General features: G+C 53.9%; 42 protein-coding genes, 1 tRNA gene and 1 pseudogene (1 of these 44 running past the window's edge). 12 read left to right on the top strand and 32 right to left on the bottom strand.

The window, feature by feature from the left end; all coding sequences use genetic code 11:
- The 6 genes from QZ725_RS11850 to QZ725_RS11825 form a co-directional block, all read left to right on the top strand.
- Window positions 1-416, top strand: partial view of a site-specific integrase gene (locus QZ725_RS11850; protein ID WP_293779761.1) — the 3' end only. It extends 589 nt beyond the left edge of the window; 416 of the gene's 1,005 nt are visible here — the last part of the coding sequence; the start codon falls outside the window, past its left edge; it ends in the stop codon at window positions 414-416.
- A 423-nt stretch (window positions 417-839) separates the two neighbouring features.
- Window positions 840-1,835: a hypothetical protein gene (locus QZ725_RS11845; RefSeq protein WP_293779759.1), complete on the top strand. Its 996-nt coding sequence runs from the start codon at window positions 840-842 to the stop codon at window positions 1,833-1,835.
- A complete protein-coding gene (locus QZ725_RS11840) occupies window positions 1,832-2,947 on the top strand; it encodes a hypothetical protein (RefSeq protein WP_293779757.1) in 1,116 nt (371 codons plus the stop codon). The genes QZ725_RS11845 and QZ725_RS11840 overlap by 4 nt, the downstream gene beginning before the upstream one ends.
- 1 nt (window position 2,948) lies before the next feature.
- Entirely contained in the window at window positions 2,949-3,635 is a 687-nt protein-coding gene (locus QZ725_RS11835; protein WP_293779755.1) for a hypothetical protein, read from the top strand.
- A 272-nt stretch (window positions 3,636-3,907) separates the two neighbouring features.
- Complete coding sequence (locus tag QZ725_RS11830; RefSeq protein ID WP_293779753.1) at window positions 3,908-6,055, top strand: P-loop NTPase fold protein; 2,148 nt, start codon at window positions 3,908-3,910, stop codon at window positions 6,053-6,055.
- A 724-nt stretch (window positions 6,056-6,779) separates the two neighbouring features.
- Window positions 6,780-7,580, top strand: coding sequence for a hypothetical protein (locus tag QZ725_RS11825; RefSeq protein WP_293779751.1), 801 nt, complete (start codon window positions 6,780-6,782; stop codon window positions 7,578-7,580).
- Here QZ725_RS11825 and QZ725_RS11820 read toward each other — a convergent pair.
- The 3 genes from QZ725_RS11820 to QZ725_RS11810 all read right to left on the bottom strand — a co-directional run bounded on the left by QZ725_RS11820 (window position 7,577) and on the right by QZ725_RS11810 (window position 10,259).
- A complete protein-coding gene (locus QZ725_RS11820; protein WP_293779918.1) occupies window positions 7,577-8,161 on the bottom strand; it encodes an SOS response-associated peptidase family protein in 585 nt (194 codons plus the stop codon). The two genes, QZ725_RS11825 and QZ725_RS11820, sit on opposite strands and share 4 nt — an antisense overlap.
- A gap of 205 nt (window positions 8,162-8,366) precedes the next feature.
- The gene (locus tag QZ725_RS11815; protein WP_293779749.1) at window positions 8,367-9,290 is read right to left on the bottom strand and encodes an HNH endonuclease; all 924 of its coding nucleotides are present in this window, start codon (window positions 9,288-9,290) and stop codon (window positions 8,367-8,369) included.
- Between the two features lie 6 nt (window positions 9,291-9,296).
- On the bottom strand, window positions 9,297-10,259 hold the full coding sequence (locus QZ725_RS11810; protein WP_293779747.1) for a hypothetical protein: 963 nt from the start codon (window positions 10,257-10,259) through the stop codon (window positions 9,297-9,299).
- A 263-nt stretch (window positions 10,260-10,522) separates the two neighbouring features.
- Between QZ725_RS11810 and QZ725_RS11805 the strand changes: the two genes are divergently transcribed.
- The 3 genes from QZ725_RS11805 to mauJ all read left to right on the top strand — a co-directional run bounded on the left by QZ725_RS11805 (window position 10,523) and on the right by mauJ (window position 13,341).
- Window positions 10,523-11,389 (top strand): serine hydrolase domain-containing protein, encoded by an 867-nt coding sequence (locus QZ725_RS11805; protein ID WP_293779745.1) that lies wholly within the window; start codon window positions 10,523-10,525, stop codon window positions 11,387-11,389.
- A 67-nt stretch (window positions 11,390-11,456) separates the two neighbouring features.
- Complete coding sequence (locus tag QZ725_RS11800; protein ID WP_293779743.1) at window positions 11,457-11,789, top strand: hypothetical protein; 333 nt, start codon at window positions 11,457-11,459, stop codon at window positions 11,787-11,789.
- A gap of 151 nt (window positions 11,790-11,940) precedes the next feature.
- On the top strand, window positions 11,941-13,341 hold the full coding sequence (mauJ, locus tag QZ725_RS11795; protein ID WP_293779741.1) for a methylamine utilization protein MauJ: 1,401 nt from the start codon (window positions 11,941-11,943) through the stop codon (window positions 13,339-13,341).
- Window positions 13,342-13,557: 216 nt separating this feature from the next.
- On the opposite strand, the gene QZ725_RS11790 is transcribed toward mauJ, so the two are convergent.
- The 4 genes from QZ725_RS11790 to QZ725_RS11775 all read right to left on the bottom strand — a co-directional run bounded on the left by QZ725_RS11790 (window position 13,558) and on the right by QZ725_RS11775 (window position 16,204).
- Entirely contained in the window at window positions 13,558-13,758 is a 201-nt protein-coding gene (locus QZ725_RS11790; RefSeq protein ID WP_293779739.1) for a hypothetical protein, read from the bottom strand.
- A gap of 23 nt (window positions 13,759-13,781) precedes the next feature.
- Window positions 13,782-14,531, bottom strand: a complete 750-nt coding sequence (locus QZ725_RS11785) for a hypothetical protein (protein WP_293779737.1) — start codon at window positions 14,529-14,531, stop codon at window positions 13,782-13,784.
- A gap of 726 nt (window positions 14,532-15,257) precedes the next feature.
- Window positions 15,258-15,767 carry an HAD domain-containing protein gene (locus QZ725_RS11780; protein ID WP_293779735.1) on the bottom strand — a complete coding sequence of 170 codons (510 nt, stop codon included), beginning with the start codon at window positions 15,765-15,767 and terminating at the stop codon, window positions 15,258-15,260.
- Between the two features lie 77 nt (window positions 15,768-15,844).
- Window positions 15,845-16,204 carry a hypothetical protein gene (locus tag QZ725_RS11775; protein WP_293779733.1) on the bottom strand — a complete coding sequence of 120 codons (360 nt, stop codon included), beginning with the start codon at window positions 16,202-16,204 and terminating at the stop codon, window positions 15,845-15,847.
- Window positions 16,205-16,681: 477 nt separating this feature from the next.
- On the opposite strand from QZ725_RS11775, the gene QZ725_RS11770 reads away from it, so the two are divergent.
- Window positions 16,682-16,990 carry a helix-turn-helix transcriptional regulator gene (locus QZ725_RS11770; protein WP_293779731.1) on the top strand — a complete coding sequence of 103 codons (309 nt, stop codon included), beginning with the start codon at window positions 16,682-16,684 and terminating at the stop codon, window positions 16,988-16,990.
- Here QZ725_RS11770 and QZ725_RS11765 read toward each other — a convergent pair.
- The 3 genes from QZ725_RS11765 to QZ725_RS11755 form a co-directional block, all read right to left on the bottom strand.
- Window positions 16,983-17,954, bottom strand: a complete 972-nt coding sequence (locus QZ725_RS11765; RefSeq protein WP_293779729.1) for a replication initiation protein — start codon at window positions 17,952-17,954, stop codon at window positions 16,983-16,985. The two genes, QZ725_RS11770 and QZ725_RS11765, sit on opposite strands and share 8 nt — an antisense overlap.
- A gap of 85 nt (window positions 17,955-18,039) precedes the next feature.
- The gene (locus QZ725_RS11760) at window positions 18,040-18,243 is read right to left on the bottom strand and encodes an AlpA family transcriptional regulator (RefSeq protein ID WP_293779727.1); all 204 of its coding nucleotides are present in this window, start codon (window positions 18,241-18,243) and stop codon (window positions 18,040-18,042) included.
- Between the two features lie 441 nt (window positions 18,244-18,684).
- Window positions 18,685-18,948 carry a helix-turn-helix domain-containing protein gene (locus tag QZ725_RS11755; RefSeq protein WP_293779725.1) on the bottom strand — a complete coding sequence of 88 codons (264 nt, stop codon included), beginning with the start codon at window positions 18,946-18,948 and terminating at the stop codon, window positions 18,685-18,687.
- Between the two features lie 146 nt (window positions 18,949-19,094).
- On the opposite strand from QZ725_RS11755, the gene QZ725_RS11750 reads away from it, so the two are divergent.
- Window positions 19,095-19,189, top strand: a tRNA-Ile gene (locus QZ725_RS11750).
- 443 nt (window positions 19,190-19,632) lie between these two features.
- On the opposite strand, the gene QZ725_RS11745 is transcribed toward QZ725_RS11750, so the two are convergent.
- The 8 genes from QZ725_RS11745 to QZ725_RS11710 form a co-directional block, all read right to left on the bottom strand.
- On the bottom strand, window positions 19,633-20,346 hold the full coding sequence (locus QZ725_RS11745; RefSeq protein ID WP_293779723.1) for a phosphatase PAP2 family protein: 714 nt from the start codon (window positions 20,344-20,346) through the stop codon (window positions 19,633-19,635).
- A 256-nt stretch (window positions 20,347-20,602) separates the two neighbouring features.
- The gene (locus QZ725_RS11740; RefSeq protein WP_293779721.1) at window positions 20,603-21,415 is read right to left on the bottom strand and encodes an alpha/beta hydrolase; all 813 of its coding nucleotides are present in this window, start codon (window positions 21,413-21,415) and stop codon (window positions 20,603-20,605) included.
- A gap of 442 nt (window positions 21,416-21,857) precedes the next feature.
- A complete protein-coding gene (locus QZ725_RS11735) occupies window positions 21,858-21,983 on the bottom strand; it encodes a hypothetical protein (RefSeq protein ID WP_293779719.1) in 126 nt (41 codons plus the stop codon).
- 128 nt (window positions 21,984-22,111) lie between these two features.
- Complete coding sequence (gene oxlT, locus QZ725_RS11730; RefSeq protein ID WP_293779717.1) at window positions 22,112-23,440, bottom strand: oxalate/formate MFS antiporter; 1,329 nt, start codon at window positions 23,438-23,440, stop codon at window positions 22,112-22,114.
- A gap of 1,082 nt (window positions 23,441-24,522) precedes the next feature.
- Window positions 24,523-24,903 (bottom strand): hypothetical protein, encoded by a 381-nt coding sequence (locus QZ725_RS11725; RefSeq protein ID WP_293779715.1) that lies wholly within the window; start codon window positions 24,901-24,903, stop codon window positions 24,523-24,525.
- A 127-nt stretch (window positions 24,904-25,030) separates the two neighbouring features.
- Window positions 25,031-26,596, bottom strand: a complete 1,566-nt coding sequence (locus tag QZ725_RS11720) for a TerC family protein (RefSeq protein ID WP_293779714.1) — start codon at window positions 26,594-26,596, stop codon at window positions 25,031-25,033.
- Window positions 26,597-26,681: 85 nt separating this feature from the next.
- Window positions 26,682-27,059, bottom strand: coding sequence for a hypothetical protein (locus QZ725_RS11715; protein ID WP_293779713.1), 378 nt, complete (start codon window positions 27,057-27,059; stop codon window positions 26,682-26,684).
- 228 nt (window positions 27,060-27,287) lie between these two features.
- A complete protein-coding gene (locus tag QZ725_RS11710) occupies window positions 27,288-28,151 on the bottom strand; it encodes a mechanosensitive ion channel family protein (RefSeq protein WP_293779712.1) in 864 nt (287 codons plus the stop codon).
- Between the two features lie 248 nt (window positions 28,152-28,399).
- On the opposite strand from QZ725_RS11710, the gene QZ725_RS11705 reads away from it, so the two are divergent.
- The gene (locus QZ725_RS11705; RefSeq protein WP_293779711.1) at window positions 28,400-30,067 is read left to right on the top strand and encodes a PAS domain-containing methyl-accepting chemotaxis protein; all 1,668 of its coding nucleotides are present in this window, start codon (window positions 28,400-28,402) and stop codon (window positions 30,065-30,067) included.
- A gap of 59 nt (window positions 30,068-30,126) precedes the next feature.
- On the opposite strand, the gene QZ725_RS11700 is transcribed toward QZ725_RS11705, so the two are convergent.
- The 14 genes and pseudogenes from QZ725_RS11700 to QZ725_RS11635 form a co-directional block, all read right to left on the bottom strand.
- Entirely contained in the window at window positions 30,127-31,116 is a 990-nt protein-coding gene (locus QZ725_RS11700) for an ROK family protein (RefSeq protein WP_293779710.1), read from the bottom strand.
- A 143-nt stretch (window positions 31,117-31,259) separates the two neighbouring features.
- A complete protein-coding gene (locus QZ725_RS11695; protein WP_293779709.1) occupies window positions 31,260-31,916 on the bottom strand; it encodes a response regulator transcription factor in 657 nt (218 codons plus the stop codon).
- 766 nt (window positions 31,917-32,682) lie between these two features.
- Window positions 32,683-35,496: a malto-oligosyltrehalose synthase gene (gene treY, locus QZ725_RS11690; RefSeq protein WP_293779707.1), complete on the bottom strand. Its 2,814-nt coding sequence runs from the start codon at window positions 35,494-35,496 to the stop codon at window positions 32,683-32,685.
- The gene (gene malQ / locus QZ725_RS11685) at window positions 35,493-37,637 is read right to left on the bottom strand and encodes a 4-alpha-glucanotransferase (protein ID WP_293779705.1); all 2,145 of its coding nucleotides are present in this window, start codon (window positions 37,635-37,637) and stop codon (window positions 35,493-35,495) included. Before malQ ends, treY begins: the two co-directional genes overlap by 4 nt.
- Window positions 37,634-39,445, bottom strand: a complete 1,812-nt coding sequence (gene treZ, locus QZ725_RS11680) for a malto-oligosyltrehalose trehalohydrolase (protein ID WP_293779703.1) — start codon at window positions 39,443-39,445, stop codon at window positions 37,634-37,636. Before treZ ends, malQ begins: the two co-directional genes overlap by 4 nt.
- The gene (gene glgX, locus QZ725_RS11675; protein WP_293779701.1) at window positions 39,432-41,558 is read right to left on the bottom strand and encodes a glycogen debranching protein GlgX; all 2,127 of its coding nucleotides are present in this window, start codon (window positions 41,556-41,558) and stop codon (window positions 39,432-39,434) included. The genes treZ and glgX overlap by 14 nt, the downstream gene beginning before the upstream one ends.
- A gap of 1 nt (window position 41,559) precedes the next feature.
- Window positions 41,560-43,818, bottom strand: a complete 2,259-nt coding sequence (gene glgB / locus QZ725_RS11670) for a 1,4-alpha-glucan branching protein GlgB (RefSeq protein WP_293779699.1) — start codon at window positions 43,816-43,818, stop codon at window positions 41,560-41,562.
- A 22-nt stretch (window positions 43,819-43,840) separates the two neighbouring features.
- Complete coding sequence (gene treS / locus QZ725_RS11665) at window positions 43,841-47,188, bottom strand: maltose alpha-D-glucosyltransferase (RefSeq protein WP_293779697.1); 3,348 nt, start codon at window positions 47,186-47,188, stop codon at window positions 43,841-43,843.
- Window positions 47,189-47,307: 119 nt separating this feature from the next.
- Entirely contained in the window at window positions 47,308-50,577 is a 3,270-nt protein-coding gene (locus tag QZ725_RS11660; RefSeq protein WP_293779695.1) for a maltotransferase domain-containing protein, read from the bottom strand.
- A gap of 139 nt (window positions 50,578-50,716) precedes the next feature.
- Window positions 50,717-52,270, bottom strand: a complete 1,554-nt coding sequence (gene glgA, locus QZ725_RS11655; protein WP_293779693.1) for a glycogen synthase GlgA — start codon at window positions 52,268-52,270, stop codon at window positions 50,717-50,719.
- 365 nt (window positions 52,271-52,635) lie between these two features.
- Window positions 52,636-53,298, bottom strand: a complete 663-nt coding sequence (gene pdeM, locus QZ725_RS11650; RefSeq protein ID WP_293779916.1) for a ligase-associated DNA damage response endonuclease PdeM — start codon at window positions 53,296-53,298, stop codon at window positions 52,636-52,638.
- Window positions 53,286-55,817, bottom strand: coding sequence for a ligase-associated DNA damage response DEXH box helicase (locus QZ725_RS11645; RefSeq protein ID WP_293779691.1), 2,532 nt, complete (start codon window positions 55,815-55,817; stop codon window positions 53,286-53,288). The genes pdeM and QZ725_RS11645 overlap by 13 nt, the downstream gene beginning before the upstream one ends.
- Entirely contained in the window at window positions 55,814-57,433 is a 1,620-nt protein-coding gene (locus tag QZ725_RS11640; protein WP_293779689.1) for an ATP-dependent DNA ligase, read from the bottom strand. The genes QZ725_RS11645 and QZ725_RS11640 overlap by 4 nt, the downstream gene beginning before the upstream one ends.
- A pseudogene (locus tag QZ725_RS11635) lies at window positions 57,426-57,671 on the bottom strand (DNA ligase-associated DEXH box helicase); the annotation flags it as partial. The pseudogene QZ725_RS11635 and the gene QZ725_RS11640, both read right to left, overlap by 8 nt.

Here is a 57,671-nt window from a genome sequence, read left to right as displayed (position 1 = left end):
TGAGGGCCGGAGAAATAGTCGGATTGCAGTGGAGCATGATTAATCGTGACCACCAATCAATATTGCTCAAAGAAACAAAGAATAATACTAGCCGAGTAGTGCCACTCACAGTGTTGGCAGAGGAGTTGTTGAAACACCATCCTCGCAAATTAACTTCGGATGTTGTTATGGATTACTCAGACTCTAGTACTCTTAGTAATGCTTTTCATAAGCTTTGTGCTAAATGCGGCATTGAGGATTTACGATTTCACGACTTGCGGCATGAGGCCGCCTCGCGTCTAGCACCTCGAATGAAGGTTAGCACCTTAGCGAAAGTCATGGGATGGAAGACTATACAAATGGCAATGCGCTACTACAACCCAACCGAACCTGAGTTAGTTGCAGCAGTTAGAAAGGAAGTATGGTTAAACGCCTAAGGTTTATGGCTGAAGGCAAAGGTCCTCTGACAGTAACTATCAAGGCGCGGTGCCGAAGCTCGATGTTGCACAGGGCCACCAAAGTATTGGCTTTGGATATTAGGAAACAACAATAAAGCCCTAAATCTCAATGATTTAGGGCTTTATTGTTGTCTAGCTACGTCCAGTAACTTTTACTGGAACTCAAGTACCTGCAATGTGCACCCTAAAAGTTACTGCATATTTATACCTCTATAACCGCCTAAAAATCCTGGTATGTAGTGGCTCCAATGGCGATGAAATACTGCCCTGAAGTAGTCCTGCATCACCGCAAATACTGAATTCTCAAGCAAATGAGGTAGGGGGTCGTATGAATATGGGACTCGATTAAAGTCACTTATCCAGAGTATGCTTCTTGGCAACAAATTAAAGGAGTCAGGGAGAATGGCCGAAACCGCGAATATTGCTGAGATAGCACCACTGATAGCAAAGGATATCTTCAAGCATTTCTTATGGCAAAAGCATAAGAAACATGATGAGAATTTCGAATGTTCCAATCCTGAGCATGTGAGTGAGGGGAAGAAAATCCCCAAAAAAACTCATCCCGGTGACGTCGTCTTTCATTACGAGGACCCGTACTTAGGTAAAACTATTTATCTGCACACGGACCTGAAAAGTTATGCGGCCGATACTCTTACACACACCAAAATCAGGTCAGCTTTCAAATCACTTGTAATGACAATTGAATGCGCAAGGCAGTCCGAATCCTGGAGAGAAACCTATTCAGTCTTGGATTCTGAACCGCATGAGGTTCGAGGGCTCTTGTTTATGCTGAATCACGATAACGCCTATGCAAAAGACTTCTATGAAGAGATTCAAAAAACGAATCTCACTACTATTAACATTCCTCCAGGCATACTCATTCACTACCTCGGACCTTATGACATCCAACGTCTTTACAGCATTGGAAACGACATAATGAGGCTGAAAGGGGAATCCGAATTACCAGCGGATTACACTTTTTATTATCCAGACCTTGTGATGGTAAGGCGACATGGTGATGGTGCCGGCCAAGCAGCGACAATCGAGTCAATAACTGGTCCGTTTCTAATCTTAAAGCACGCAGCGGCTGAGAACTGCAAGCAAGGCTTTGTAATTTACTACAACCGAAACGGCGATTCTGTCGAAGAATTCGAGTACTTTCTCGATTGCCTTTCAAGATTCCAAATGCTAGAACCAGACCAAAAAATCAGGATTAGACTAACCAATGGAGATGCGGCCGGCAATCTGAAGTCCGTCTTCGAAAAAGCCAAAAAGAAATATGTAAAAGCTTGGGGATTTGACCCTGGTCGTGAACAGCTTCTCAATAATATTGATATCGACCGAATTACAAGCGTCACTAATACCTATAACCCTGGCGATATGGGGTGGAGAGAATGAAAAGTAAAAAGCCACTCCACGGCGCGTCACTTTATTACGCTTCCGACAAAAACATATTCGACGCACTAACACAGCATAAAGTAGATAACTCTACGATTATGGAGCTTCTTCTTCGAAGAAATACACTAGTAAGCAAACGGACGCCTAGAGACGATTTGGCAACCTATTTTGCGAGACAAATCCATGATTATCAGGACCACAAATCGATTGCTAACCGGTTGGGAGTCACCACACGTCGCGAGCGAATCACGTCAATGGATTTAAACGGCAAAGTGGAAAAAGACGTCGTAACAAACGCAATCTTGGGCATAAAAAAAGAGCTAGAGGAATCTGGTGATGTCGTTCATTTATCCACTGATGGCGAAAAAACCACCATCTCGATTCAATTTACTGATTTCAACTATAAGGTCAGTGAGTTTGCTCAGAGACAGGTAAAGGATGGGACCATTGAGCTCATTAGACATGAGGACGGGTACATTATCAGGAACACTCATAACGAATTCATCAATGACGTGCGCAACACTCTAATTGGAAGCGTTATTAAGGAATGCGAAGAACCTTTGGAACAGGTTTCCGTATCTCTATTTGATGTCCCATCACCTCATTTACGGTCAAAGTTTTTTCACGAGTTAGCCGTAAGCCTGCCAGGTTTCCAGCAAAGTGATGTGACAGCTATTTATGTTTACAAAGCGAAGCCTGATAGCGAGGCAAGCGATTCAGATGATGATGAAGACGAAGAATTGCCCCCGGATGACGACACACATATCGAAAGAGTTTCGTTACGTGGCAAAGGCGTTACTCGTTCAGAGATTTTCAACGAACTTTTGACTGAAGAGAATTACTACATTACCAAGATATCGTGGGGTGCCCGTGAGAAGCTGGGCGATGGAAACGACTATGATATTGAGGCGACATTCACTGACCCTAAGGATTGCACCGGATTCTCTTTTATTTTGACGGGCGTTTATCCTTGTGTAGATGGTCGAATTCTAAGCAAGCGCCGCCCTCCGGAGAAGTATGAGATAGAAAAAATCTCCAAGGTTATTGAAGCAAAGTCACGTGAACTTGTAACTCAATTACGTGTGGAGCATTTAAAGGCTGCGGAGGGCTGAAATGTTCAAAAGATACCGGTGGTATCGTGTCCAGCTACCTAAGAACTCGGCTGCATTCAATGAAGCTGTCGCACAGAATACGTTCACACCTGACACGGATTTCGGATTCTCCAGACTAGAGGACGAGTCAGGAAGTGGGAGCTCCACCTTCCGTTTTTTATGGCGTTCCAAAATAACTGTAGCTAAGTACAACCAAGAAGGCCTTCTCGATTTTGAGAATGTGACGACTGTTCACTTTACGGACTTCACGATATTCGGAATTGATGAAAATATCTTCCTTCGTATCGAAAATCCTACTAGAAGTCTTTCGGATTTTTTTAATACTCTTGAGCGGATATATGGTTTGGGGTTCACCAACAAAAGAATCACCTTTGAAAAATCGAAACCCCATACCGTATTTTCAGCGGTTGATTTAGCCATGCTCACGAAACTGAAAGTCGTTGGTGTCACTTTCGATAACGGTTTGGTAGGCAAAATGGAATTTGAGTCCAAAACTGGAATTGAAGAATCTCAACTCCAGCTCCTTCATGGTATTCCTTACAAAATTGAATCAGCGAGTTATGAATTGTTGATTTCAGGAGTGCGGGGTCACCTGACCTTTTCAGCCAACGGTTCAGTCAAGGTGGGAGGTAATCTTGCCCCTCGAATTTTGCACCTGATTGAGAAAGATATGCTCACTTACATTTGATTGCAGTGTTTGCTTTTTCCGCTTTTCAATCGGCAATCCATCCATAAGCGCTGAATGGTCTGAGTACCTGAAGGATGCTTAGGGCTCTCGCCTGGAGCAGCAGCGGTCCACGCTGGATGTGTCTATGGGGGAGCCGGTAAGGTATGAGGCCCTCGGCCGAAAGCGCCACAAACCATTCCTCCATCTTCATCTTGCACCAACCTACTACCACCGAATCCGAATACAACTAAATACAGATTTCTAATAATATTTACTCGCCTCTAATTACCCGCATGGATACTTTAATACTCAAAGATGACAAACCTCTTCAATGCGGTTCATCTATCGAGCAAGATAAACTTTCAAGAAATTTTTATGCAAGGTCGGTTGTAGCAGCACTGTTGCAAAATGAGTCACCAACTGGACTCGTTGTTTCAATTGAAGGTTCATGGGGGAGCGGAAAGACGTCAACACTCGCCATGGTCGAAGACCTCTTAAATGCGTCAGCTATGAAGCCTGTGATTGTCCACTTCAATCCATGGTTAATTGGAGAAAGAGATGCTCTTTTAAAACAGTTCTTTACTCAGATAGCAGCTGAATTGGAATTACCTGATACTCCCGCAAAAGCTGAAAAAGCAGCGGACGCGCTAATTGAGTACGCAAAAGCGTTTGAATTGTTGAAATATGTCCCCGATGCAGAACCCTACGCTTCGGCAGTAGGTAGCGCTTTTACAGCAGCGGGCAATTTCTTACTAGGATGGGCCCGGCATAAAAAGAAGAGTCTTGAATTACTCAAATCTGAAGTTGAGGTCGCATTAAAAAATCTTGCAAAGCCAATCATCATAATTATTGATGACATCGACAGGCTGTACCCGACAGAAGTTTTCGAGATGATTAGGATTGTCAAATCAGTGGGGGATTTACCCTTTTTAAGTTATGTGCTTGCTGTTGATTCGAATTACGTCGCAAAGGCATTGGGCGTGGCGAACATACCCAATCCAAATACATACCTAGATAAAATTATTCAAGTTAGACTGCCTCTTCCCCGCCTATCCGTCATCGCTAAGGAAAGACTGATTGATGACGCTTTAAATTCACTACAGGCGGCAGCACTGGAAGAACATTTCAAAGACCAAAAAAATCGTCTGGGTTATTTACTAAGTGAAGGGCTTTCACCTTTACTAGAACAACCTAGAGACATTGTTAGGATTTTTAACACAGTGGCTATGATTGAGCCGGGATTACGAGGCGAAGTTGTTTTAGCCGACATCATTGGATTAGCTGCTCTGATGATTAAATGCCAGCCGGTTTTTGAACATATTCAGCGCTCTCCCCATCATTACGTAGGGAATATCGCATTCGAGCGGCGCGTCCTCACGTCAGAAGAGGAGGTGATTAAAGATAGTGCTAGAGAACGCAAGGAAGCGGTAAATTTATGCTCAAATCCCAATGCTACGTGGTCATTAATTCATTCTCTCTTCCCATTAGTGGCTCAGGAAGATAAAAAATTTTCCTACGGCTCTAAAGTCGAAAATGCTGGTCGCATATCGAGCCCAGCTCGTTTATCAGTCGCATTGCAGCTTTGCTTGAATCCACAAGATGTAAGCATGGCAATGGCTAAAAGATACATTGATGATTCTGAATCGAGAGCATCAATCGAAGACAGCCTTATGCTAGATAACTGCACTGAATTCATGGAAGCATTAGGCGAATTAATCTCAACTTATCCCAAGAGCTATGAACCCAAATTGCAAGATTTTTGTTTGTCAGTCGCATCATTAGTTGATAGTGAGGTTATAGTTGCACGAAGCAAAATGGCTCATGCTCCATTAAATCCAGAATCAACGGCCATAATCGCAATCAAATTGGCGGTGCAAGCAATAGCGAATGAGCGAGCAGGCGCCCAGATTGCCCGCCATATCGTGAAATCAGGTAAAGCATTTACCGTAGCAACAGACTTGCTATCTGCGTCGTTCCATCGTTCTAGCACTAATCCTCATTACCCATTACAGGCGTTTACTAACCCGAATGTAATGAAGGAATTACTAGACTCGCATTTCCAAAATTTAATTGATGCCATCGGTAATCGGGCTTTCTTTTCAACTAGAAATCCTGGCATGGTTCTTATGATTTTTGCTCAATTGGACCGCCCTAGGTGTGCCGACCTTTTCAAAGCTATGCTCGTTGTCGACCCCTCATTAGACGACTTTGTGAGTCATTTCCTAGCACTCGGATGGGATAGTACAAACGGGGACTATTTTTCAATCCCTAGCGACATTGCAGTTTTAGAGGCTTATTGCCCACTAACAGAATTAACATCAAGGGCACTATTACGGCTACAGACTGACAACGAATTGAAGTTGCCTCTCAAAGCAGCTTGGCGGTGCATGGCTTATGGCAAGCCTCTCTACGCTAAAGATGGCACCGTAGTGTCTCGATAGCAGTCAATATCATTTCAGTCCTTTGACCGAACCTCGATATGTAGTTTTATAGAAGTAAAGGCAAAAAACGCAAAAAAATATCACATAGCAAAGAAGAAATCACCCGAAGGGATGCGTAGGGCTCTCGCCCGGAGCAGCATCCAGCGGCCCACCGCTGGATGTGTTCTATGGGGGAGCCGACAAGGTATGAGGCCAACGGCCGAAAGCGCCCCCAAGGCGCGGTACCGATGCTCGGGGGTGCTAGCACCCCGGCCCCGACAGCGGTCGGGCAAACACGTTCGGAAAGTTCGGAGCTCACGTGGCTACGTGGCGATGGACGGTGCGCTGCAAGCGCATGGAGAAGGTGTTTGCCCGAGCGCAGCGCGGGGCCGCAGGACAGTCCGACCCTAGTCGGACAGTGGGGGCAGGCCGTCCAGGCCGAACAGCCCTCACGATGTCCGTAAGCAGGGATTTACCCTGCGCGCAGCGTGTTTTTCAAAACACGCGTAGTTCTCTACACCGACCACCGTTCCTAGATGTGAGCCGCAATTTCACAGGTCAGAACAGATAGGGTAGCCGAGCGTTCCGACGTTAGAGTAAGGCCTAGGCTCCCCTAGCTGTCCGACTATAGCGACAAAAAAATATTTCCTAGAAGACCATACAGATTTCGCACGTGTCGTCATTCTCATAATTGGCATGCTCCTCCGGTGGAGCTATACGGAGAAACATATCCACGGGAGCGGCAATGAACAAAAAACATCAAGGGGAGTTGTATCGCAAGGAAGTTTTGAAACTCCTCGCACGAGTAGGTTATGCATCCACGAGACAGATTGCTAAAGGTGTCTGGAAGCGATGCGATGTTAGTACTCGCAAGATGGCTGGCCGGACTCTTCGCTGGCTACTCGACGAGCGTCTGATTGTCTCTAGGCGAGAGTCCAAAGGAGTGATTAATGTGAATAGTGAATTGCTGTACGCACTGACCTCTAAAGGAACTATGGAAGCTCGTCGTGTTGGTTCTCCGCTTGTCGCTGAAAAACTCCATGCACGAGACTATTTGAAGAACTCACATAGCCATCGAACTGCGTGTAACAGTGTGTTCGTCGCGCTACCAAACCAAGTAGTCTGGTCTGAGCTTGAAGTACGCGCAAAAATCCCGCGATTGCATACCTTCAATTACACCTTTGAAGATAACGTTATCAGCAAAATCCCAGACCTCATTGCGGTAACTCCCGAGAATCGGTGGGAGTGGCTTGAGGTGGAGAATTCTTGGCGTAGCGAGAAGGACCTATTGAAGGTTCGGGATTGTATTCGTGCGATGTTCCGTAGAGAGAACCATATAGGATGCATGCATTTTGTCGTAACTGTGCCTGGAGCTCGGACAATTGGAACGCGCCTTGCCAAGTTGATGACAAGCGAGAATTTTGATAACTATTTAAATACTGGAGAGCTTGATACTCAAATCTTAGAGAATCATTTAAAAATATCTGTGTTAAATCATGAAACGATGACGCTGACGGAATTAGATTGGAAGAAACAAAAAGGTTAGAAGAGCTCACCATCGGGCTCAGATTCTTTCTCAATCTTCGACATGCGCGCTGCTTTTGGAGCTGGCTCTGCCAAGAGCTTTTCTGCGTAAGGTCTGAGATATGTTGGAGCTGCTTCAAGCGGCGCTTGAAGCCACTCGTCTATCTGCTCTGGCTCCAATAAGACAATCATCCTTTTCTCGTCTTCTGGCTTATGAAATCGCTTCATCAAGGGATGCTCATCTGCATTGATGGTCAGCATCGTGAAGCTAACTAATGGATGGTCGTCAGGACCGCCGTTTGGTCTCCATTCCCACAAGCCTGCGACAGCTAGTGGGATTCCATCCGCATGCTGGATTTGCCAACGGACCGCCTTACCGCTTTCATAGGTTGGCTCAAAGAAATTTTCAACGGGTATGACACAGAACTGTCGACGCCTCCATGCAGTCCTAAATGAGGGCTTAATCGCGATAGTTTCGGTACGTGCGTTGTATGTGGACCTCGCCAATTTGAGGTCTGCCCAGGAAGGCACTAGTCCAAACATCCCGAAGTCTACTTGGCGTTCGAAAGACTCCTCTGGCCCGAGCCCTTCGGCGGTTCTTATTACGGGGGCGAGATAGCCCGGATAGGTCTCAGACTTGAAATCGTATGGTCCTGCCTAACCCCTGCTTGCGCAGCTAATCGTTCTGCTCTGGTAGGGGTGTAGTTGGCGCACATGGTCAGTATCGGTAGTATTGCAACACTCTGTATTGTCATGTCGGGCAATGGACCGCTATCACCCTTAATAAGCACGCAGCAAGAATGTGCTTTTAACTATCAGTTTTATTATCCTCAAGCATTCTTACACTTGATGAGTTACGCGTTATCTCATGGGACTTTTCATCCAGAAGTTCCATGAAAATCGTCTCATTAGGGTAATGAACATGCAGAATATCCCAAATCATTCTGTCACGAAGTTCGTGCCTGTCTTCTCCAAAATGGGCTCTTCTATGGTCGTCGGCACATATCGCCACTACATTACGAATATCATCCAAGCCACCACAGTTTAACGGAATGACATGATGTCCTTCCAGATAAAAGTCCCCATTACTTGTCCGAAATCCTTCTTTCCCGCATATCTCGCAGCGACCTTCAATGGCTCTGCGCTTTACTGCTTTTATTACCTCTGAGTCTCTTGGAAATGTTGCGACACCATTACGCTCTAATTTTGCCGGGGGTTGGGGTATTGGGCGGGTCTCTACAGATTGGTCTGGGAACAAATCTGTAGTGGGTTCAAAATCATCGGGTTGAGGTTTTCCACGTATAACGCGGATACGACCGTCATTCCCTTTGTGATGCGGGTACCAAAGTGCATCATCCAATTCTCTTTGATGCGCTTCACTTGTTTCGCGTCGGCTTCCCATTTTTCGTACACCATCCAGTATGGCGATGTGCACTGGTTGCTTTTTGTAATAGGCCGTTTGAATTGTAGAAGTAACAGCGTTGGCACGATTTATCTGAACGGTGACTGCTGTTTTGCGATTTTGGTCTGCCCATTCCGCTGAATTATCAATGAAGTAGATTTCTCCATTTTCTTCAATCATGTGGTCATACCAGATGTTCAGAAGATGGGGCCCATCATTTGAGTCGCTAAAACACCAGTCATATTGAGAGGACATTGAAATGCCAAGCCGCTCCGTGATTTCTTTGACTGTTTGTTTACGTGTAGGTTTTAGACTTTCTAGTGTTGTCATAAACATTCAGTTCGAGATGTAGGGCTGATGATGGGTTAGCGCGGCAAGATGGCTAAGTAGTGAGAAAGCTTTGAGACTATTCTCCTTCGTCGCATATTCTTCATTAGATATCCCATGCATGATTGTGTGGCGATTCAATCCAAGATAGTTATTAGATTTACGCTCCTTCTCTCCATAGGCCAAGGGAAGCTTTTCGGACTGCGACGCCCACATTGCTTTCCACAATGCGTTGTAGAACTCAAAGATGACATTGCCAGCGTCCTGGCTCCCAGTCGCTTCTAATTGACTACAAGCTAAAACGCTAAGTTTTTCTTCGTCCTTTCTTGCTTGGAATACGTACCTTTGCACTGTTTCAAAGCAAACACCGTCGCTAAGAATAAAAAAAAGTGGAATAGATACGGCGAATTCTCCTCGTTGATGTGCGGCTATGGCAGGTTGAATTAAGAATGCCTTACTTGGCACACTATGTACTAACACTTCTCCCAGCCACTCAATATTTTCATCATAGAGAGCGAATATTTTATTCTCAACTTGCTCGATAGATGATTCCCGAGCACTCATCGCTAACTCATCAATTTGACTAAGTGCAAAGCTCCCGCTAACAAACCACCCTCGCTGGGCAAGCAAGGGAATTAACGTAAGAAATTGGGGGTATTGTTCTATGCGGGCAGCGTACGACTCATGCACCTTCACAAGCATTTGACCGATTGAAGCGGAAGCTTCTAAAGCAACACCGACGACTGCTACTGCAACTGTGCAAATTTTTTGAGCGAATTCTCCGACGACTTTTATTGCGTTTCCAATTTGCTCAACTGCGGCTGGATTATTTTTAAGCCACTCTACAATTGCCGTCCCAAGCTGGGCATTTATTTGATTGCTACTGGTGCTTGTATGTTCAACGGGCGCTTGGTTATCGGGCACCGAAGGGAGGTAATTCTCCGTATGAGCAGCATCATTTTTTTCTGACATAGCCTTGAGCCTATGAAGTTATTTTCTCTCTTTAATCGAAGCCTACAACTAAAACCCTTACCTGATAATAGAAGTTATCAGGTAAGGATACGTACGAACAATGGACGGTAGAACTAAAAATGCTCCTGTTTGGGACGCTTTTTAAATAAGCATGACCGAAAATGTATTGTCGTTGACGCTACTTATGGTTTTGAATTACTCAATGTCTCCTATCGGCCAGAAGCGGACGTTTGGTTAGCTTGCGTAGCACTTATACTTCGCACATGAGCTATGCACTAATTCAAAACGACGGACTCATTTCAGATGAAATAACTCCTGCCATTGTCCCTTGGTGGAGTTTTACAAAAACCATCATTGCCGCAGCAGTGCTTGTTTTAGTCAGGGACAAAATTTTGTCTCTGGATGAAACATGTCCGGGGAAACCGTACACGCTTCGGCAACTGTTACAGCATGAGGCAGGTTTATCTGATTACGGCAATCTCAAGGATTATCACGTCTCGGTAGAGGCTGGCATGTCCCCATGGTCAGTTGAGGAAATGCAGTCGCGTGTAAATGCATCTAATTCTGCCGCTGCCCCTAGACGTAACTGGGCTTACTCAAACATTGGCTATCTTCATGTGCGCCAGCTTATTGAGCATGGCTTAGACGAAAGCCTCGATTCGGCTCTGAACCGTTTGGTTTTCCGTCCACTAGGTCTGCACCGAACTCGGGTTGCAAACCTTCCCAGCGATTTGTCAGATGTTGTCATGGGGAATATACGTAACTACCACCCAGGTTGGGTGTATCACGGCTTAGTAGTAGGGCCACTGACAGAAGCGGTAGTGGCATTGAGAGAACTAATGACCGGTTCGCTGTTGCCGGACCATTTACTAGCTGAGATGCTCAAAATACGAACATTAGGTGGGCCAATCGCTGGCCGCCCTTGGACATCTCCGGGATATGGCCTTGGAGTCATGGCTGGAGGAACTGATAACAAATTGTCTGTGGTTGGGCACACCGGTGGCGGCCCAGGAAGTGCAATTGCCGTTTATCACACGAAGGAACCAGTACCGACGACATGCGCTGCGTTCGCCACTTCTGACGAAGGGGTAGATGTGGAAAGAATAGTCGTTTCGAAATTAGCGTTGTGATGTCCACTTTGGGTCGATACTAGCCTTCCGATATCGACAAAAAAACTAGGCTATTTGGATTTTGCATATGTATATCGAAGACATATTTCTAGGCATTTTCTTAGTATGTATAGCCTTATCAGGGACTTCAATTATCGCGAGACAGCTAGTCAGAGAAAAGTTGTTTCGCCGTGTTTTGAAGAAAAGAAATTTCACTATAGATAAATCTTGGTACTCAATGACATCCCGTGGGATTGGAACGTCTTTACGGATGCAGTTTGTATGGGGAGAAATTTCTAAAGAAATGTTGAAAGACACGCAGCTAAGAAATTTAATTCTTATCGGTCGAGCTGCTTCTATTGGTCTTTATTTAGGCGCGACTGGAGCATTGCTTGCTTTAGCTTGTTTTTTATGGATTTAATCTACGCCAAGTGATGTCCGCTTTGGGTCGAAAGCGGACATTCATGAAAGTAAAGCGTGCCTTGTACGTTGAATTCAAATGGAGGCCGCGTTGGGATGCGATTAGGACAAAATTGCTCGCGAACTAATGGCAACCTTCATGCGCATGCTCGATGTTCCTTGTCGAATTAACGTATCTGGTGCAAAACTCTCAAAAAATCTATGGTTTCTTGCGACGTCAAATGAGAATTCCCTATATCCCACATATCTTCGGTAATGACGCCATTACGAAAGTTTCTAATCGAATTGGCTGGGTGACTGTTGGAGTTGCTACCTCAATACCGTGGCCACAGGAAGATTTATGGCTCGAATATGAAAATGTCGAATTCTTTTTGCATGGTGCAAAGCTAGAGGGCCGCTATCGAGTTGCCCCATGCATTAGTACTCCTTCTTCTAGGGAGGATTTTGATAATGCGTTAGCCAGTCTTTATCGCTTCACATCCGTATTGGGGTATTTCAAAGGAGGATACGTCGACATCACTGGCAGAAACTGGGGTAGTCACATGATTCGATACTCCACTCCATCAGACGATTCAGTTGCAATTGTTCTAGCCAGCAATGCAGGATTCAACTGCAATTACATGCCAATTATTGAAGATGAGAAAGTCCGCAAAGCGCTAGCATTTTTGCGCGAGGGACGTCGATTGGAGCGAGTACATGAACCATATTCTTTCTTATCTTTTTTCAAGGTTATCGAAAGTCAGTTTCAGAGCAAAGAACGTGTACAGTGGGTCGAGCGCACACTGGCTTTATTGACTGAGGAACGTGCAGTATCGAGAATCAAAGAATTAACCGCCCTCAAGATAGATGTGAACAAACACCTTTTTGAATCGGGCCGTTGCGCTGTTGCTCATGCGGGAATCGATGGAATTATTGTGGACCCTGACATCCCATCAGACAGAAGACGTATTTCTGAAGACTTAGACATCATCGCAGCGCTTGCGAACTACTTTGTTAAAGTAGATGCAAAAGTACCAGATGAGAGGGAAGTCTATAAATCTCGTGACCGCTTAACTCCATGGCATTCCCTTCTACCTTCAGAAAGCTTACAAACGCTAAAGGAAGGGGGCCAATTAGATGGCATTCATTCATGGGGCATGTTAAGCAATTCAAAAGTTACGCTTAGGTTATGGCCTGATGCCCCTATATCTCAGTTTCAAAATATGACATTGATTCCTCATGCCGATGGTCCAGGTTGGCTCGGGTTCCATTTAATGTCTGCAAAGGGGTCATTTGCGTTAGCTTTTGTCATGGATGTACGAAATGGTCACATGCACACTCAACTTGAGGACGGTGGACTACTCAGCGGGGTAGAATTGGATGAAGAAGATGTCGCGGATTACACAAGATACTTTCACAGTGTAGTAGGCAACCGTAAGGTTGAGCTTTCTATCGATGGTACTGACCCTGTGGAATGCGACATTGTGATTCCAGTTAATATCATTGGAAGACTTCCGGAAGAAGCGGTAGCAGAGGCGCTTCAGAAATTTAGAGCAGGTAGGTTTACTGCTTGAAGTTAATCTTCTTGATATCGGTCGGAGTTCTCCACTCACGCTGCAATCATTGTATTTCCCTATACTAGGCAATCCACCGTTGTGGAAATAGCCCTCTGCGTTACTTGGCTTTCTTATTAGGTCATTAATTCCACAACATAGGCCGAAAATCTGCTTTGGGTCGATACCGGCCGTCGGCTATCGGCCAGTAGCGGACACACGTTTTCGCCAATTGTCTTAGAGAAAGCTGCCAAGTTCATTGGGTTTTTGTAGCGAGAGAGTTGAATAGGCTTTATCCGCGTCATTCAGAAGGTACGCCTGGTTTGATGCGACCAGCTCCTCTTCAGACTGAAGATTTGCATCCGGATTTAGCGTGGAGAGCATTTTTTTTATTTCTGCTTCGAGAGCTTCAATTTCGCTTTGATTCTCCGCTGACACCTCCTTTTAGTTCTAACTTGGAGCTAACCTGCCTGCGCGGCTTTTTGCGCGTGTCCCGTTGAGCGTAGTGTTATGTCTCCGGTAAGTCCTCGCTTCTTTCTGAGCAACTGTAGCTTTTGAGTAAGCGTAAATTGCGAAGCTGTGGCCAGTTGCTCCCTGACTTGGCACAGGAGTGACCAGTAGTCGCGATGAAATGCTTTTTCAGGAGATTCGACCAATGCTTCGACGATTTGGCAAAGACCTTCACATCCCTTCTTTAGATGGTCGAGTTTTACCAAATCAAGATTTGCAAGCGAAGCGGTTAAGTCCGGATTCTGTGCCGTGTTCTTACTGTTCAGCGCAACTTGCCACTGACCGTGCGCCACTTTGTTACGAAGTTGGCTCGGCGTTTCAATGTAAGTTTTGATAAGCCGGTTCAGTTCTTGTTTTACGTTCGGAACGTAGTTGCCGTTTTTCGACTGTATCTTTCGTAGTGCAAGCGCCACACACTTTTCCCAAGCGGTAACAATGCTACCCCGTTCCCCCGCAGCCTTGATTTGACGAATTTCGTCTAGTTCAAAGCAATGCGGTGTGTGGATTAGCTTGGAGAATGCCGCTTCGGACCAAGCACAATAAGTCAGAGCCAAGACCTTTGTCTGGAGCTCAACCGATGCCTTATTGTTCGCTAGGAGGTCGCGGTGAATTCCTCGCTTTATGTGCTTCCAGCCCTGCTCGAGAACTCGCAGGTTCTCAGTCTGACCCTGGAATACTTCGAGTTGCCGCTTTCTGTCCATGTCGTTCCGTGCAGGTAAAGAACACTATCGTTTCAAATGCCCTTTACCTGCCCGGAATCGAACCGGGAACCTGCAGATTGCTCCACAGTGCCATACCATATTCGGCCACAAGTCCAAGAACATTGTAATTGCCATCTATGCGCGCAGCAAGTGATGAGACATAACTTTATTTAGATTGCGCATCGCATCATATTTACTTGATATTGCCTAAGTCAATAACAAAAATCACTGTGTAATTGATATATATAGAAACTTACCGTAAATATAGTATTTTGCACGCTCGCTACTGCCACTGGCCGGCTGGGCTTCCCCAAAAATGAGGTCAGCGACTCTTTGAACTTCGGAAGCAATTTCCCCTTACTGTCAGCTGCACTTAGCGAAGGGCTGCTTTGGGTCGAAAGCGGACATTTAGATACTCAGCGATTTAATGCTGCAATTATCAAGACCGCTGACACAATAAACCCACCTACAACGGTATATAGGCAGATGATGCGCATCAGCTGAGCGCGTCCAGCCGGTGTGAATACTAGTCGACCAATGTTAGTCACAATCCCATCTATTCTCATCTGCTCCAAGGTCTAAGTCAGAGGTGTGAAATAAAAATGGTCGCAACCAGGGCAGCGGTCGCTCCTAAAGCGCTAACAATCAGTCCAATGATTGTCAATAAATCATGGCACCGTTTCGGGTCTGTCAAGACTTCAAAAAACACCATGTAACACCGCCGCATCATGATTTCCCCCACTTTGCAAGCCAGGTCTTAATCTCTTCTTGTACCGCGGGGTCACTGATTCCCGTTGCTCCGTTAGTGCGAATCAGATTGCGCGAATACATGAACGGCCATCCCTCCGCATCGTCATCGATGGCTATCCAGTCATCTTCCTTAATACCGCGACGCGATATGTCTGAAAAAATTTGGCTTGCTCGGCTGATTTGAGCAAAGTGCTCTTTGTCGGTATGTCGATTATGAAAAGTCGCACCTATTATTCGTTTCTGAAGTTCAGGGCTAAGCTGACTCTTGGCATAGCTATAACTCTTTCTACTTACCCATGATGTTGATAAAACAATTCCAACGTTTGGATGGTCGCAAAGCAATTCCACCAGAATCGGCTCCCATTCAAAAAGGTGGTGACCTGGCTCACGCAGATAGATGCCCTTCTTGGGATGCATGTAGACTGAATCAGGATGCAAGCATCCATCGAAGTCGAGAAAAATCAATCTACCAAAATAAGCCTCCATCATCTGCCGTCCTGTGGTTTGCGCAGCGCTCCCTGCTTTGGCCTAGTTACCTGATATGGCTTCATGCATACGCTAAGTCACTTTTTTGCTGAACGTATCGATGGCAGCGCTAATTTCAATTGTCGGCCTTCGGCCCTCTTTTCGTCGATAAGCGTGTCGAAGTCATAGGTGTAGAGGACCCACTCAGCAATGTTTTTTTCAACAGCTGTGCGGGGCTGTTTTCCGAATAGGCTTGCTGGCGGCCTAGGCGATTTGACCTTAAGGTCGTCTCCTCGCATCTCAGTATCGATGGTTATGTTTTCAAACTTCCACCGATAGTAAAAGAGGTCGTCACTGCTCAAGTGTTTGAGAGGGGCCATCAAATCCAATATGATTTGCTCACGTTCCTCGGGAGCCCTTTGAACACAGGCCCACTCGTCGTTTTTGCGGTTACCCATATTGCTCATCCAGCCACTTCATGGTTTGCCAGCCCTGACTAGTTTCGATTGGTCCTGGCAGAACCGATACACGTAATAGTCGTCGTTCCTCTAACAGTCCTTGGGTAGGCTGATTGCTCGACTTTCCATTGCGTTTGATAAGGTCCGAAAAACACGCACTTGTCCCTAGCTTCTAGAATAATTTTCCGCTCGAGAATTTTCTGCGAACAAGCGATTGACTCATAAGGCTTAGAGCTGCCGCACGTGCGAGAGAAATGGTCAGAAGGTTCCAGATTCACCTCGACTCTGTGTTGTTGCCCTTTTCGCTCGTCAGCCTTATCACGCATTTCCGGTGTAACTGGACTTGCACATCCCGTCAAAATTACCAACGCCGCAACCATCGTTTTTTTCATTTCTTACGCTCACATCGAACTATAGACAGCTCAATTCTACGTATTTCGTAGAGACGAGACAACCCTCATCTACGAATATCGAAGGATGAGCACTTCCTCTCCATCCTCCGTATTTGGCCGGCGCCTTAAGGCTGCAAGGCTAGAGGCTGGCATTCCTCAAGACCGGTTAGGCGTGATGGTTGGACTCGATGAAGGTACAGCGAGTGCCCGCATGAGCCGATATGAAACCGGTGTTCATGAGCCACCCTATAAGACCGTTGAAGATATTGCTTCCGTGCTGGGTCTACCAACGGCCTACTTCTATTGCGACGATGATGACTTGGCGGTTGTAATCAAGTATTGGGCGCGTCTGTCCAAAGCCGATAGAAGCGTCATCCTCGAACGCATCAAATAGAGCAACAATCCGCCTGCATTGCCAATTCGCTTGTCAGGGCTCCAAATGCAGGGCGCTTAGACATTCGGTAAACAGTTGATTTATTAACGCCGAGCTTGAAAGCAATCTCACTCAGCGTACGGCCTTCCTCTATCAACTCAAGCACTTCTAATTGCATTGCATCAGATTGAGAACGGCGAGCCTCAGCTGATGCGAGACCTCCAAGTCTTCCGCATGTTGTTTGATGCTTAATCCAGCCACTACGAGTTGTGTATCGCCAAGTGTATTTGGCGACACTACGTGCAATGCCTTTAAGTTCGCCATGGGCTAAAGGAATCGGAAAAGTGTTTAGGTCTTCAGCCTTGAGCAGTACTGCCTCCGCCCATATGTCAAAACTCTTATCCCAAAAATCTCTGATGGCTCGGTAAGACCATCTGGCTAAATCTGCGAAAAGGTCGCAGTTACGTCCAATGCCCGGCTCACGCCGTGGCAATATTTTAGGAAGCTCCACATATTCAGCAAGCAAATTTAGTTCGTATAGAGGACAGTTAGCAGGTTCCCATAAGTGCCAATCCGCACTTAGAGGATTTTTAGAAAGAGGGCCAACGAAATTGAAGTCCCCTCTAACTCTCTTAGTAAGTGCCCATTGAATTGCTCGCAGATAGTCTAGGGGCTTGCGACGAGCAAACTCGGTCTTGCAAACGGGGGCGGACAAGCCATATCCAATTTGAGAGTGCTGATTTGCAGGATTGACGATTACAAAAGTCGGAGGAGGCAAGTTATGGTCTTCCCATGAACAAGCTGAATGAGCGTAATCAAGGTCCAAAATAATCGTCGAAATTTTTGAATCTGAATTCAATTGCATGAACGGTTGAGACAAGGCCTCCTTTTTAAACATTGGTTTCGCATAGTTTTTTTGATTGGCGGCATAGATAAAATGCCCCGCGTTTTGTTCGATGTGTTTCTGAAGTGCGGCCGAAGCCATAGCACGCTCCTAAAAGGGCGTGCCGCATGCAGCTTTAATGTATTTCCTAGTTTCTGATTTTGACCTCGCGCTGCGGGCGGCAAGGTCAGTAAGAATTAGATGAGCTGGTTTCTAAGGAGTTGATATAAGCGTCAATGTCGCTAAGCCGCCATGCCACCGCTCTTGGGCCCAACTTCACAGGCGAGGGATATCGCCCATCTTTAATGCCAGCATAAAAAGTTGCGCGAGATACGGGCAGGATTTTCAAAACCTCGGGCAATTTCAAAAATCGTTCTGTATTGAAAGTCATACACACTCCACCCCCCATCGATATAACTGGCTTCTGTCGTAGTTGAAGTTTGTGGCAGTGAGGGGGAATCCAGCTGGCACATCCAGAGACGTCGAATGACGCCTAAGGATGTATAGGAAAAATAGATGCTCATGGATTCGAATAGCAAATTCTTGTAAGAACGAGGGTGCCAGGACTGCGCAGAGGAGGCATGTCGTTTAGTGAGGCTCGGGCCAAGTCGACTGTGAGCAAGAGCCGTAGCCCTTCCACTGAGTTAAATGAAGTGCCAAGATGCAAATGAATTTACTTCTCGACACAGCTATCTAAAAAGATAGCACTCTTAACCTTTGAAACAGCGGTTCGAGCGGAAAGAATACCAATCCATCACCACAATCGGTTTCGGGCGTGAATAATTATAAGGATGGAATTTACGTGCCAGAGCGACACCAACGGTCTCGACCACTAAGACCTAGCAGACCTACGAGCAATTTGTTCGGATTTGGTTGGTCTACCAGGGCGTGTTTTTTCTGATGAAACGGTAGGGCATGAGTGAATATGCTGATGCTGATTTAGCCAGTTTTCAACATCAACAGGTTTAAAGCGCAGACGTCGCCCCATTTTGATGGCCACGGGAAGGTCACCACCTGTGCTGTGTCGGTTATAAATAGTCTGGAGCGAGAGCCCAAGATATATCGCAAGGGTTTCAGGAGTGAAAAGCTGTTCCATATAACTGTGTAAAGTGCGCAGTCACATGACTGCAAACAGTATAAGGAAATCCAACTACCATGATTTACCCGGACGCAGCAATGCTGCAAAACCGCTGCAAATTGTTGAGTAATTCGAAGTAAAATGTAGTAACTAGGGTTAGCTAGATGCTTGATTTTATTGGTTTCTCCTTGATTGTCGCAGGCGAAAAATTGGACTCATAATCCGTTGGTGCCCAGTTCGACTCTGGGGAGGCCTACCAATATTGATGTTGGTGATGAAGGGCTGGATGATTTTTCATCCAGCCCTTTTGTTTTTCTAGGCGCGCTTGTTCTGGACGTATGTACGCATCCAGTTAGGCAAAGCGCTTCTCCATTTGGGTTTGGTATATGAATACCGAGTTTAGAAAGTACAAAAGTTTTGGCATGTAAAGAAAAAAGGTTACGCAAAAACGTAACCCTTTTTCTTTACCCATTCGCTTTGCTTACTTCTTGTCGTCATCCGAGCATTGCAGATAAACGAACAGGCACAGAAGCGACGCGAGGATTGCCATGATGATGGCAACGTCGAGAGTCAGGTGTTTCATCCAACTGATGTCTGAGAAGAGATCGGGAAGCAACATATTGCGCTCATTTCGTTTGATGTTGGTGCCATCTTAAAGGCAAACACGGTGTGAAGTGAATCCCCAGAATGCGTGCGTTGCGCTCAGGGTTGCTCGGTCGACGGTGAAAATGGAACGGCGGCTAGCTTGTCCTTGGTGGGGTGGCTGATCAAGCTGCCAAGTTTACGTATCGGGTAATACGCGATGAGGCCCAGCAGCATGCCGGCAAGTGCATCCAGAAAAACGTGTTGGCGTGTTGCGATGGTCGAATAGACGATCAATGCTGCCCACACGTAGTTGGCAATGCGAATGACGTGCGGTGCTTGGCAGTCGCGTAATTGCGGTGCGAGAAATGCAGCCGTGAAGACGGAAAAGGCAACGTGCAGCGACGGGAGTGCGTTCGCACCGCCATCCTGGGTTTTCAAGAAATGCAGGGCGGGATGTTGCTGCCAATCGATACCGAAGTCGGGCACGCTGGTCGGGAAGAGCCAGAAGATTGCGATGCCGCTCACGCAGAGGAAAGTTGCGGAAACTATATACTCGATCATTTCCCGTCGTTGATGAATTAGGGCAGATGCCAGGCACACGTATAGCCAGAGAGAGGCGTAAGGAATCAATGCCCATTCCTGTACGGGAATCCATTGGTCAATTGCTAATGCTGGGATGGTGCGGAGATTGGCGAATGGCGCAGGATGTTCCATGACCCAAAAGTAGGTCGGGAAAAAAATGCAGAACGCGATGGGGGTAGCGATCGCCTTGAAGGGCAGCCAAGTGACGAAGCGCTTGGCGATCAATTGCGTCCATAAGGGAAAATTCACTGGCCGTTACTCATCGTTCGTCGTTGTAAATGCCGACACTTCACGATTTTCGGTGGGGCGCGGGCTTGAGGATAAATTTGTTTTGCATGTTACAACGGTTCTCGTCAGTAAGTCGCGGGTGTGCCTTTTTTCTTGTATTGCACGTCTTGGCTTGCCAACCAAGTGAGAACCTGTTTGTAGAGCGTGAAGTCGGCGGAAAGTTCTTTCCGGAAAGCAGGTAGCGCAGGTGCGAGTAGCTGAAATGCGCACGCACGCCTTATGGTGCTATCCCTGTGAGCCCAAATTCGGTCTTGACGAGACGGGGCCAAATCTCTTCCCAACAACACGTGTGCGTAAAGCCAGGCAACACAGTGACGATCGGCGTCGGAGCCTTGAAACGAGCAGCATAGCCAAGCGCGATATCAGCGCTGATATTCGTATCGTTCTGTCCGACGTAATGGTGCTGGGGTATATGTTGTAGCCTGCTCGTTGCGTCGGCGGGATTGAGGGAGCCAGAGAGTGGCGAGATGTGATGCCCGCTTGTCCACGCAGTGTGGTCGAGATTGCCTGCGATGGTGACGAGGGCCGTGACATCATGCCGCTGTGCCGCGACGAGCGCCGCGACCGCGCCCCCACCGGAATAGCCGATCAGTATGAGATGCGAGGCGCCTGATTCTGTTTTTAGTACATCAATCGCAGTATTGCTGGCCGCAATGACTTCCGGTGCAAAGCGATGGCTAGTCCAGTAGCGCTGCTGGCAATTACGTCGTTGATCATCCTGCAAAAACTGGCAGGGGCGAGCCAGATACACGGCATTCCGTTCGGGGTCGCGTAGCGCCAGTTTCAGCGCGAGTGGCGTACGCGGCGTCGGATCGGCGGAGGGCGTGCTGCTGTCTAGCCATGCCAGGCCATCACCTTCGATGTAGATTTTCAAGGTAGTGGCATGCGGCAGATTCGTTGGCCTAAAAGCGGCGATGTTGAACGTCTCGGTTGCAATGATCGTACGTTGCCAGCCCGCGTCGCTTGCCATTCTTTCTGCCGTCATGCGTCTTGCTGTCGGATCTGCAGTCGTGCAGGCAGTAACAGCCATGAATCCTGCCATGCAAATCGCTAGGCGCAGAAGCGGGGAAAGGGGAAGAGGCATTGTGAATTTCGGACGAGGCAGCGATTGGCGGAGTCAGTGAGGTGCACTGTTCCCATCGCCATCCGGTGAGCGTTGTGGAGACAGAATTCCAGTAATGCAGCTATCGATGGCGCACAGGCGTTCGCCATTATGCGGTTTTCCGATGCTGGCGACTACTGCAGCTGAGCGTATCTCAACGAGATGAAACGGGCGAGCGCTTGCTTCAGGGCGATGTGCCGGTCGTGTGTCGCAAGGGGCAATCGGTAGTGATCCCTGAACGATGTATCGATGGCGTTGAGCCGCGACATGAGGTGAATCGCGATCTTGCTGCTATCAGATAGATGGCGTGTGATTGTTAAAGCGTGTTGCAGGCTTGCGGTGCAAAATTGCGATCCGCGCCCAGCGGACATCAGATGAAAATGAATCCGCCAATCAGGACAGCGACGCTGCTCAGTCCAAAGATGATGGCCAGATTCATGCACAGACGCGAGACGCGTTCCTGATCAGCAAAGAGTTCACGGAAAAACTTGATCATAAAAACCTTCCAGTATGTGTGAGGCACTACGTGCGCGCTCGCTATTTTAACAATTTCTTCACGCAATAAAAAAGCGGGCTTCCGAGGAAGCCCGCCGAATGCGACGAACAACTTACATCAAGTCATGCTTAGGCGTTGGCGCCAACAGCATTGCCAGCAGCGGCGCGTTCCTTGCGTTGCAGTTCTGCCGAGTAGGCGACGTGCTTGGCCAGCGTTGGACGCAGAGCGACAACTGCCAGAACGGCTGCGGTCAAGTCCATGCATGCAACGGTGTAGAGAACGGTCGACCAGGTGCCGGTTGCTTCCATCATCAGGTTACCAACTGGGACGAACAGGGCGCCAATACCTTTAGCGCAGTACAGCACGCCGTAGATCTTGCCGATGTGCTTGGTACCGAAGGCATCGCCTGCCAGTGCCGAGAACAGCGAGTAGACTTCACCCCAAGCCAGGAACACAACGCCCGACAGGATCAGGAATGCCCAAGGATTGTGACCCCAGTAGCCGAGAGCGATAATGCCGAAGCCTTCCAGCGTGAACGCGATGACCATGGTTTTTTCACGACCGATGTTGTCCGAGATCCAGCCGAACAGCGGACGGGAGATACCGTTCATGATACGGTCAAGCATCAGTGCCAGTGGCAGCGCAGCCATCGTGAAGAAGTACATATTGACTTCGAACTCTTTGACGCCCAAATCTTGTGCGATCACGCCGAGCTGAGCAACCGCCATCATGCCGCCGGTCACGACCATGATGAACATGGTGAACATGAGCCAGAACAGTTTGGTGTTCAGTGCTTCTTTCAGGGTGTAATCACGACGCGATTGCTCGAGCTTGGTCGATACCTTGACTTCGTCAGACTTTGGCGAACGCAGGAACCATGCAGCGATGAACGCCAGACCACCTTGCAACAAACCGAAGAAGAAGAAGGTTTCCTGGAAGCCTTGCGACTTGATCATCGAAGCGATTGGCAGAATCGTTGCAGCCGAACCCATACCGTAACCACCAGCAGTCAGACCAACAGCCAGACCACGACGATCAGGGAACCATTTCAACGCGTTGTTGATACACGTTGCGTAGATCGAGCCAACGCCAACGCCACCAACTGCTGCGCCAACATAGAAGCCCATCAGGGTCGTTGCTTTCGAGTTCAGAACCCATGCTGCAGCGATCATCAGTGCGCCGAAGGCGACCATCATACGGGGACCGAATTTATCGATGAAATAACCTTCAATCGGTGCCAGCCAGGTTTGAACCAGAACGAAGATCGTGAAAGCGATCTGAATTTCAGCACGTGCCCAACCGAACGTACCTTGAATTTCAGGAACGAACAGCGTCCATGCGTATTGAATATTGGCGGTCGCGACCATACAGACGATACCGACAATGATTTGCAGCCAACGTGTACCTTCCGATACGTTCAGGTCTGCTTTTACTGCTCCACCGAAATCACCAGCCATGGCGAACTCCTTTAAATTGTGTGTTTCTCATTTGTTTCCTCGGTTTTTATATCCGGTGCGTCGTGCAACCACACCAATAAATTGAGGTTCATCTGCAAGTAAGTGCGAAGACGTCCGCAAAATATTGAAAGGCGGCCAAAACTGCTGGACCGGTCGATTGCCGTTCCGCCCTCTGCCACTAATCCGGTCGGGATCATGGACAGATGTTTTCGGTTCCTGCGTTGCTTGGGTAAGCAGACTGCTGTCTGGACGGGTGATCCTGACATCGCCGTGACCTCATTGGTGCATATCACGGCTGCCGATGGAAGAAACCTGGTTGCCGGTAGAACCGGCAGCCCTTAACGAAGATTGAACAGTCGAAGATGGATTGAAAAACAAAAGCCACACTTCAACGCGTTACAGTCGGCGTTAAGATTGTGTGAGAGATTAGGTACTTCCCCGTATGCGAACAATGCGTACTATCACGTACACGTATAAGTGTTATTACTTATCTTGTTAATTGTTTTCCCGTAGATTTTCTGATTTTTCTTGCATTTTTCGATGGGTAAAAAATGGCAGTTTTCACTGTGAAAAAACACGCTTTAAAAAGTGAAAATGTAGTTAAAAAATCCCGCCCATTTCTTGGTTTTTTGCCAAATCACGTCTGAATTTAATTAGATTGTTTTGTAATGTTTCAGCGTCTTGGTAGATATGAAATGACAGAAAGAGCGTGTCAGATGTGGTTTGATTTTGACGCTTCATCTGCAACTTGCAAAAAAAAGCCTTCCGGAAAGGAAGGCTTGAGCTCAAACGAGTCTGAGAAAAGAAGCAAGCACAGTATGGACGCATGCAGATGGGTGCACCATCCCATAAAGATGGGGATTTGGGGTGACGCAGGAAATCTGGCGGTATTGTGCGCGGCTTCGTTATGAATTGGCATCAAAGACAATGCAACGCTGACTCCATCCTAGTTTGATTGATGTGCTTGTTCTTGGGCAGACAGCCCACCGGTTCTGTTGGCTATGCAGATATGCGGCAGGTTCTGCGCATAGTACGGAGACGCCGTTGTGTCATCGCCCCGAGATAACGCGATGTGACCGAGATCATTTATCTCCCTTGGCCTGTTCCCGACATTTTCCCTTGGCTTCGACATTGGCATTGACGTCCTGATAGACGTATTCATGCGTATCGCGGTCGTAATACTGGCTGATGTTGCCATCGTCGACAAAGACGATGCGCATGGCGTTGATGTCTACGGGAAAGCCTTCTTCCTTGCCACGGAAGCCCTTGCCGGTATCGACGGCCGAGCGGAAATAGCGTGGTTCGAAATCAATGTCGAAACGTCGTTTGAAGGCGTCTTGTTGCTTGCCATCGGCGGTTTGTTTGACGTCGCAAACAATGGACAGATCAGTCGCATGCGCCGATGGTGCGATGAAGAGTGATAGCGGAGAAAGAGCCAAAATGGCAGCGAGTTTCTTGAGCATAAGGTTCCTTTAAAGCAAAAAACATCGTTGCCGGGCAACGATGTCGTTATGCCAAGTAGGCAACACGCGCTGGAAAATGTTCCCCTCAAATGCATGTCGGCTGGAAGCTTTTGCCTCTTTTGTTACCTCATTCCTCCGTATCTTGCCTCTCTTCTGGCTTGACGCGATTGATCAACACGGTGGCGATACGGCGTCCGTCGATTGCCGCCACTTCATAGCGCCAACCGTCTAGTTCCAGGGCGGCGCCAACTTCAGGGAACGTGGCGAAGCGATCCAGCAGCAAGCCGGCGATCGACGTGTATTCGGCATCTTCGCTGACCAGTGCATGGGTTTCCAGCACTTGTTCCAGATAGTGAAGATCGGCTGCGCCATCGACACGCCAGCAGTCCTCGCCTTCCTGTTGCACCGTCAGTTGCTCGTCTTCATCGGGAAATTCGCCCGCGATGGCTTCGAGAATATCGATTGGCGTCAACAAGCCGTGGATGCTGCCGAATTCGTCCACTGCCAGCACCAGCTGACCTGGCGAGCGCTTGAGAATGTCCATCGCGATCAGCACGCCGGCGGAGTGCGGCAGGATGATCGGTTGGCGCAAGCTGGTTTCTTCATTGATGGTGCCGGTGGCGGCCAGATCACCGATCAGATCCTTGGTGCGCGCGAGGCCGATCACATTGTCGAGTTCGGTGCGGCAGACCGGCATCAGGCTGTGCGGGGTCTCGCGTAGTTGCAGGATGATCTTGTCGGGGTCGTCATCAAGGTTGACCCAGGAGATATCCGAACGCGTGGTCATGATCGAGCGAATCGTTCGCTCGCCCAGCGACAGCACACCGCTGACCATGTTGCGCTCCTCGACGCCAAAGCCATGCTGTTCGAGTGGCAGTTCCAGTTGCTCCTGTTCTTCCGCCTGGCCATGTCGCTGCTTGCCGCCCAGCAGGCGTAGAACAGCGTCCGCAGTACGGTCACGCAACGGGATCGCCGATTCGATCTTGAGCAGATTGCGACGTGCCAACTGATTAAAGAACTCGATCATGATCGAGAAGCCGATGGCGCCATACAGATAGCCTTTTGGAATCTCGAAGCCGAGACTTTCGGAAACCAGGCTCAAGCCAATCATCAGCAGGAAGCTCAGACACAACACCACCACGGTCGGGTGGGCATTGACGAAACGCGTTAGCGGTTTGGATGCCCACATCATGATCATGATGGAAACCACGACCGCAGCCATCATGACTTCCAGATGTTCCACCATGCCGACGGCCGTGATGACGGCGTCGAGCGAAAACACGGCATCGAGCACCACGATCTGCGCCACGACGACACCAAAGCTGGCATATGCCTTGTTTTGCGTGTGAGCGAGCGTCTTGCCTTCCAGGCGTTCATGCAACTCTGTGGTTGATTTGAACAGCAGGAAGATACCGCCGAGGAACAGGATGATGTCGCGTCCCGAAAACGGAAATGGTCCGATCGAAAACAGCGGCGTCGTCAGCGTTACCAGCCATGAAACGATCGTCAGCAGGCCGAGACGCATCAGCAGGGCGAGCGAAAGGCCGATGATGCGTGCGCGGTCGCGCTGCTCTGGGGGGAGTTTGTCGGCGAGGATGGCGATAAAAATCAGATTGTCGATGCCGAGAACGATTTCGAGCAGGACCAGTGTCAGAAAACCTAGCCATACCGCCGGGTCGGAGAGCAATTCCATGGTGTCAGTACCTTGTCATCAGAATGGGGACGCCGTCATCACGTGGTGCGACGGTGGGGTGCAATATGTATAACTGCAGGCTTGTTCATGCACGCATGGCGTGTGCCAGCCTGCTCGCGGTGCTGGTACGGGCGACGCCAAATGGTGGCGGCCGTGTGGGCGGAGCCGTGTTGCTATCGATGAAGGATGCGAAAAGACATGAGCGTGTGCGGTCATGATGGCGAGTCATCGCCAGTGCCGGGGCAGGAATCAGGATGTCGGCAAAATCAAGATGACCGGGCAGCATCTTGCCGCTATCTGCCTGGCATGACGAGAACGCGAGTGTTGAGGAAAACGGGCAGGAAATGTCGAGGCCCTGCGTTTCCGACGCCACGGCATAGGCGGGCGGATACTCTTCGGCAACGTCGGCAAATACCTGTAAAGGGAGCAGCAGGATCAGACAGATGACGATGAATCGTCTCATACAGACCAAACAAAATACGGGCTGGTCAGTATAGCAACAAATCTTGAGCGGCATGGGTGAGGCGCCGCACACAGCGTGCGACAAAGACTTTTACGTCGAAAACCGGGACGGCGCATGATCGTCCTGCCTGTGAGTCAAGTGAAAGACAGTCCTTCCTTGTGACGTACGTAGTGAACACCGCAACGACGATGCAATGGTGCATCGTTGTAACGAGGCGCGGACCACCACTTATTCATCGGTTTTGGCTGCGACATAAGCACTGCGCGTATCCAGATATTGCCGGATGATCGCTTGCTCGACCTTGACGCGCTCGTTCGGACGGCAGCAGTAGCGTAGCGAAAAAGTGTATTCCTTGACGCTCTTGAGCTCGATCAGTACGCGCGGTTCGGCCGAAGGCAGGGTCACCAGTTCACGCGATTCGAGGCGTTCGAAGTGGCGATTGGCTTCTTCGATCCAGCCGCCGCAGATGTCGTGCGCCGCTTTCAACAAAGCTTGTTCCTGCAAGTGCATGTCCACATCGGGATGAATGGCGACCGGCAACATGTTGATGGTGAAGCGTCCGGTGGCGGTCAGGTTACGCACAGGTTTTGTCAGCAGGATGGAGTGCGGAATGCTGACGGTATGGCCGGTCAACTGGTTGCCTTCCATGGTTTCGGCGACGGTGGTGGCGATCAGGTCCGAGTCGAGCACACGTCCCGAAATGTTTTCCATCTCGACAAAATCACCGATGCGATAAGGGCGCGAGATCGCCAGCATGGCCGTTCCAAGCAGATTCAGCAGAAATTCCTTGCTGACGATCAGGATGGCGCCCGCCACTGCCGCAAGTGACAGCGCCGCACCGGCGATCTTCGATGCCCAGGTTGCGCCGACCAGAATGACGGCGGTTAGCAGAACCAGATTCTTGGCGAGCACCAGATTACGGCGTTGCCGTGCAATATCGGTTGCGCCTTGCAGGCGTGCGCGTTTTTGTAAAAATTTGACGATAAGTACCGTGACGATGATGGTCGTCAATGTCACGAGAATACGGCCCAGTTCGGATTTGCCGAACAGATTGAGTGCCGCGTAAAGCTCGCGGGCGTCGGGGAAAGACATAGGCGTGCTTTTATATATAGGAAGAGTTGATTATCGCGTGGATTGCGGTTGCTCGCAGTCGACAAGCTTTAAACAAAATAAACAAATTCGATATTTATTTGTTTAAATTAACTAATTCATGTTTTTTATTGGTAAGATTTGATTTATATCAAAAAGTCGGCCGTATGAAAGCGCGACAGTTTGCATAGCAGCTAGGCGTGATAATTCCTGCCCCGAGCTGAATCATTCATTAAATAAAGGAGAGGACGATGCGTACCAATTTGCCGGTGACGAACAATGAGTATGTGTTGAGCGAGGGGACATCGCTGGTATCCAAGACCGATATCAAAGGACGCATCACCTACTTCAACCCCGCTTTCGTCGAGGCCAGCGGTTTTACCGAAGACGAACTCATGGGCGCGCCGCATAATTTGGTACGTCATCCCGACATGCCGGAAGAGGCCTTCTACGATCTTTGGCAGACGCTGAAACAAGGTCGTCCCTGGAACGGTGTCATCAAGAATCGTCGCAAGAATGGCGACTTCTATTGGGTGCATGCGAATGCAACGCCGGTACGGGAGGGCAGCCAGGTTGTTGGCTATATGTCGGTCCGCAACAAGGCAACTGCACAGCAAATTGCAGAAGCGGCTCAATTGTATGCGCGCATGCGCAGCGGCCAAGCGCGCGGCATCGCCTTGCGTGGCGGTCGCGTTGTTTCTACCGGGTTGGGCGGCAAACTGGCTGCGTTGCGGGAAATTGGTCTGGGAAAACGCCTTGTGATCGGCATGAGTACATTGCTGATTTTGACGACGCTACTTGGTGCCGGTGCCATCTATGCTACCGAGCATGAGGTGCTTCGCTACGGGTTTGGTTCCTTGCTGGGTCTGGCCGTGCTGCTAATGCTCTGGTTCTGGAACAGCTTGTACACAGGCTTGGTGCGTCCATTGCGCAATCTGACGGATGCAGCCAATGCCGTGGCCGGTGGTGACCTGAGTACGACGTTCGATGTCGATCGGCAGGACGAGATGGGGCAGTTGCAGCGTGCGCTCCAGCAGATGAATGTCAATTTGCGTTCTGTCATGGGGGATGTGCGCAGTAACGTGGATACCATCATGGTCGCCACACGCGAGATCGCCAGCGGCAATATGGACTTGTCGGGCCGTACCGAATCGCAAGCGTCCAGCCTTGAAGAAACCGCTGCCAGCATGGAAGAGTTTTCAACGACGGTCAAACAGAATGCGGAGAGTGCTACACAGGCCAACGAGCTGGCGGTTTCCGCTTCGCAGGTTGCTGCACGAGGCGGTGAAGTCGTCGGGCAGGTTGGCGTCACCATGAGTGAAATCAGCGAATCCGCCCGCAAGATTGTGGACATCATCAGTTTGATCGATGGCATCGCCTTTCAAACCAATATCCTTGCGTTGAATGCAGCCGTTGAAGCAGCGCGCGCCGGCGAACAGGGGCGCGGGTTTGCGGTGGTGGCCGCCGAAGTGCGCAATTTGGCACAGCGCTCCGCCTCGGCCGCCAAGGAAATCAAACTGTTGATCGATGAGTCGGTGAACAAAGTGGAGGCAGGTAATCGTCTGGTAGGCGAGGCCACGCAGACGATGGCCGAAATCGTCACGTCGGTACGTCATGTCAATGAGTTCATGACGGAAATTGCCGAGGCAAGCCGCGAGCAGAGTCAGGGTATTGCGCAGGTCAATCAGGCAGTGACGCAAATGGACGAGGCTACGCAGCAGAACGCTGCACTGGTGGAGCAAGCCGCCGCTGCCGCCGCCAGTCTTGAGGAGCAAACTGTGCACCTGATGCGTTCTATCTCGGTGTTCAAGACATCCCGCTCCGATTCGTTGAATATCGCGGCTACTCGTCCGCGCAAATCCACTTCTTCAGGCGTGTCCTTGTTGCAGCACGAGGCGGAAGGGGCAATTGCCTACTGAGGATGAAGAAAAAAGCGGCGCATGATGCGCCGCTTTTCTTAAAAACGTTCCGAATATTTTCAGGCCAGATCCACTTCCGCCACGCGTTGCCACAGCGATTGTGAGCGCCAGTAGATCAACCATGCTTCCGGCATGACCAGATAGAGCGCGCCAATATCGGCCACATGCGAATCCAGTGCAGGCTGGATCAGTTGTACGCCTGTCGTCAAGGCTGGCATGTGCGCGCAGATTTCTTCCTTCACGATTGGCTCCAGCCAGTCGCCGTGGTGATGCCAGATGCTGCCTCCGATTACGAATACTTTCAGGTCGAGCGTTGCCGTTACGTTGTAAAGGGCGCGTCCGAACCACTTGGCGGCATGCACGACGGCCGCATGCGCCTTGACGTCGCCTTCCTTGACAGCATTGAACAAGTCTGCCGGCGAGCGACCGTATTGCGCTTCGAGATTGCGGCCTGATGCCAGCGATTCGGCATCGCCAAAGTTGCCGCAACCGCATTGCGCCTGCGATTGGTCGGTCAGTAACATGTGGCCCGCATGACCGGCATTGCCATTCTTGCCGTGCAGCAGGCGACCGTCCACGCACAGGCCGAAACCGATACCGGTGCTCCACGTCACGTAGGCGCAGTTGTCTTCGTTTTGCAAGGCACCGAAGGCGCGTTCGGCTGCCAAGGCTGCCACGCAATCGTTCTGGATAACGACGGTGGAGAAATGTTCGCGCAGCACCGCTTCCAGCGGGACCGATTGCCATTCGTTGAGCAGGTCGCCACGATTGCCGATGCCGCCGCAAATGTTCGGTGCGACCAGTTCGATGAAACCGTTGTTGCGCACGAAGGGACCGCATGAGCTGACCCCGACGGCGCCCAGATCGGCGAGTGTAATGCCGGCTTTTTCGCAGGCAAGTTTCAACATGGTCATGGCTTGTTCGGCTGGAGCACGCTCGGTACCCAGCTTGACCGTGGCTTCACTGATGCGGACCAATGGACCATCGCGGTCGGCAATCAGTGCCGCCATTTTGGTCCCGCCGATATCGATTCCTCCGATGTATTGCATGATGCTCCCTTGCTGGCCATTGAACGCGTAGGAAAACAAGTCCCTGCTGGACTGACTCCATCACGCCCACAAAGTTTATCAAGAGCATAAGTTATTTCGCCGTAGGAAAGAAGTGCGGCGCATGCATATCGAGAATGCGAGGTCTATTCGGGGAAGACTTCGATGCCCTGATCGATCGCGTAACGGATCAGGCCGGGCACGCCATCAACCCCCATCTTGCGGCAGACGAGCTTGCGATAACGATTGACGGTGGACAGGCTGAGAGAAAGGCGATCGGCAGTTTGTGTCGGCCGTTCGCCACGGCACATGCTGTGAAATACCTGCAACTCGCGCGCGCTCAGCCGCTGGTGGCGCATGGCTGCATGTTCGTTGCCATGACGTTGTGCCGACACTGCATGGCGCTTGCCGCTGCAGACGGTACGAATCGCGGTGATTAGTTCGTCTGCATCGCCATCCGAAGGAAAGTAGCCGTTGACACTGCTGCACATCATTTCCATGCCGTGGAAATTCTCCGAACGACTGTTGAGCAGGATGACGGGCAGCAGTGGTTGATTGGCCCGGAAGGCGGGCAGACGTTCGTAACCGAAACGGCGCAACGCAACCAGATCGAGTAGCAGCAGGTCAGGACGCAATTGCTCGACCATACGCAGCCCTTCTTCGGCCGATGGGGTTTCGCCGGTAATCGCAAAATCGGGCGTGGCAGTCAGCCAGCGACGTATGCCTGCACGTACGACCGGGAAATGTTCGACGATGAGAATCGAGACTGGCATAGGCTTGAGGGATGGCATCCGCGTGGTCAAGGCTATAACTTAAGAAAAAACGGTGGCCATGGTCTGTGAACAGGCGCACATACGTATGCAATTGCGAAAGAAAAGCGTTCTCTGTTGATAAGAAAATTTCCTTTGAAAAACAGAGGCTTGCGTTTCAACAGAAAGTCCTACAAAGGTTTGGGAATCCGCTGATAGGGCAGACAGGACAAAGCGTGCACCATGATGGTCCGATGGAGTGCATGTCAGCCGATCCGGTTCATGCCTTCAGAGCCGATCTGTTCACCTCATCAAGGAGAAGCGACATGGCGAACCAACATCACACTCGTGCCAACCTTGCGAAAGCAAAGTCGAACACGAGTTTGTATGGGCAATACGGCCCACCGAGTAGCACTATTGCAAGTCCCGATTCCAATCGCAGAGTCAGTCTGCGGGGGGCAACCACCTATCAGAACAACGATGCGCCGCTGTCCTCACAGTGCAAGGACAGTGTGCAGCGGGAACCGGACCGATCAGCCAGCCGCAAGAAGTAAACTGCAGTCACGACGGATTTCTGCATACATAACCCGCCGGTCATTGACTGGCGGGTTTTTGTTTTGTGGGTAATGTTTGAGAAGTGTGAATAGCTCAATCTTTTGCACTTTTATGCTTCAGTGCACTGTGACAGTAGGGGCAGCAATGCAGCGTAATGTGCAATCGATTGCCTTCGATGTCGAGGGCAATCTCGTTGCGAATAGAAAAATTCACCTTCCTTGATCGCGAAACCAGAGATTGAGCCCCCTGATTTCAACTAGCGTCGTCAGCTTGGCACGATCAACGCCACCGGATAGTCCCCCAGCAGGTTGACGATATCGATCTGCGAATCCTTGAGGTTGGCGCGCTTGCCATTGAGCACATTGATGTGATCGCCTTGCAGCGCCTGCGGCAGGATCAGCACCGTGTGGCCCGGTACATCGCCTGCTTCATGGCGAAGCGAGAGATCGTCATTGATCAGTTCAAGGCTGTAGCGCAGTGCCAGTACCAGCATGTGATGGTTCTCATGACGTCGCATGAAGGCAATCACATGATCGGACAGCGGCCCTTCAACAGTCAGCGGCAGATAATCCCCATCGGAAAACAGGCCGGGTTGGCGCTTGCGCAATTGCAGCGCAGCATGAATCAGCGGTTGCTTGAGCTGGCATTGATGCCAACTGCGGTGATGGCAGATACGATCCCAGACCTGATCTTCCTGTGCCAGCAACAGACGGCGGGCATCGTAATGGACGGGGCGACGATTGTCGGGATCGACCAGACTGAAATCCCAGAACTCGGTGCCCTGGTACAGATCGGGCACACCTGGCGCGGTCAGGCGTAACAGGGTTTGCGCAAGGCTGTTGGCGACGCCAGCCGTGGCAACGCGTGCTACCCAGGCGTAGATATCGTCGAGGAAGCTGGCGCTGCGTTCGCGGTCGAACAGGGAAAACAAAAACTGGCGACAGGCAGCTTCGTAATCGCCGTTCGGTAAGGCCCAGCTTGAATGGCGCTTGGCTTCGCGCAGCGCTTTCTCCTGCCACGCAGCCAGCCGCTCTGCATAGGCTTGCAGTCCATCCTGATCGTCAGGGCGCAATTCAAACGGCCACGCACCGAGAATCATCTGGTACAGCATGAGTTCATCGTTGAGTGCCGGTGCAATCACTTCCGGCGTATCGTCTTCGTTTGCCAAGCGCACGCGCAGATCGGTATGCAAACGCTTCCAGCGTCGCACGCTTTCGGCCCAGTCATCCGGTGTTTCGCTGAGTACGGCCAGTCGTGCACGCACATCTTCGCCGCGCTTGTGATCATGCGTGGCGGTGGTCAGCATGGCATGCGGGAATTGGCGGGCACGATCAAGATTGAACGCGTGGAAATCGTTAATGCTCGATGAAAAACACGCGGGATCGGCGCCGACCTCGTTGCGCGACAGCAGCAGGCCATAACGATAAAAAGCTGTGTCTTCGACCGATTTGGCAGCCAGCGGCGGCGTCAGTTGTTCGAAGCGACGTACGGCGAGCTGGCGCAGAGGCAGGGCATCCGGACTGGCATCGGGATCGATGTTGTCGGCATCGAACAGACTGACCAGCGTATCGAGCAGCGGTTGATCCTGGGGCGACAGGTTGCGGCGCGCTTCGGTAATCGTGCGTTCGATGATGACATTGTCGGTTTCGCTGCGACCGTTGCCGTGGCTGTAGGTGCGATAGACGGGGAACGCAACCAGCAATTCGGTCAGGATGCGGTGTATTGCTGCCTGCGAGATATCGCGTGTGTCGAGTTCGGTACGTGCGACAGCATGCACCGCGCGTGTGAGCGCGGCGAATTCCCCGACGAAATTCTCGCGCAGCAACTGACGACGTGCATTGAGGACATGGGTAGCGAAGCTGTCGTTGTCGCCAGTCACCTCGATCCACAGCTTGTTCAGCGCAGCCAGCCCGTTCTGACTGTGCAACAGGGCACCGACCTGATCCATGAATTCGTAACCGGTGGTGCCATCGATACCCCAGTCGGTTGAGAGCGCTTCGCCGTGCGTGAGAATTTTCTCCACAACGATCCACGGATGCGTATCTTGCCTGTCGGCCGGACGTTGCGCTGCAAGTGCCATCAGACGACGTCGCAGTTCGTTGCAGTAAGCCGGTGGATTAGCGAGGCCATCGACGTGATCGACACGCACGCCATCGATGAGTCCTTCGGCATACAGGCGGAAGATCACCGCATGCGTGGCATCGAACACATCGTCGAGTTCTACACGTACGCCTGCCAGATCGCTGACTTCGAAGAACCGTCGCCAGTTGATTTCCTCTGCCGCATTGCGCCACCACGTGAGTTTGTAGTTTTGCCGTTCGAGCAGGCGATGCAGACGTCCGACACCGCCGGGAATATCGGAATCGACCGATGCCAGAGCCTGGGCAATGCCTTCGCGGCCTTCCTCTGTTTGCGCCAGTTCGCGCAGCATGACGGCGCGTTGCGCATGCAGATCGAACGCATTGTCGTTTTCGGGATGGACTTCGGCGTAGTCGCTGGCCGTACTCTTCAGTGCAGCGCCGCCATGCCGCAGGACGCGAATCGTCGAATCGGGAGAGAGCGGAAAACGGTGTGTGAAATAACCGAAATAGAACAAGCCGCTGTCCGCATCGAATTGCAGACTCAGATCCCCAGAGCGCAGGGTTTGTGCATATTGATCGCCAAGAAACGGCAGCAGGATCTTGCCATTCAGCGTGGGATCGGGCGAATTCCAGTCGATATCGAACCAGCGCGCATAGCGGCTGTGGCGGCCCCACTCAAGCACGTTAAGCCACCACGGGTTATCCGCGCCGCCCACGCCCATGTGATTGGGCACGATGTCGATGATAAGACCCATGCCGGCGGCATGCAGTGTGTTGACCAGACGGCGCAAGGCTTCTTCGCCACCGAGTTCAGGATTGATGCGCGTGGGATCGACGATATCGTAACCGTGCGTGGAGCCGGGGCGGGCGGTCAGGATGGGTGACAGATACAGATGACTGATGCCCAGACGCGCGTAATAATCGACGACGCCAGCGGCATCGTCGAGCGTGAAATCCTTGTGCAGTTGCAGTCGCGCAGTGGCGCGGGGGATGCTCATGAATGGTGTCCTTGTGATGGGCGCGCACGGTCGAGTGCGTCAAGTCGTGCGGCGATATCCGGCTGATCGAGCATGGTATCGACCGTGCCGGGCAAGCGCCGACGCCAGTTCGGATGTTCGGCTATCGTGCTGGGTAGATTCGGTTGTTCCACCAGCCCCAGCGCATCTTCGAGTGGAATCATGACCAGCGGTGCCGGTGTGCTGCCGACGAATTCGAGCAGCGCATCGAGCGGCGGTTCGTTGCTGTCGCAATCGAACTGTCGTTCCGGATACTGGTAGCGCAAGGCATTGCACAAGCGCAGTCGGTCTTCCTGGCGCGCGGCACGCTCATCGGCGGCCAGCACGCCGGGGGCGAACAGATTGAGTTTTTCACGCCAATCGATATCGCGTCCCTGCCACCAGCCTTTGACGGTCGGCAGATCGTGCGTGGCCGTGGTGGCAATCGCATCGCGCGACCAGCGTTGCGGCGACCGGAACATGCCGTGTTCATGTTCGAACCACAGTACGCGTATGCCCATCAGTCCGGCATCGGCCAGCGTACGATCGAAACCCGCAGGCACGGTGCCAAGGTCTTCGCCAATGACGACGGCACGATGTCGATGGCTTTCAAGCGCGATCAGGCGCATCAGGTCCTGAAACGGATAACGCAGATAGACGCCTTCCGTGCCAGGCTGACCTTGCGGCACCAGCCACATGCGCGCGAGCCCGAGAATATGGTCGATGCGCACGCCGCCTGCATGACGGAAGGCGGCACGCAGCATTTCGATATACGCCTGAAAACCGTATTCACGCAACGCGCGTGGCGAGAAGGCACCAATGCCCCAGCTCTGGCCTTGCGGACCCAGCAGATCGGGCGGCGCGCCCACCGACAGACCGTTCAGCATTTGCGATTGACGGCTCCAGGCCTGGCTGCCGCCGCTTTCGGCACCGACGGCCAGGTCGGTGATCAGACCGATCGCCATGCCACTGTCGCGTGCGCCTTGTTGAGCACGTTGCAGGCCAAGCGCTGCCTGCCATTGCAGGAAGGCATAGAACGCGACTTCATTGGCATAGGTGGACGCAAACTCGGCGACGGCATCGCTGCGTGGATCGCGCAGTTCTTCCGGCCAGTCATGCCAACTGCCTTCGATGCCTTGCGCGCGCATGGCGACGTGCAGAGCTTCGAAGCGTGCATGATCTTCGATGGCTGTACCGCCTTCTTCGCGAAAGCGTGCGAATGTCTCCCAGCCTTCGGAATGGATGTCGTAGTGATCGAACAGGTGCCGCAATACGGCCAGGCGCCATTGCGTGGCGTGCGGCCAATCGACGAATTCGTCGGCTTGCAATTGCAGCCGCGTCGCATCGTTTTGCAGATGCGCAATCGCATCGCGCAGCGCGGCTTCGCCAGAAATGCTGGCGGGATCGATATGCAGCACATTGAACAGCAGGCGGCTCGATGGGCCGTAAGGACTGTAATGCCAGGGATTGGCACTGAACATCGCATGCACGGGACTGATCGCGATGCCGGAAGCACCGCGTCGCGCTGCCGATTTTGCCAGTTGTTCGAGTGCAGTGAAATCGCCGATGCCGGCATCACCCAATGTCGTGTCGCTATCGGCGCGACGCAAGGAGTACAACTGCGCGGCCAGTGCCCAAAGGTGGGGAGAGCGTGCATGGGCTGCGTCGGCCACGCTGAAGCAGCGCGGTGGCGCGACCGCAATCGTGACGGGATGGCGCTCGCCGATCGTCAGCAGGTGATACCCGATGGTGTCGATGGCTGTCATGCGTGCTGCGCTGTCGACTGCCGTTGATAGCGTGCCCGTGCGTTCACTGCCATCTTCCAGCATCAGCCGATAGGGCTCGCCGTGAAGCGCGGCCAGTGGCGAAAAGACGATGTCATGCCCCTGAACGGCTGTGATCAGCGGAGGCAAGGCGAGTCGGCGTTCCTCTTCCTGTAACTGTTGCAATGAAATGGCGCAGGCATCGTCATCGTGTGCATCGAGTTGCAGCGCAGTGAGAACCGTGCGCAGCGTGTCGGTACTCACGCGTTGCGGCTGGCCGAAGGCATCCGTCCATTCAACCGACAGACCGGCTGCTTCCGCCAGTTGCAACAGGGCGGCGTTCTCGTCAGGGGAGCGGTCGTCGTTCATTCGGGCATTCATGCAGCAGGCTCCAGCAAGGCAATGAAGGAATCGGCAGGCAGGGAATTCTGTTCCAGTGCCTGCAATACCCCGGGGGTTTCAAACAGTAGCTCCGCGCCGCCGGTGCGGGCGATCATGTCCAGTTGCACGGTGATAGCCTGTGCAGCCAAGTTGATGGCGATGGACAGCACGCTGCCATTATCGAGCTGCCAGCGTGCGGTCACGGCGGCTTCGCCGATGATAGTGGCGCCGAGCGCACGGCAATGCGCCAGATGCGGCACGATCTGTGTTTTGCGCAGGGTTAGTAGTCGTTGTATCCATGCCTGCCATTGCGCTGCATCCTTGCTTTGCGACGAAGGCAGCGATGATTCGAAGGTGGATCGCGCATTCGGATCGGGAATCCGTTCGCGCTGTGCTTCGTCGGCAAAGGCGGCGAAGCCGGCGAATTCCTGACGGCGACCGTCGCGCACGGCATCCGCCAGTTCCTGATTCGTGTAGCTGGTAAAGAATTGGAAGGGCTCGGTCGCACCCCATTGTTCGCCCATGAACAACAGAGGAATCTGCGGCGACAGTAACAGCAGTGCCATTGCCGCCCGCAAGGCATCGGGGCGCGCCAGCGTGGTCAGGCGATCGCCGAAGGCACGATTGCCGATCTGATCGTGATTCTGCAAAAACAGCACGAAAGCCCACGGCGGCAAATGCGCGCTGGATTCGCCGCGCAAGGCGTTGTCGCGAATTGGCGACGGCTCGCCCTGATAGACGAAGCCTTCGGCGAGGCAGCGTGCCAGCTTGTGCGCCGGGCGGTCGCAGTAATCGCGGTAGTAATGATCGCCTTCGCCGGTCAGCAATGTATGCAGCACATGGTGTCCGTCGTCGTTCCACTGTGCATCGAATGGCGCATCGACGGTGCGGCCGAGCAGGCGGGCGGCATTGTCGTCATGTTCGAGTACCAGATGCACGTATCGCTCGCCGCCGATTTCATGGCGCACGCGCTGGCCCATTTCTTCCAGCCAATCCTGTTCGCTTATGGCGTGCACGGCATCGAAACGCAAGCCGTCGAAGCGGTATTCGCGTAGCCAGTACAAGGCATTCTCGGTGAAAAAATCCCGCACCTGGCGCCGACGAAAATCGATGGCTTGTCCCCACGGCGTCTGGATATCGTCGCGGAAGAAATCCTTGGCGTAAGCGCCGAGATAATTGCCGTCCGGGCCGAAATGGTTGTAGACCACATCGAGGAACACCATCATGCCCAACCCATGTGCGGTATCGATCAGCGCCTTGAGTTCGGCCGGCGTGCCGTAACTGGTATCGGGTGCATACGGCAGCACGCCGTCATACCCCCAATTACGCTGGCCCGGAAAGTCGTTCAGCGGCATCAGTTCGATGGCGGTGATGCCGAGTGCTGCCAGTTCCGGCAACTTGTGCTGTACGCCGGTAAAACCGCCGCAGGCACCGACATGCAATTCGTACAGTACCGTCTCGTGCCACGGCCGCCCTTTCCAAAGCGGATACTGCCAGTGGTAATCGCGCAGATCGACAACGATACTGGCGTCGTGCACGTCGCCATCCTGCAGACGTGACGCCGGATCGGCCACGCGCAAAGTATTGCCATCTTCCTGCACGATTTCGAATTGATACCGCGCGCCCGGCTGGCAGGCGGCTTCGACCTCATACCAGCCGTCGGGTAGCGCCAGCATGGCGTGCAGCGTGTCGCCATCCAGAATCAGATTGACCTGATCGGCGGTTGGCGCCCACAGGCGAAACAGCACGCGTCCCGAGCCACGTGCTTGCGGCCCAAAGGAATAAGGCAACGACTCAAACGCGGACATTATCGGCCACCAGCAAGACAGCACTGTGCGAGCCGACAGTGATACGGTTGTTCTCGATGACATGCAGCGGTTCTTCACCATCCTTCTGGCCGGCATCGATCAATACCTTCCAGTCGAGTACCGGCTCCGGCAGCACAAATTCGCGGTCTTCCCACAGGGCATTGAGCAGGAGAAGCGAAGCCGTGACATGGCTGTCGGCGTTGCGCTTGCCTTCGATGCGCGCCACGCGACGCAGAACCAGCAGGCGACCTTCGGCAAAGCGCCAGCTTTCTTCCGTCATCGGCTGGCCGAATTCGTCGAACCATGACGTGTCGTAGAGGCCGGGCAGAATTTCCAGATCGCCCGTATAGAAGCGCGAGGCATGCAGGGTAGGACGTGCACGACGTGCTTCGATACAGCGGCGCGTGAAATCGATCAGCGATTTGCCAGGATCGCTTTCCGCCTGTGTCCAGTCCATCCACGACAAATCGCTGTCCTGGCAATAGGCGTTGTTGTTGCCCTGCTGCGTGCGTGCGAATTCATCACCGCCCAGCAACATCGGCGTGCCATTCGAAAAGAACAGTGTCATCAGCATCGACCGGCGCAGTTTTTCACGCGTGTAATTGATGCCTGCGTCATCCGTCGGTCCTTCGGCGCCCCAGTTCCAGCTTTCGTTATCGTTGGCGCCATCGCGGTTTTCTTCGCCATTGGCATCGTTGTGCTTCTCGTTGTAGCTGACCAGATCGTTGAGGGTGAAGCCATCATGTGCCGTGATGAAATTGACCGAGGCCCACGGACGACGACGATGATGTGCAAACAGATCCGCCGAGCCAAGCAGGCGCGCCGCGATGGCGCCGCGCATGTCGGCATCGCCTTTCCAGAAGCGGCGGGCGTCGTCGCGGAAGCGGCCGTTCCATTCGGCAAAGCCGGCAGGATGATTGCCGATCTGGTAGCCGCCGGGACCGATGTCCCAAGGTTCAGAAATCAGTTTCACTTGTGACAGGACCGGATCCTGTCGCAGTGCATCAAAGAAGCCGCAGCCCGGATCGAAACCGTTGGCTTCACGCCCCAGCGTGACGCCGAGATCAAAACGGAAACCGTCGACGTGGAATTCCTGCACCCAGTAGCGCAGCGAATCCATCACCATCTGGATCACGCGCGGATGCGACATGTTGACGGTGTTGCCGCAGCCGGTATCGTTGATGCTATGACGTGGATTGTCGGGCAGCAGGCGATAGTAGCTGGCATTGTCGAGGCCGCGGAACGACAGCGTCGGCCCCATTTCGCTTTCTTCGCAGGTGTGGTTGTAGACCACGTCGAGAATCACTTCGATGCCGGCCAGATGCAACTGGCGAATGGCTCGACGCATTTCATTGAGCGAGCCGTCGGACAAGTACGATGGTTCTGGTGCGAAATACGACAGCGTGTTGTAACCCCAGTAATTGCGCAGATCCTTTTCGACTAGACGACGATCCTGCAGGATCGCATGCACTGGCAGCAGTTCGAGCGAGGTCACGCCAATCTTCATCAGATGATCGATCACATACGGATCGGCCAGTGCCGCGAAGGTGCCGCGCTCGCGATCGGGAATGCCATCAAGCTTCATCGACAGACCGCGCAGATGTGCTTCATAGAACACGGTCTGGTCCCACGACACATCAGGCGATTCGTCGCGGCCCCACTGAAAGTTGTCGTCGGTGACGATACCCTTGGGCATGTAGTGCGCGCTGTCGCGACGATCGAACGACAGATCGCCACGCGTGTGGCCAACCTTGTAACCGTAGAGTGCATCGTTCCAGCGCACATGGCCATGTAGACGACGTGCGTAGGGATCGAGCAGCAGCTTGTGCGGATTGAAGCGGTGGCCCTGTTCGGGTTGGTACGGGCCGTAGGCGCGATACCCATAGAGCTGGCCGGCGCGTACCTCAGGCACATAACCGTGCCATACCTCGTCCGTGCATTCGGGCAGTTCGTAGCGCGCGATTTCGCGGCGGCCGGTGGCGTCGAACAGACAGAGTTCGATTTTTTCCGCATGGGCGGAGAAAACGGCGAAGTTGGTGCCGAAGCCGTCGACGGTGGCGCCCAGTGGGTACGGACGACCAGATTGAATGCGAGTGCGATTTTGTTGTGCCATTTTATTGCTGGTTCTTTCTGAAAATCACGGTGGAGAGAGGTGGCAAGGTCAGCACCAATGACTGTGTGTGACCATGCGATGCATGTTCAGTGGTCGCCACGCGACCGGCATTGCCGAGGTTGCTGCCGCCATAGACGTCAGCATCGGAATTGATGACTTCATCCCAGTTGCCGCCTTCGGGCACGCCAATGCGGTAATCCTGGCGTGGGACCGGCGTCATATTGCATACGACAAGTACAGTCGGCGCATTCGGGCTGCGGCGCACAAAGGCAAACACACTGTTGTCGGCATCGTCGCCGATGATCCAGCCGAAGCCTTGGGGCTGGCAGTCGCTTTCGTGCAAGGCTGGCTGCTCGACATAGAAGCGGTTGAGATCGCGTACCAGACGCTGCACACCGCGATGGCGCGGATCGTCGAGCAAATGCCATTCGGGCGAGCCATCGTGATTCCATTCGCCGCGCTGGCCGAATTCGCAACCCATGAATAGCAGCTTCTTGCCCGGATGCGTCCACATGAAGCCGAGATAGGCACGCAGATTGGCGAGTTTCTGCCATTCGTCACCAGGCATCTTGCCAAGCAGAGAGCCTTTGCCGTGCACGACTTCATCGTGCGAAATCGGCAGAACGAATTTTTCCGAATACGCATAGACCATGCCGAAGGTCATGTCGTTGTGGTGATGGCGGCGATGCACGGGATCGTGTTCGATGTACCGCAGCGTGTCGTGCATCCAGCCCATGTTCCACTTGTACGAAAAGCCGAGACCATTTTCGCTCACCGGTGCGGTCACGCCCGGCCAGGCAGTCGATTCCTCGGCAATCATCAGCGCACCGGGGCAGCGCTCGGCCACGGCGGCATTGAGTTCCTTGAGGAAGGCGACGGCTTCGAGGTTTTCACGCCCGCCATGAATATTCGGAATCCATTCGCCGGCCTTGCGGCTGTAGTCGCGATACAGCATGGAGGCGACCGCATCCACGCGCAACCCGTCGATGTGGAAGTGTTCCAGCCATTCGAGCGCCGAGGCGATCAGAAAGCCGCGCACTTCGTTGCGCCCGAAGTTGTAGATCAGCGTGTTCCAGTCCTGATGGAAGCCTTCGCGCGGATCGGCGTGCTCGTAGAGCGCACTGCCGTCGAACTGCGCGAGGCCATGCGCGTCGGATGGAAAGTGCGCCGGTACCCAGTCCAGAAGCACGCCAAGGCCGGCGTTGTGGCAGCGATCGACAAAGGCGGCGAATGCAGCCGGCGAACCGAAGCGTGCGCTCGGTGCAAATTGCGACAGCGGCTGGTAGCCCCACGAGCCGGCGAAGGGATGTTCCATCACCGGCAGGAATTCCAGATGCGTGAAGCCCATGTCGAGCGCATAGGGAATCAGCCGGTCGCCTAGCTCATGCCAGTCGAGATGGCGGTTGCCTTCTTCGGTAATGCGCAGCCAAGAACCCGCATGCACTTCGTAGATCGACATCGGCACCGAACACGGTTTCAGATCGTTGCGCGCTTTCATCCATGCTTCGTCGCTCCAGCGGAAGGGCGTCGCCGAGGCAACAACCGAGCTGGTAGCGGGCGGCAGTTCGGTTGCGCGCGCTATGGGATCGGCTTTCAACGGCAGCAACTGACCGTTGATGTCCAGCAGTTCGTACTTGTAGCGTTCACCGACACCGAGGCGTGGAATGAACAGTTCCCATACACCGGCCTGCTGACGCAGGCGCATCGGATGACGACGCCCATCCCAGCTATTGAAGTCGCCGACTACCGATACGCGTCGTGCATTGGGTGCCCAGACGGCAAAGCGCACGCCTTCGATGCCATCGACGGTCATCGGTATCGCACCCAGGCAATGTCCGAGTTCGCGATGCCGGCCTTCGGCAATCAGGTGCAGATCGAGTTCGCCCAGCAACAAGCCGAACGAGTAGGGGTCTTCGATGGTTTGCCTGGTATCACCTGCATGCGCATGGCCCGGCCAGACGATGTCCAGTACGTAGGGGGCGACATTCTTGCCCGGCAGCTGGCCGATGAATAGCCCGTTGTGATCGCGTGCACTCAGTTCGACCGATTTGTTGCCGCAGCGCGCGTGCACGCTCTTTGCGCCCGGTTGAAAGGTGCGAATTTCAATCTTGCCATTGACGGCATGCGGCCCGAGAAAGGCAAACGGATCACCGAGCCGGGCATGCAAAAGCGCATCCTGCTGCGCTGCGAAGGCGGTGTCGGCTGGTACATCCGAGGTTGTGTCGGAGCCAGAGCGGGATGAGGCGGATACTTCAGACATCGTGGAGCCTTTGTTATGTTGGTTATTGCGGCGAGGATGCGTCGTCAGTTGTTGACAGCAGGCGCGCAGCCAGTTCGCTGAGACCGCGCAGTGGCACGATCAGCCATGCTGGGCGATTGGCGGCTTCGTAGCAAATCTCATACGTTGCCTTTTCCAGCGTGAACAGATCGAGCAGCGCTTCGGCTGCCGTGTGATCAGGCGCTGCCTCGCGGTAAGCACGCAGGAAGGTTTCGCGCGATTCCGGCACATAGCGTTCCAGCAGCCGCTGGCGCGCCTGCAGGGCCTGCTCGCTCATGTCGGCCGGACCACTGTTGGCCGAAAAGTAGGCGGCGTAATCGTAGGAACGGATCAGGCCGGCGACATCGCGCCACGGGCTGTTCTTTTCGCGGCGCTGTTCGAGCGTGCGCGCCGGTTCGCCTTCAAAGTCGACCAGATACACATCGCCGGACGACACCAGAATCTGGCCCAGGTGCAGATCGCCGTGAATGCGCGTGCGCAGTGCGCCGACGGCCTGTGCCGCCAGCTTGTCGATCAACGCGTCGAGGCCGCCCTTGAGCAATTGCAGGCGTGCTGACATGTCGCGTATGTCGTTGCTGTCTGACTCATGCTCGCGCAGAACGAGGAAGGCATGCGCGAGTTGCGCACGAATTTGCTCGGCCAGATGGCGGCAATCGGCTTCGCTCGCGTGTTCCGGTGCAAAGGCGGGATCGTCGCAAGGTTGTGCCAGCACGGTATGGAGTTCGGCCAGACGCGTGCCGAGCTTTTCGGCAAAGTGCAGCAGATCGATGATGGGGTCGGCCATGTCTGCCATTGCCGGCGTGCCGGTGCCGGTATCGTCGTTCTGCTGTGCCGTACGTGCCAGCGTATCGAGCGTCCAGCGCCATGCATCGCCCTGGCTGTGGATGAAGCGTTGCAGCACGATCAGCGTATGCGGTGTGCCGTCGGCGGCAACGCGCGTCATGTCGCCCAGCATCAGCGGCGCATTCTGGTAGCCGCGTTCGGTCAGCACACGACCCATTTCGAGTTCGGGATGGATGCCCGCCGTCAGATGGCGAATCACCTTGAGCACCACCGTATCGTCCATGCTGAGCGAGCTGTTCGATTGCTCGACCGTCATGCGGCGAATGCCGGCTTCTTCAGGCAGTGCGATATCGTCCAGCGCGCTGGTGCGACTGCAGACGATTACGCCATCCTCGGTCGTGATGCGCGCTTCCTTGCCGATCAGATCGAATATCAGATGGGCAAAGCTGTCCAGCGAGAATGCATCGGTCAGCATGCCGACATGGCGCTCGCGGCGTACGCGCGCCAATGCCAGTTGCTGCGGCAGGCTGGCACCGCCTTGTTCTTCGGCCAGCACGCCAAGCGGCTGAAAGTAACGCTCTTCGCCTTGTGCATCGGTGGTGACGAGTTCGGTCAGCATCATCGGCAGCGTGCCCGATGGTACCGGTAGCGATGTGGCGAGCGCGATGCGCACGGCTTCCAGCTTGTGCTGCTTGCCGGCATACCAGCGGCGCAGCTGCAGGTATTGCGGCAGCGTGACTTTTTCCAGCGTCTCGCGCGCAGCACCGCGCAACAGATCGGGCGCGCCATTCGGCAGCACCAGCGTCTGATAATCGGGCAGCGGTTCGGATGGTTTTACATACCAGGCTGGCATGCTGGTGTCGTTGACCAGCATGAACCAGTAGAAGCCGAACGGTGGCAAGGTCAGCAAATAAGTCAGTTGGCCGATCGGCGGAAAGGCCACGCCACCCAGCATTTCGACCGGGATACGGCCGGCGAATTGCGACAGATCGATTTCCACTGCTTGCGATGCGTGCGAGACGTTTGCCACGCAGAGAATGGTTTCGCTGTTGCCGTCGGCATCGGTGAATTCACGCAGATAGGCGAGGATGCGGCGATTGTCCGGGTACAAAAGGCGCAGCGTACCGCGCCCGAATGCATGGTGCTTGCTGCGCACTTGCAGCAGACGGCGCATCCAGTTCAGCAGCGAATACGGGTCTTCGTGCTGTGCCTCGACGTTGACAGCCTGATAGCCGTACAGCGGATCTTGAATCGCCGGCAGGACAAGGCTGGCCGGGTTAGCGCGCGAAAAGCCGCCGTTGCGGTCGGGAGTCCATTGCATCGGTGTCCGTACACCGTCACGGTCGCCGAGGTGGATGTTGTCGCCCATGCCGATTTCGTCACCGTAATACAGAACCGGTGTGCCTGGCATCGACAGCAGAAAACTGTTGAGTAGTTCGACACGGCGGCGGTCGCGTTCCAGCAACGGCGCGAGACGACGGCGAATGCCGAGGTTGATGCGCGCGCGTTTGTCGGACGCATAGTGGTTCCACAGGTAATCGCGTTCGCGCTCGGTCACCATTTCCAGTGTCAGCTCGTCGTGGTTGCGCAGGAAGATAGCCCACTGGCAGCTTTCCGGAATGTCCGGCGTCTGGCGCAGGATGTCGGTGATCGGAAAACGGTCTTCCTGCGCCAGCGCCATATACATGCGCGGCATCAGCGGGAAGTGGAACGCCATGTGGCATTCGTCTTCGTTGCCGAAGTAGGCTTGCACGTCTTCCGGCCACATATTGGCTTCAGCCAGCAACATGCGGTCAGGAAAGTTGGCATCCAGATCGGAGCGAATCTTTTTCAGGATCGCATGCGTTTCCGGCAGGTTTTCATTGCTCGTGCCTTCGCGCTCGATCAGATACGGCACGGCATCGAGGCGCAAACCATCGACACCGAGATCGAGCCAGTAGCGCATCACGTCCAGCACCGCATCGAGCACGGCGGGATTGTCGAAATTCAGGTCGGGCTGGTGCGAATAGAAACGGTGCCAGAAATACTGATTGGCGACCGGGTCCCAGGTCCAGTTGGATTTTTCGGTATCGAGGAAGATGATGCGCGTACCGGCATAGCCTTCGTCGGAATCGGCCCAGACATAGAAATCACGCTCAGGCGATCCCTTGGGCGCATTGCGTGCACGCTGAAACCACGGGTGCTGGTCGGAGGTGTGATTGACGACCAGCTCGGTAATCACGCGCAGGCCGCGCGCATGCGCTTCTTCGATGAAGCGGCGGGCGTCTTCCATGTCGCCGTAATCGGGATGCACGCCGATGTAGGCGGCAATATCGTAACCGTCATCGCGACGCGGCGAAGGATAGAAGGGCAGCAGCCAGATCGTGTTGACGCCCAGCGTGGCAATGTAATCGAGCTTGGCGATCAGACCGGCAAAGTCGCCTACGCCATCGTTGTTGCTGTCGAAAAACGATTTGACGTGCAACTGATAGATGACGGCATCCTTGTACCAGAGCGGGTCCTCGCTGAAGCTGGCAGATGGCCGCGCGAATTCCTGTTCTGCAATCTGGGCGGTCAACGGATTTGTCATGTTCAGCCTTTATCTCGTAATGGTTGCATCCTGCGTGACGGCCGACGATCGCTTACATGCTCACTGACTGCGTTTTCCTCGCCAGTGGCAATTTCAACTGCGGTGAGCGATTGCCGTCATTACCGCGGACGCACGCGCCATATCGCGAACGGCATCTGCTGCGGATCGAGCCTGATCTGCTGCTGCCTGCCGCGCCAGACAAAGCGCGTTTCGTTCATCAAATCCTCAACCTCGACTTCTGCATCGTCCGGCAGACCAAAGCGCCACAAGGGCACATCGATACGCGCCTCATGAGCGGCAAACGGATCGAGGTTGATTACCACCAGCAGCGTGTTGTCGCCAAAGCGATCCTGTGTTGCGCCACGCGTCGATTTAGAGAAATACAGGATCTGCTCGCTCGATGCAGTGTGGAAACGCACGTTCAGATGCGAATGCAACGCCGGATTGCCGTTGCGGATGCGATTGAGCTGCGTCACTTCACGCACGATGTTGCCGGGGCGCTGCCAGTCCCATGCGCGGATTTCGTATTTTTCCGAATCCAAATATTCCTCTTTGCCTGTGACAGCCTGCGCTTCGCACAGTTCGAAACCGCTGTATACGCCCCACAGCCCGGACAGGGTTGCGGCCAGCGCGGCCCGGATCACGAAGCCGGCACGGCCCGAGCGTTGCAGGAAGTAGGGATTGATATCCGGCGTGTTGACAAAGAAGTGCGGGCGGAAGAATTCGCGCGGGCCACCGGGCGGTGTGTTGGCCGTCAGTTCGGTCAGGTAGTCGATGAACTCCTGCTTGGTATGACGCCATGTGAAATAGGTGTACGACTGCGAAAATCCAACCTTGGCCAGGCGGTACATGGGCTTGGGCCGCGTGAACGCTTCCGACAGGAAAATCACATCGGGATAGCGGCTGCGTACCTCATTGATCATCCATTCCCAAAACGGCAGCGGCTTGGTATGCGGATTATCGACGCGGAACACGCGTACCTCTTCGCGTACCCACATCAGCACCACGTCGCGCAGTGCAATCCACAGATCGGGAATGGCCGGATGATCGCCTTCCGTCGCATAGAAATCGACGTTGACGATATCTTCGTATTTCTTGGGCGGATTTTCGGCGTAACGAATGGTGCCATCGGGCCGCCATGCGAACCATTCGGGATGCTCCTGCAGCCACGGATGATCGGGCGAGCATTGGATCGCGAAGTCGAGCGCGATTTCCAGCCCGTGCTCGCGTGCCACGCGCAGCATGCGACGGAAATCGTCCAGCGTACCGAGTTGCGGATGCACGGCATCATGGCCGCCATCGGGCGAACCAATCGCATACGGGCTGCCCGGATCGTCGGGTGATGGTGTCAGCGTGTTGTTCTTACCCTTCATGTTCTTCTTGCCGATCGGGTGGATCGGCGGGAAGTACAAGGTGTCAAAGCCCATGTCGCGCACCGCGGGAATCCGCGCAATCACGTCATCGAAGGTGCCATGTCTTTTCGTGTCGCCGCTTTGCGAGCGCGGGAACAGTTCATACCAATTGGAAAACTCGGCAGCACGGCGTTCGACATCGATGCGGTATTCGTCGCTCTGTGTGCGGAATTCACGCAAGTCTGCCGCGCGCATGAGGGCAGCGGTATCGCTGGCAAGAAATAGCTGTACAGCTTGTGCGCGTTCTTCATCATCGAGCTTCTTCCTGCTCTTTGATGGTAGCTGTTTAAGCAGTTTCTTCAGTGCGGCAACATGTTCACTGCCTTCGCCTTGTTGCGCCAGCGTCTTTTCGATCAGCAGGCGGCCTTCCTGCAATTCCAGCGATACGTTGAGGCCGGCGTGATGTTTCTTGTCGAGTTCGTCGCGGAAAGTGGCGAAATGATCGCGCCATGCATGTACGGCGAACAGATGACGGCCGATACGCTGCAAGGGCAGCACAGCTTGCCAGCGGTCGTTGTCACGCAGATGCATGGTCACTTCCTGCCATTGCTTGTCGTCTGCCGGTCGCCAGAGCACGGCGGCCGCCAGCTTGTCGTGGCCGTCGCCAAAGATGTCGGCTTCCACTTCAATATGGCTGCCGGCAATGCGTTTGGCGGGGAAGCGACCGCTATCGACCACGGGTGCAACCTGCTCGATCGCGATGCGCGAGCTTTTGGCTGCGCGCACCACACCGGCCTTGCCGCCCGTGGGCGTTTGCACGATAGGGCGTAATGGCTGAAGCGGCAGTGTGCGCACTTCGGCTGCTTGCAGCGGTTGCGATGTGCCATCGGGCAAGGCCCAGCCACCGGGCATATCGGCAAGCAGTGATGATGACAATGGATGAGGATGATGCAGATCGGCGTTGATGACAGTCAGCAGCATGCCCGCATCGTGCTTGCGCAGGAAAGCCATCAGGTCGGCGTGCGGTGCGGAAAGCGGAAGCAAGGTGGCGCTCGGGTTGCGTGCAGCCGCGTCCTTCATGGCCTGATTCATCGCAGCGATGTCTGCACCCAGATCGAAGGGACGATGTTGCAGCCAGTGCTCTGTGTTGTGTGCCAGTTCCGCTAACGGGCTGGCATTGCCAAATTCAAAGCCGGCGCTGATCAGCCAGCCATTTGCGGTGGCGGCAGCCGTCTGCAAAGCGCGGCGGTAGGCGCGTGTGGTGCTGGCGCTGTCTTCTGCATGCAGGCGTTGCGTCAGTCGCTGGCCCATCGGTTCTTCCGGCGCAGACAGCACGGGAGCAATCGTCATCAGCCGCTGGCGTTCTTCCAGCAGCCATGTCGAACGGTAATCCCACCATGCATCGGATGCGACCGTGTAATCGAAACCGCAATCGACCAGTGCAGGTAACTGGTCGGCCGGTGTGCCGGGTGTCCAGGCGATAAAAAGGGTATCGGGTGCAGCAGCCCTGGTGCTGCCGATCAATTCGCGCCAGAACCACGATGCCGGTCGGGTCAGCCCGAGGCAACGGAAACCGTCGATGCCGGCGTTTGTCCAGGCCGCTAATTGGCGCTGCCAGTATTGATGCGCCAGTTCCAATCCGGCCGCATCAAGACGCAGTTGCGCATGTTGCGTAACGCTTGCAGGGCAGATGCGCGGATCGGGCAAGGACAGTCTGTCTTCTTCATTACGGAAGAAATGCCCGGCATGAGATGCGGCGAGCGGGTGCTGCAAGGGGAAAACATCGGGTGCTAGATCGAGTAGCAGGCGCAATCCCTGTGCGTGACAGGCACTGGCAAGTTCCTGCAGCCGTTGGTTGTTCGTCTGTTCGTCTACCGACAGGAAGACACTGCCGCAGTCGCTCAGCAGCAGGCTGTCGAAGCCGAGACCGGCGGCATGCATCAGCACACGTGACCAGTCTTCATCGCGAGAGAGGGTGGAGGCGGCAATGCAGTAGATGCGCGGCGGGCGGTTGCCCGAAGCGGATTGGCTGGGCATGGTCAAACCGTTTCAGTGAAGAAGGGTGGAACAAACACAAATGCAGCAACCTGGCAGCAGGACGAACAAAAAGGCAAACCTGAGGGATGCCTATGATGATACGAGCGGCATGCAACCTGCGTTACATGCCGCATTTACCTCAAGCCGTCATTTTGAGGGGAGAGGGTGTCACCATGGATTTGCTCGCCTTGGGCTTCATCAATTCCTTGAGCAATTCAAGAAAAAACGGGCGGGCATTCACGGGAGCGATCGACGCATACAACTGGATGTAGGCCATCGCCGGGCTGGTCCACGAGAAATCGCACGACATCGCGTTGCGCTGCATGGTTTGCCAGACGGTCGGGCGTGCATAGAGTGCCAGAGCACGACCAACGGCGTCGGACAGATGCGATGCTTCTTCACCCTTGAACAGCACGCCGGTCGCGCCTTCGACCATATCATCGCCCTGGCCGGCATCGACTACCGTATCGCACAGACCGCCGACGCACGAGGCGACCGGGATCGTGCCATACAGCATCGAATAGATCGGCGTCAGGCCGAATGGCTCAAAACGTGTCGGATGCAGCAGGATGTCGGCACCGGCATGCAGGGCATGGGCGCGTTGCTCGTCGTAACCGATATGGACGCCAACCCGTTCCGGATAGTCCTTCGCAAGCTGGTTGAACTGTTCTTCATATTGCGGTTCGCCGCAACCGTGGATCACGACCTGGAAGTGCGGATGCTCTTGCAGCAGTTGGGGCAATGCGGCCAGCACTACATCGGCCATTTTTTGATGGGTGATGCGGCTGCCTAGCGCAAGCACGGGCGTGAAAGGTTGCAGCGGCAGGTTGAACAGGCGTTGCAGTTCACGCTTGCAGACAGTCTTGCCGCTCATGTTGTCGAGGCTGAAGTTGCGCTTGATCAGCGCATCGCTGCTCGGATTCCAGGTATCGAGATCGACGCCGTTCGGAATCGCACTGAGTACGTCCTTGCGACGGTTCAGAATGTCCTGCATGCCGTAGCCAAGCTCGCCGAGGATTTCCTCTGCATAGGTCTTGCTGACGGTGGTGATGCGGTCCGACCAGGCAATGCCGGCCTTCAGATAACTCATCTTGCCCCAGAATTCCATGCCCTCGGCCGTGATCATGTCCGAAGGAATGCCGATCTCGGTAGCGTGTTCAAGGGGGAAGTTGCCCTGGAAGGCGAGATTGTGAATCGTCAGTGCGGTGCCAACGCCGGTCACGCCTTGCACCTTCATTAGTGCCGCGATCAGGCCGGCGTGCCAGTCATTGGCATGCACCACGTGCGGCACCGGATAATCGGTACGGCCCGCGCATACTCGTACGGCGGCATGTGACAGAGAGGCGAAAGCGACAGCGTTGTCATCGAGTTCCTTACCGTTCTTGTCGACATAAGGATTGGCGGTACGGCTGGAAAACAGCGGCGAACGCACCAGCAGAACCTTGACGCCGGTATCCGGCATTACGCCTTGCATCAGTTCGGCATCACCACCAGGCAAGCCTGGCAGGTCGGAAATTTTCTTGAGATTGCGCGCCTGCTCGAGTGCAGCAGGGTAGCCGGGCATCAGGATGGTGACGTCCACGTTCAGCGAGGACAGACTGGCACCGAGGGCACCGATCACGTCAGCCAGGCCGCCAGTCTTGACCAGTGGAACGGCTTCTGAAGTGACGAGAAGAACGCGTGGTTGTGACATTTGACTTCTCCCAATGGATGCGCGGCTTGTGGCGTGCGCTGTAAGATTTTTTGCGAATGTTACTTACAATACCGAAGGCGGGTGGCTGGCCGGAATCAGACACTGCCGCAACCATTTGTAAGAAAACGTTACCGACGTAACATTTCGCCAAGTGTTTTCAAATGCTCTTTCCCCAATGAAACGAAGGTAATTATTGATACATGGCAATGCGTCGCAATTGCCCGTATCGCTATGCCGTGTCCCCGGCAATGCTTCTTTCGTCTAAACGCCAGGCAACCGGCGTCAGACAACCGTAAGTTAGCAAGGCGCATGCCTGATGCACGCGGCTGGTGCGCAGCCTGCCTGTTTTTGGAAAACGGCTGGGGTCAAACGGGAATCTGGATCACCACATCCTCGGCAATCACGAAAATGCGTTCGCCGCTTTGCCCATCGATGGTGAATCCACCCGTGAATGCACCGAAGGATGGCAATACGCCCCCATTCGGACCAAACACGAAACAGGGCAGGCGCAGGGCGTCGCTGCTGCTGCGTATGCGGAACACGGGATGCAGATGCCCCGCCAGTACGTAGCCGGACGCGCGATTGTGCGGCAGCTCGGGGTGATGGCAGAACGAAAACGGCGCGCACGCGAACGGTTCATCGACGACGTCGATGTTCAATTCGGCTGGCGGATCGCCGGCATGGCTGTCGTGGTTGCCGCGTACCAGCGTCAGTTGCAATGCCGGGTGTCGTGAGCGCCATGCCTGCAATGCCTGCAACGTCGCGATGGCGCGACCGGCTCGTGCATGCAGGAAATCGCCGAGGAAGACGATGTGCGCTACCTCGTATGCGGCGATCAGCGCATCGAGACGTTGCAGGTTGTCAGTCGTGGTGCCGCTGGGTACCGGAATGCCGTGCGCGCGAAACGCGGCAGCCTTGCCAAAATGGATGTCGGCAATGATCAGCATCTTTTGGGCAGGCCAATACACGGCGCGCTGCGGCAGCAGCAGGATGTCGGTATCGGCGATGGAAAGTGTCAGCGGGTCGATGCGGCTTTCTCCAGTTCGCGCACCATGCGTGCGACACGATCGGACAGCTTCTCCGTGCTCAGTTTTTCGCGGAAGCGCTCGACCATCAGCGGAAAGGCGAAGGGCGTGGCGCGTTTCGTTTCATGCAGGATGAGTGTACGTCCTTGCAGTTCTTCCAGTGTCATGCGCAGGCGTGTCAATTCCAGTTCCTGTTCGAGCACTTCGCGTTGCGCCTGGGTCAGCAGAAGGTTGTCGCTGTCGTGCTTGCGGAAGACTTCGAAGAACAGGCTGGACGACGCCTGCAACTGTCGATTGCTTTTCGGCTGGCCCGGATAACCCTGAAAGATCAGGCCGGCAATGCGGGCGATTTCGCGAAAGCGGCGCTGTGCGAGTTCGGTCGCGTTAAGGCTGGCCAGCACGTCTTCCAGCAGATGCTCCTTCGTGAACAGTTGACTGGCCGCGCCGGGAGCCAGTAAAGGTTGCCAGTCGATCTCGGTTGCGGAAAGCAGTTCGAAGCCGTAATCGTTGATCGAAATCGAGAAGGTGGCCGCTTGCTGTTTGCCGACGCGATATGCGAGCAGCGAAGCGAGACCCACGTGTACATTGCGTCCGGCAAACGGATACAGAAAGAAGTGCCGGCCTTCGCGACTATGCGTGATCTCAGCCAGCAGATGCTCGGCAGTCGGCAAGCCGGACCAGCGTTGCTGCAACTCGAGCAGCGGTGCAACAGCCTGCATTTCCGGGCCGTCGTAGCGATGCTGCTCGGCCTCCTGCAGGCAATCGAGCACGGCATGCGCAAGTTCTGATGACAGCGGCATGCGCCCACCCTGCCAGCGTGGCACGGCCCCGCGCGCACCATTGGCGCGCCGTACCAGCGCCGTCATCTCGTGCAGGCGCACGAATTCGAGAATGCGGCCGCCAAAAAGAAAATGATCGCCAGTCTTGAGGCGCGAGATGAAGGATTCCTCGATCGAACCGATGCGTCCGCCGCTCAGGTACTTCACCTGCACGCTGGCATCCGACACGATGGTGCCTATGCCCATGCGGTGACGACGCGCGATCTTTGCATCGGGCACGTGATACACACCGTGTTCGTCGGGCAGTACGCGGCGGTATTCGGGATAGACGGTCAGGCTGCGGCCGCCACGAGCGACAAAATCCAGCGCCCATTGCCATTCCTCCTGCGTGAGATTGCGATAGGCGTAGGCGCTACGCACTTCGTCATACAGTGCTTCGGACGTAAAGCCACCGCCAAGTGCCATCGTCACCAGATGCTGTACCAGCACGTCGAGCGGCTTGTCGGGAATGGCGCGCGCCTCGATCTGTCGTGCAGCGACGGCACGTTGGGCGGCAGCGGCTTCCAGCACTTCCAGCATGTTGGTCGGCACCAGCGTCACGCGTGACACGCGCCCCGGTGCATGGCCGCTGCGGCCCGCACGTTGCAACAGGCGGGCCACGCCGCGTGCGCTCCCGATTTGCAACACGCGCTCTACCGGCAGAAAGTCCACGCCGAGATCGAGGCTGGAGGTGCAGATCACGGCCTTCAATTCACCGCGCTTCAAACCTTGCTCGACCCATTCGCGCACGTCCTTGTCGAGCGAGCCGTGGTGCAGCGCAATCAGGCCGGCCCATTCCGGCTTGGCGGCCAGCATGTTCTGGTACCAGATTTCAGCCTGCGAGCGGGTGTTGGTAAAGGCGAGCGTGGTGGCGTGTCGATCGATTTCGTCGATGACAGGTTGCAGCATCTGGATGCCGAGATGGCCGCCCCAGGGAAAGCGTGACGGTTGCGGTGGAATCAGCGTATCGACCACGATCTTCTTGCGACTCGCGCCTTCGATACGCACGCCTGCCGGGCTGTGCTTGCCCAGCAGCGCATCTTGCGCTTGCTGCAGGTTGCCGAGCGTGGCGGACAGTCCCCAGATCAGCAGCTTCGGCTGCCAGCGTTGCAGGCGTGCGAGCGCCAGTTGCGTTTGCGTGCCGCGCTTGCTGCCCAGCAGTTCGTGCCATTCATCGACGATCACCATATCCAGTTGCGCGAATTGGCTTTGCGCGTCGGCACGGCTCAACATCAGGCTCAGGCTTTCGGTTGTGGTCACGAGTGCCGGTGGCAGGGCACGATCCTGTCGCGCACGTTCGCCGCTGCTGGTGTCGCCTGTACGCATGCCGACTTCCCAGTCCGGCAGCAAATCGGCAAGCGGTGCCTGCAAGGACTGGCGCGTATCGGCCGCCAGTGCGCGCATCGGCGTGATCCACAGGATGCGCAAGCCGGTCTTGCGTTTGTTCTTGCCGAGCTGTCGTGTGTTTTGCGGTTTTTTTTCATCACGCAAGGTGGATAAAACCCGCAATAGCGCGGCAAACCAGACGGCATAGGTTTTTCCGGAGCCGGTTGTTGCATGCAGCAGGCCTGAGCGACCGGCCAGTGCTGCCTGCCACACTTCTTTCTGGAACGCGAAGATACGCCAGTCGCGCCCCGCGAACCAGGCGTTGACGGCTTGCTGTGGGGTTGGCATGCGCGCTGTTTTTTCTGGTTTGGGCGTCATGGCAGCAGGCCCTTGAGTGTCGCCAGCGTATCGGCTTCCTCGATACGCTTGTCATCGCGAATGCGCAGGATGCGCGGGAAACGCACGGCTATCCCGGCCTTGTGGCGTGATGAGGCAGCAATGCCTTCGAATCCGATCTCGAACACCATGCTCGGTTTGACGCTACGCACCGGACCGAATTTTTCGATGGTGGATTTGCGAATGCGTGCATCCACACTGGCGATCTCGGCATCGGTCAATCCGGAATACGCCTTGGCGAACGGCACCAGCACGCGCGTGCCTTCGGCATCCTGATCCCATACCGCAAACGTGTAATCGGTGTAGAGCGACGCTCGACGTCCGTGACCGGCTTGCGCATAGATCAGCACGGCATCGACGCTGTACGGATCGATTTTCCATTTCCACCAGACGCCGACATCCTTGGTGCGGCCGACGCCGTAATGCGCATGGACGTGCTTGAGCATCATGCCTTCGACGCCGCGTGTTCGTGACGATTCACGCAGGGTCGCGAGTTGTTGCCAGTCGTCCGCTTCGATCAGCGGCGACAGTTGCAGTGCAGGCGCATCGACCTGTTGCACGATGCTTTCCAGGGTAGCGCGGCGTGTCGCCTGCGGCGTGGCGCGCAGGTCTTTGCCATCCTGTTCAAGCGCATCGTAGGCGACCAGGACAGCAGGCAGTTCGCCCAGCATCTTGCTGCTGATGGTCTTGCGACCAATGCGCTTTTGCAGATCGGCGAACGGTGCAGGTTGACCATCGCGCCAGATCAGGATTTCGCCATCAAGCACAGTGCCTTCCGGTAGCGGCAATTGCGCAATCTCAGGGAAGCGATCGGTAATCAGGTCTTCCCCGCGCGACCACAGCCAGCTTTGCCCGTTGCGTCGTACCAGTTGTGCGCGAATGCCATCGTATTTCCACTCGATCATCCAGTCGCTGCTTGAACCAAGATTCTGCGGATCGCTATTGAAAGCATGCGCAAGAAAGAAGGGATAAGGCTGACCGCCGCGCTGCGCGTGTTCGTCTTCGGTCAGTGGCGCGATCAACTGTGCATAACGCTCGGCGGTTGGCGCAACGCGGCCATCGGTCCAGCCGATCAATCGTTGGGCGACGAGCTTGCTGTCGAGCTCGCCGACATCGGCAAGCGCCCGCGTGACCAGCAGTTTGGAAACGCCGACGCGAAAGCCACCGCCAATCAGTTTGATCAGCAGAAACCGTTCGCGCCATTCGGTTTCATCCCACCACGCAAACAATGCTGCACGGATCGTTTCCGGCGTGGCACCGCGTAATGGCGCGATGCGGCTTTCCATCCAGTCGGCCAGACCGATATCGGCAGTTCGCTGCGGCGGTGGCAACACGTGCGCAATGGTTTCGGCCAGATCGCCGACAGCCTGATACGACTCTTCAAACAACCACTCGGCGATAGCGGCGTATTCGATCGCATATTGGCGCAGCAACCTGGTTGGCACTGCCTGACGCGGTTTGCCGCCCGCGAGGAAATAAACCGCCCACGCCGCGTGCCGTGCCGGTGCATGACGGAAGTATTGGCGCAAGGCATCGAGCTTGCGATTGGTCGCGGTGGTTGCATCCAGTTCGGCGTAGAGGCGGGCGAAGTCACGCATGGTCGGCCTGCTTGCCGGAAGAAGAGGCGGGCGATGCAGAAGAGGTATCGATAGTCGCTACGTTCGATTCTGCAGATTCGGCTGGCGCGATGGCGGCATCGTCCTCCTCGCCATACTCGGTTTCGAAGGCACTGGCATCAAGACCGTTTTCCTGCAACCAGCGCACCATCACCGGTATCTGTCCATGCGTGACGATCACGCGTTGTGCCCCGGTGGCTTGAATCGCCTGCATCAGGCC

This window comes from uncultured Oxalicibacterium sp. (genome assembly GCF_913776015.1).
Classification (GTDB): Bacteria; Pseudomonadota; Gammaproteobacteria; order Burkholderiales; family Burkholderiaceae_D; genus Oxalicibacterium.
This window is presented reverse-complemented; position numbering and strand designations above follow the sequence as displayed.

Bases quoted from the DNA above. Each gene is read 5' to 3' on its own strand.
- glgB (WP_293779699.1), bottom strand. From the start codon at position 43,818: ATGTCTGAAGTATCCGCCTCATCCCGCTCTGGCTCCGACACAACCTCG.
- QZ725_RS11800 (WP_293779743.1), top strand. From the start codon at position 11,457: ATGTATATCGAAGACATATTTCTAGGCATTTTCTTAGTATGTATAGCC.
- QZ725_RS11805 (WP_293779745.1), top strand. From the start codon at position 10,523: ATGAGCTATGCACTAATTCAAAACGACGGACTCATTTCAGATGAAATA.
- QZ725_RS11710 (WP_293779712.1), bottom strand. From the start codon at position 28,151: ATGTCTTTCCCCGACGCCCGCGAGCTTTACGCGGCACTCAATCTGTTC.
- treZ (WP_293779703.1), bottom strand. From the start codon at position 39,445: ATGTCCGCGTTTGAGTCGTTGCCTTATTCCTTTGGGCCGCAAGCACGT.
- QZ725_RS11785 (WP_293779737.1), bottom strand. From the start codon at position 14,531: ATGGACAGAAAGCGGCAACTCGAAGTATTCCAGGGTCAGACTGAGAAC.
- QZ725_RS11705 (WP_293779711.1), top strand. From the start codon at position 28,400: ATGCGTACCAATTTGCCGGTGACGAACAATGAGTATGTGTTGAGCGAG.
- QZ725_RS11720 (WP_293779714.1), bottom strand. From the start codon at position 26,596: ATGGAATTGCTCTCCGACCCGGCGGTATGGCTAGGTTTTCTGACACTG.
- QZ725_RS11660 (WP_293779695.1), bottom strand. From the start codon at position 50,577: ATGCCCAGCCAATCCGCTTCGGGCAACCGCCCGCCGCGCATCTACTGC.
- malQ (WP_293779705.1), bottom strand. From the start codon at position 37,637: ATGAATGCCCGAATGAACGACGACCGCTCCCCTGACGAGAACGCCGCC.
- glgA (WP_293779693.1), bottom strand. From the start codon at position 52,270: ATGTCACAACCACGCGTTCTTCTCGTCACTTCAGAAGCCGTTCCACTG.
- QZ725_RS11825 (WP_293779751.1), top strand. From the start codon at position 6,780: ATGAACAAAAAACATCAAGGGGAGTTGTATCGCAAGGAAGTTTTGAAA.
- treS (WP_293779697.1), bottom strand. From the start codon at position 47,188: ATGACAAATCCGTTGACCGCCCAGATTGCAGAACAGGAATTCGCGCGG.
- QZ725_RS11645 (WP_293779691.1), bottom strand. From the start codon at position 55,817: ATGACGCCCAAACCAGAAAAAACAGCGCGCATGCCAACCCCACAGCAA.
- treY (WP_293779707.1), bottom strand. From the start codon at position 35,496: ATGAGCATCCCCCGCGCCACTGCGCGACTGCAACTGCACAAGGATTTC.
- QZ725_RS11830 (WP_293779753.1), top strand. From the start codon at position 3,908: ATGGATACTTTAATACTCAAAGATGACAAACCTCTTCAATGCGGTTCA.
- QZ725_RS11810 (WP_293779747.1), bottom strand. From the start codon at position 10,259: ATGTCAGAAAAAAATGATGCTGCTCATACGGAGAATTACCTCCCTTCG.
- QZ725_RS11780 (WP_293779735.1), bottom strand. From the start codon at position 15,767: ATGGAGGCTTATTTTGGTAGATTGATTTTTCTCGACTTCGATGGATGC.
- QZ725_RS11845 (WP_293779759.1), top strand. From the start codon at position 840: ATGGCCGAAACCGCGAATATTGCTGAGATAGCACCACTGATAGCAAAG.
- QZ725_RS11740 (WP_293779721.1), bottom strand. From the start codon at position 21,415: ATGGCTGTTACTGCCTGCACGACTGCAGATCCGACAGCAAGACGCATG.
- QZ725_RS11840 (WP_293779757.1), top strand. From the start codon at position 1,832: ATGAAAAGTAAAAAGCCACTCCACGGCGCGTCACTTTATTACGCTTCC.
- QZ725_RS11770 (WP_293779731.1), top strand. From the start codon at position 16,682: ATGAGCACTTCCTCTCCATCCTCCGTATTTGGCCGGCGCCTTAAGGCT.
- QZ725_RS11775 (WP_293779733.1), bottom strand. From the start codon at position 16,204: ATGGGTAACCGCAAAAACGACGAGTGGGCCTGTGTTCAAAGGGCTCCC.
- QZ725_RS11755 (WP_293779725.1), bottom strand. From the start codon at position 18,948: ATGGAACAGCTTTTCACTCCTGAAACCCTTGCGATATATCTTGGGCTC.
- oxlT (WP_293779717.1), bottom strand. From the start codon at position 23,440: ATGGCTGGTGATTTCGGTGGAGCAGTAAAAGCAGACCTGAACGTATCG.
- QZ725_RS11760 (WP_293779727.1), bottom strand. From the start codon at position 18,243: ATGACTTTCAATACAGAACGATTTTTGAAATTGCCCGAGGTTTTGAAA.
- glgX (WP_293779701.1), bottom strand. From the start codon at position 41,558: ATGGCACAACAAAATCGCACTCGCATTCAATCTGGTCGTCCGTACCCA.
- QZ725_RS11835 (WP_293779755.1), top strand. From the start codon at position 2,949: ATGTTCAAAAGATACCGGTGGTATCGTGTCCAGCTACCTAAGAACTCG.
- mauJ (WP_293779741.1), top strand. From the start codon at position 11,941: ATGTTCCTTGTCGAATTAACGTATCTGGTGCAAAACTCTCAAAAAATC.
- QZ725_RS11700 (WP_293779710.1), bottom strand. From the start codon at position 31,116: ATGCAATACATCGGAGGAATCGATATCGGCGGGACCAAAATGGCGGCA.
- QZ725_RS11725 (WP_293779715.1), bottom strand. From the start codon at position 24,903: ATGCTCAAGAAACTCGCTGCCATTTTGGCTCTTTCTCCGCTATCACTC.
- QZ725_RS11735 (WP_293779719.1), bottom strand. From the start codon at position 21,983: ATGATCAAGTTTTTCCGTGAACTCTTTGCTGATCAGGAACGCGTCTCG.
- QZ725_RS11765 (WP_293779729.1), bottom strand. From the start codon at position 17,954: ATGGCTTCGGCCGCACTTCAGAAACACATCGAACAAAACGCGGGGCAT.
- QZ725_RS11640 (WP_293779689.1), bottom strand. From the start codon at position 57,433: ATGCGTGACTTCGCCCGCCTCTACGCCGAACTGGATGCAACCACCGCG.
- QZ725_RS11815 (WP_293779749.1), bottom strand. From the start codon at position 9,290: ATGACAACACTAGAAAGTCTAAAACCTACACGTAAACAAACAGTCAAA.
- QZ725_RS11715 (WP_293779713.1), bottom strand. From the start codon at position 27,059: ATGAGACGATTCATCGTCATCTGTCTGATCCTGCTGCTCCCTTTACAG.